At 63.1% G+C, this 44,504-nt stretch carries 48 protein-coding genes and 1 pseudogene (1 of these 49 only partly in view); 39 read left to right on the top strand and 10 right to left on the bottom strand.

What is annotated here, in order from left to right:
• Positions 1 to 657, bottom strand: the 5' portion of a protein-coding gene (locus ACX80Q_RS09565; RefSeq protein WP_459330299.1) for a helix-turn-helix transcriptional regulator. 312 nt of this gene lie to the left of the window's left edge; the window shows 657 of its 969 coding nt (coding positions 1-657); the start codon lies at positions 655 to 657; the stop codon falls past the left edge of the window.
• A gap of 61 nt (positions 658 to 718) precedes the next feature.
• Here ACX80Q_RS09565 and ACX80Q_RS09570 point away from each other — a divergent pair, with 61 nt between their 5' ends.
• The 4 genes from ACX80Q_RS09570 to ACX80Q_RS09585 all read left to right on the top strand — a co-directional run bounded on the left by ACX80Q_RS09570 (position 719) and on the right by ACX80Q_RS09585 (position 4,061).
• Positions 719 to 1,753, top strand: coding sequence for an ABC transporter ATP-binding protein (locus tag ACX80Q_RS09570; RefSeq protein ID WP_459330300.1), 1,035 nt, complete (start codon positions 719 to 721; stop codon positions 1,751 to 1,753).
• Positions 1,750 to 2,541 (top strand): ABC transporter permease, encoded by a 792-nt coding sequence (locus ACX80Q_RS09575; protein ID WP_459330301.1) that lies wholly within the window; start codon positions 1,750 to 1,752, stop codon positions 2,539 to 2,541. Before ACX80Q_RS09570 ends, ACX80Q_RS09575 begins: the two co-directional genes overlap by 4 nt.
• Before the next feature lie 243 nt (positions 2,542 to 2,784).
• On the top strand, positions 2,785 to 3,321 hold the full coding sequence (locus ACX80Q_RS09580; protein WP_459330302.1) for a hypothetical protein: 537 nt from the start codon (positions 2,785 to 2,787) through the stop codon (positions 3,319 to 3,321).
• The gene (locus ACX80Q_RS09585) at positions 3,318 to 4,061 is read left to right on the top strand and encodes a DNA alkylation repair protein (RefSeq protein ID WP_459330303.1); all 744 of its coding nucleotides are present in this window, start codon (positions 3,318 to 3,320) and stop codon (positions 4,059 to 4,061) included. The genes ACX80Q_RS09580 and ACX80Q_RS09585 overlap by 4 nt, the downstream gene beginning before the upstream one ends.
• A 50-nt stretch (positions 4,062 to 4,111) precedes the next feature.
• Here ACX80Q_RS09585 and ACX80Q_RS09590 read toward each other — a convergent pair whose 3' ends face one another.
• The 4 genes from ACX80Q_RS09590 to moaA all read right to left on the bottom strand — a co-directional run bounded on the left by ACX80Q_RS09590 (position 4,112) and on the right by moaA (position 6,364).
• Positions 4,112 to 4,267, bottom strand: a complete 156-nt coding sequence (locus ACX80Q_RS09590; RefSeq protein ID WP_459330304.1) for a hypothetical protein — start codon at positions 4,265 to 4,267, stop codon at positions 4,112 to 4,114.
• A gap of 177 nt (positions 4,268 to 4,444) precedes the next feature.
• Positions 4,445 to 4,630, bottom strand: a complete 186-nt coding sequence (locus ACX80Q_RS09595; RefSeq protein WP_459330305.1) for a hypothetical protein — start codon at positions 4,628 to 4,630, stop codon at positions 4,445 to 4,447.
• Positions 4,631 to 4,970: 340 nt separating this feature from the next.
• Complete coding sequence (locus tag ACX80Q_RS09600) at positions 4,971 to 5,252, bottom strand: MoaD/ThiS family protein (protein ID WP_459330306.1); 282 nt, start codon at positions 5,250 to 5,252, stop codon at positions 4,971 to 4,973.
• A gap of 2 nt (positions 5,253 to 5,254) precedes the next feature.
• Positions 5,255 to 6,364: a GTP 3',8-cyclase MoaA gene (gene moaA / locus ACX80Q_RS09605; RefSeq protein WP_459330307.1), complete on the bottom strand. Its 1,110-nt coding sequence runs from the start codon at positions 6,362 to 6,364 to the stop codon at positions 5,255 to 5,257.
• 105 nt (positions 6,365 to 6,469) lie between these two features.
• Here moaA and ACX80Q_RS09610 point away from each other — a divergent pair, with 105 nt between their 5' ends.
• From ACX80Q_RS09610 to ACX80Q_RS09640, 7 genes are read left to right on the top strand one after another with little or no spacing between them, the layout of a single operon-like run.
• A complete protein-coding gene (locus ACX80Q_RS09610) occupies positions 6,470 to 7,789 on the top strand; it encodes a molybdopterin molybdotransferase MoeA (RefSeq protein ID WP_459330308.1) in 1,320 nt (439 codons plus the stop codon).
• Positions 7,786 to 8,313, top strand: a complete 528-nt coding sequence (moaC, locus tag ACX80Q_RS09615; RefSeq protein ID WP_459330309.1) for a cyclic pyranopterin monophosphate synthase MoaC — start codon at positions 7,786 to 7,788, stop codon at positions 8,311 to 8,313. Before ACX80Q_RS09610 ends, moaC begins: the two co-directional genes overlap by 4 nt.
• Positions 8,310 to 8,810: a MogA/MoaB family molybdenum cofactor biosynthesis protein gene (locus tag ACX80Q_RS09620; protein WP_459330310.1), complete on the top strand. Its 501-nt coding sequence runs from the start codon at positions 8,310 to 8,312 to the stop codon at positions 8,808 to 8,810. Before moaC ends, ACX80Q_RS09620 begins: the two co-directional genes overlap by 4 nt.
• On the top strand, positions 8,800 to 9,279 hold the full coding sequence (locus ACX80Q_RS09625) for a molybdenum cofactor biosynthesis protein MoaE (RefSeq protein WP_459330311.1): 480 nt from the start codon (positions 8,800 to 8,802) through the stop codon (positions 9,277 to 9,279). Before ACX80Q_RS09620 ends, ACX80Q_RS09625 begins: the two co-directional genes overlap by 11 nt.
• A 10-nt stretch (positions 9,280 to 9,289) precedes the next feature.
• Complete coding sequence (gene dapB / locus ACX80Q_RS09630; protein WP_459330312.1) at positions 9,290 to 10,048, top strand: 4-hydroxy-tetrahydrodipicolinate reductase; 759 nt, start codon at positions 9,290 to 9,292, stop codon at positions 10,046 to 10,048.
• A 19-nt stretch (positions 10,049 to 10,067) separates the two neighbouring features.
• Entirely contained in the window at positions 10,068 to 10,511 is a 444-nt protein-coding gene (locus ACX80Q_RS09635) for a hypothetical protein (RefSeq protein WP_459330313.1), read from the top strand.
• A gap of 4 nt (positions 10,512 to 10,515) precedes the next feature.
• A complete protein-coding gene (locus ACX80Q_RS09640; protein WP_459330314.1) occupies positions 10,516 to 11,304 on the top strand; it encodes an alpha/beta fold hydrolase in 789 nt (262 codons plus the stop codon).
• Between the two features lie 108 nt (positions 11,305 to 11,412).
• On the opposite strand, the gene ACX80Q_RS09645 is transcribed toward ACX80Q_RS09640, so the two are convergent.
• Positions 11,413 to 12,267 carry an SGNH/GDSL hydrolase family protein gene (locus ACX80Q_RS09645; RefSeq protein ID WP_459330315.1) on the bottom strand — a complete coding sequence of 285 codons (855 nt, stop codon included), beginning with the start codon at positions 12,265 to 12,267 and terminating at the stop codon, positions 11,413 to 11,415.
• 100 nt (positions 12,268 to 12,367) lie between these two features.
• Here ACX80Q_RS09645 and dapA point away from each other — a divergent pair, with 100 nt between their 5' ends.
• From dapA to ACX80Q_RS09675, 6 genes are all read left to right on the top strand, one after another.
• Entirely contained in the window at positions 12,368 to 13,273 is a 906-nt protein-coding gene (dapA, locus tag ACX80Q_RS09650; protein ID WP_459330316.1) for a 4-hydroxy-tetrahydrodipicolinate synthase, read from the top strand.
• A gap of 2 nt (positions 13,274 to 13,275) precedes the next feature.
• Entirely contained in the window at positions 13,276 to 14,967 is a 1,692-nt protein-coding gene (locus tag ACX80Q_RS09655; protein ID WP_459330317.1) for a ribonuclease J, read from the top strand.
• Positions 14,968 to 15,156: 189 nt separating this feature from the next.
• On the top strand, positions 15,157 to 18,024 hold the full coding sequence (locus tag ACX80Q_RS09660) for an FtsK/SpoIIIE family DNA translocase (protein WP_459330318.1): 2,868 nt from the start codon (positions 15,157 to 15,159) through the stop codon (positions 18,022 to 18,024).
• Positions 18,025 to 18,082: 58 nt separating this feature from the next.
• The gene (gene pgsA / locus ACX80Q_RS09665) at positions 18,083 to 18,682 is read left to right on the top strand and encodes a CDP-diacylglycerol--glycerol-3-phosphate 3-phosphatidyltransferase (RefSeq protein WP_459330319.1); all 600 of its coding nucleotides are present in this window, start codon (positions 18,083 to 18,085) and stop codon (positions 18,680 to 18,682) included.
• The gene (locus ACX80Q_RS09670; RefSeq protein WP_459330320.1) at positions 18,682 to 19,173 is read left to right on the top strand and encodes a CinA family protein; all 492 of its coding nucleotides are present in this window, start codon (positions 18,682 to 18,684) and stop codon (positions 19,171 to 19,173) included. Before pgsA ends, ACX80Q_RS09670 begins: the two co-directional genes overlap by 1 nt.
• A 147-nt stretch (positions 19,174 to 19,320) precedes the next feature.
• Positions 19,321 to 19,761, top strand: a complete 441-nt coding sequence (locus ACX80Q_RS09675) for a helix-turn-helix domain-containing protein (protein ID WP_103466391.1) — start codon at positions 19,321 to 19,323, stop codon at positions 19,759 to 19,761.
• A gap of 115 nt (positions 19,762 to 19,876) precedes the next feature.
• On the opposite strand, the gene ACX80Q_RS09680 is transcribed toward ACX80Q_RS09675, so the two are convergent.
• A complete protein-coding gene (locus ACX80Q_RS09680; protein WP_459330321.1) occupies positions 19,877 to 20,344 on the bottom strand; it encodes a MarR family winged helix-turn-helix transcriptional regulator in 468 nt (155 codons plus the stop codon).
• A gap of 71 nt (positions 20,345 to 20,415) precedes the next feature.
• Between ACX80Q_RS09680 and ACX80Q_RS09685 the strand changes: the two genes are divergently transcribed.
• The 7 genes from ACX80Q_RS09685 (at position 20,416) to dapF (ending at position 27,636) form a co-directional block, all read left to right on the top strand.
• Positions 20,416 to 20,637: a DUF3046 domain-containing protein gene (locus tag ACX80Q_RS09685; RefSeq protein WP_459330322.1), complete on the top strand. Its 222-nt coding sequence runs from the start codon at positions 20,416 to 20,418 to the stop codon at positions 20,635 to 20,637.
• Positions 20,638 to 20,999: 362 nt separating this feature from the next.
• On the top strand, positions 21,000 to 22,052 hold the full coding sequence (gene recA, locus ACX80Q_RS09690; protein ID WP_459330323.1) for a recombinase RecA: 1,053 nt from the start codon (positions 21,000 to 21,002) through the stop codon (positions 22,050 to 22,052).
• Positions 22,053 to 22,061: 9 nt separating this feature from the next.
• A complete protein-coding gene (locus ACX80Q_RS09695) occupies positions 22,062 to 22,589 on the top strand; it encodes a regulatory protein RecX (RefSeq protein WP_459330324.1) in 528 nt (175 codons plus the stop codon).
• Between the two features lie 83 nt (positions 22,590 to 22,672).
• Positions 22,673 to 23,971 (top strand): aggregation-promoting factor C-terminal-like domain-containing protein, encoded by a 1,299-nt coding sequence (locus tag ACX80Q_RS09700; protein ID WP_459330325.1) that lies wholly within the window; start codon positions 22,673 to 22,675, stop codon positions 23,969 to 23,971.
• Between the two features lie 155 nt (positions 23,972 to 24,126).
• Positions 24,127 to 25,737, top strand: coding sequence for a tRNA (N6-isopentenyl adenosine(37)-C2)-methylthiotransferase MiaB (miaB, locus tag ACX80Q_RS09705; protein ID WP_459330326.1), 1,611 nt, complete (start codon positions 24,127 to 24,129; stop codon positions 25,735 to 25,737).
• A complete protein-coding gene (gene miaA / locus ACX80Q_RS09710) occupies positions 25,734 to 26,657 on the top strand; it encodes a tRNA (adenosine(37)-N6)-dimethylallyltransferase MiaA (RefSeq protein WP_459330327.1) in 924 nt (307 codons plus the stop codon). The genes miaB and miaA overlap by 4 nt, the downstream gene beginning before the upstream one ends.
• Before the next feature lie 58 nt (positions 26,658 to 26,715).
• Entirely contained in the window at positions 26,716 to 27,636 is a 921-nt protein-coding gene (gene dapF, locus ACX80Q_RS09715) for a diaminopimelate epimerase (RefSeq protein WP_459330328.1), read from the top strand.
• 93 nt (positions 27,637 to 27,729) lie between these two features.
• On the opposite strand, the gene ACX80Q_RS09720 is transcribed toward dapF, so the two are convergent.
• Complete coding sequence (locus ACX80Q_RS09720; RefSeq protein WP_459330329.1) at positions 27,730 to 28,317, bottom strand: class I SAM-dependent methyltransferase; 588 nt, start codon at positions 28,315 to 28,317, stop codon at positions 27,730 to 27,732.
• Between the two features lie 208 nt (positions 28,318 to 28,525).
• On the opposite strand from ACX80Q_RS09720, the gene hflX reads away from it, so the two are divergent.
• Both hflX and ACX80Q_RS09730 read left to right on the top strand, forming a co-directional pair.
• A complete protein-coding gene (gene hflX, locus ACX80Q_RS09725; RefSeq protein ID WP_459330330.1) occupies positions 28,526 to 30,187 on the top strand; it encodes a GTPase HflX in 1,662 nt (553 codons plus the stop codon).
• A complete protein-coding gene (locus ACX80Q_RS09730; protein WP_459330331.1) occupies positions 30,180 to 32,207 on the top strand; it encodes an ATP-dependent DNA helicase in 2,028 nt (675 codons plus the stop codon). The genes hflX and ACX80Q_RS09730 overlap by 8 nt, the downstream gene beginning before the upstream one ends.
• Positions 32,208 to 32,410: 203 nt before the next feature.
• On the opposite strand, the gene lexA is transcribed toward ACX80Q_RS09730, so the two are convergent.
• Positions 32,411 to 33,154 (bottom strand): transcriptional repressor LexA, encoded by a 744-nt coding sequence (gene lexA / locus ACX80Q_RS09735; RefSeq protein WP_459330332.1) that lies wholly within the window; start codon positions 33,152 to 33,154, stop codon positions 32,411 to 32,413.
• A gap of 275 nt (positions 33,155 to 33,429) precedes the next feature.
• Here lexA and ACX80Q_RS09740 point away from each other — a divergent pair, with 275 nt between their 5' ends.
• From ACX80Q_RS09740 to ACX80Q_RS09775, 8 genes are all read left to right on the top strand, one after another.
• Positions 33,430 to 33,873 (top strand): LysM peptidoglycan-binding domain-containing protein, encoded by a 444-nt coding sequence (locus tag ACX80Q_RS09740; protein WP_459330333.1) that lies wholly within the window; start codon positions 33,430 to 33,432, stop codon positions 33,871 to 33,873.
• 109 nt (positions 33,874 to 33,982) lie between these two features.
• Positions 33,983 to 35,080, top strand: coding sequence for a histidinol-phosphate transaminase (locus ACX80Q_RS09745; RefSeq protein WP_459330334.1), 1,098 nt, complete (start codon positions 33,983 to 33,985; stop codon positions 35,078 to 35,080).
• Between the two features lie 178 nt (positions 35,081 to 35,258).
• Entirely contained in the window at positions 35,259 to 35,885 is a 627-nt protein-coding gene (gene hisB, locus ACX80Q_RS09750; protein WP_459330335.1) for an imidazoleglycerol-phosphate dehydratase HisB, read from the top strand.
• Complete coding sequence (hisH, locus tag ACX80Q_RS09755) at positions 35,882 to 36,562, top strand: imidazole glycerol phosphate synthase subunit HisH (protein WP_459330336.1); 681 nt, start codon at positions 35,882 to 35,884, stop codon at positions 36,560 to 36,562. The genes hisB and hisH overlap by 4 nt, the downstream gene beginning before the upstream one ends.
• Entirely contained in the window at positions 36,562 to 36,711 is a 150-nt protein-coding gene (locus ACX80Q_RS09760; RefSeq protein WP_459301991.1) for a hypothetical protein, read from the top strand. Before hisH ends, ACX80Q_RS09760 begins: the two co-directional genes overlap by 1 nt.
• A 71-nt stretch (positions 36,712 to 36,782) precedes the next feature.
• A complete protein-coding gene (gene priA, locus ACX80Q_RS09765; RefSeq protein ID WP_459330337.1) occupies positions 36,783 to 37,517 on the top strand; it encodes a bifunctional 1-(5-phosphoribosyl)-5-((5-phosphoribosylamino)methylideneamino)imidazole-4-carboxamide isomerase/phosphoribosylanthranilate isomerase PriA in 735 nt (244 codons plus the stop codon).
• Between the two features lie 3 nt (positions 37,518 to 37,520).
• Positions 37,521 to 38,411 carry an SseB family protein gene (locus ACX80Q_RS09770; protein ID WP_459330338.1) on the top strand — a complete coding sequence of 297 codons (891 nt, stop codon included), beginning with the start codon at positions 37,521 to 37,523 and terminating at the stop codon, positions 38,409 to 38,411.
• A 32-nt stretch (positions 38,412 to 38,443) separates the two neighbouring features.
• Positions 38,444 to 39,925, top strand: a complete 1,482-nt coding sequence (locus ACX80Q_RS09775) for an MFS transporter (RefSeq protein WP_459330339.1) — start codon at positions 38,444 to 38,446, stop codon at positions 39,923 to 39,925.
• A 165-nt stretch (positions 39,926 to 40,090) separates the two neighbouring features.
• Here the strand turns inward: ACX80Q_RS09775 and ACX80Q_RS09780 are convergent, their stop codons facing one another.
• Positions 40,091 to 40,498, bottom strand: a complete 408-nt coding sequence (locus tag ACX80Q_RS09780; protein WP_459330340.1) for a DUF1844 domain-containing protein — start codon at positions 40,496 to 40,498, stop codon at positions 40,091 to 40,093.
• A 278-nt stretch (positions 40,499 to 40,776) separates the two neighbouring features.
• Here ACX80Q_RS09780 and infC point away from each other — a divergent pair, with 278 nt between their 5' ends.
• The 5 genes and pseudogenes from infC (at position 40,777) to ACX80Q_RS09805 (ending at position 44,435) form a co-directional block, all read left to right on the top strand.
• The gene (infC, locus tag ACX80Q_RS09785; RefSeq protein ID WP_459330341.1) at positions 40,777 to 41,913 is read left to right on the top strand and encodes a translation initiation factor IF-3; all 1,137 of its coding nucleotides are present in this window, start codon (positions 40,777 to 40,779) and stop codon (positions 41,911 to 41,913) included.
• A 103-nt stretch (positions 41,914 to 42,016) separates the two neighbouring features.
• A complete protein-coding gene (rpmI, locus tag ACX80Q_RS09790; RefSeq protein ID WP_103466427.1) occupies positions 42,017 to 42,211 on the top strand; it encodes a 50S ribosomal protein L35 in 195 nt (64 codons plus the stop codon).
• Positions 42,212 to 42,319: 108 nt separating this feature from the next.
• Positions 42,320 to 42,703: a 50S ribosomal protein L20 gene (gene rplT, locus ACX80Q_RS09795; RefSeq protein ID WP_103466429.1), complete on the top strand. Its 384-nt coding sequence runs from the start codon at positions 42,320 to 42,322 to the stop codon at positions 42,701 to 42,703.
• Positions 42,704 to 42,771: 68 nt separating this feature from the next.
• The gene (locus tag ACX80Q_RS09800) at positions 42,772 to 43,683 is read left to right on the top strand and encodes a TrmH family RNA methyltransferase (RefSeq protein WP_459330342.1); all 912 of its coding nucleotides are present in this window, start codon (positions 42,772 to 42,774) and stop codon (positions 43,681 to 43,683) included.
• A gap of 110 nt (positions 43,684 to 43,793) precedes the next feature.
• A pseudogene (locus tag ACX80Q_RS09805) lies at positions 43,794 to 44,435 on the top strand (cation diffusion facilitator family transporter).
• The last annotated feature ends 69 nt before the right edge of the window (positions 44,436 to 44,504 follow it).

Consider the following 44,504-nt stretch of genomic DNA (forward strand, 5'->3'; position numbering starts at 1 on the left):
CTCACGGGGCTCGAAGCGGACGCGAGTGGCGAAGAACCCCTCGAGCCGGTCAACTCGAAACGTCCGCCATGCTTCCCGGTGAAGATCCCAGGCCACCAGGAACCAGTGACGCTGGGCGGCAACCAGCGAATGCGGCTCGACGACGCGATCGGTCGCGGCTCCATTGGCCGCCACATAATGAAATCTGATGCGCTCCCGATCGCGACAAGCAAGGGCGAGTTGCCCCAGCACCTCTGGCGTCACGGCCGGCACATCCGGGTGCATCGGCTGCACGTGACCGGCAAGCGCGTTCACCCGTGACCTCAGTGCTGCCGGCAGTACCTGTTCGAGCTTGGCCAGCGCCGTCAGGGTGGTCAACGCTCCATCAGCGAGGCCCTGTGTGGCCGCCACTCGGAGGCCGATCGCCATGGTGACAGCCTCGTCATCGGTTAGCAGGAGCGGCGGAATCGAGGCTCCGGCCTCGAGGCGGTAGCCGCCATGGGTGCCCGGCGCCGACTCAATGCGGTATCCGAGTTCCCGCAGCCGCTCCACGTCGCGGCGTAGTGTTCGCCCGGTGATGCCCAGACGCTGCGCAAGGTCCGTTCCTGACCAATGCCGGTGGGTCTGCAGCAGGTTCAGAAGAGACAGCACCCGCGAGGTTGTAGTGGATTCTGACATGCTCCAAGACTAGTTTGAGTTGCGGACAGAAACAGTCCTCAAGCAAGAATAGCCTTGGCACATGAGAAACGACACCATCATCACAGCCCGCGGGCTGACCAAGCAATTCACGGTGAAGCGCGAACGCGTCGACGCCGTCACCGACCTGGACCTGGACGTTCAGCGCGGAGAACTCGTGGCCTTCCTTGGCCCCAACGGTGCGGGCAAATCAACCAGCCTGCGAATGCTCACCACGCTTCTCCCGCCCACCTCCGGCACCGCGTGTGTGGCAGGCTACGACGTTCGCAAGGAACCCAACGAGGTGCGCCGCCGCATCGGCTACATCGGTCAGGGCAACAGTGCCGGCCACTATCAGAGGGTGCGCGACGAGTTGCTCAGCCAGGGTGCCTTTTACGGAATGGGGCGCGCCCAGACCAGGCGACGGGCGGATGAACTGCTCGAATCCCTGGACCTCGCCCCGCTGGCCAAGCGTGGCGTGGTGAGCCTCAGTGGCGGGCAGAAGCGCCGTCTCGACATCGCGCTCGGGCTGCTGCACTCACCGGAACTGCTGTTTCTGGATGAGCCTTCGACGGGGCTCGACCCGCAAAGCCGAGAAAACCTGTGGCAACACATCCTGGACCTGCGCCGCACACATGGCACCACCATCTTCGTCACCACGCACTACCTCGATGAGGCTGACAGGTTCGCCGAACGCGTCATGGTCATGGACCACGGCCGGCTCATCGCCGATGACACTGCCTCCGGGTTGAAGACCACCCTCGCAGGCGATGTGATCACCCTCGGCTTCGCCAGTGGAGCCGATGCCCAGGCCGCCCGGCCCATCGCCGCCGCCGTGACCGGCGCGTCCGTCCTTGTCATCGGCCCGCAGCTTCAGATCACCCTCGATCACGGGGACCGGGTGCTTCCACGACTGCTCCGGGAACTCGACGCTGCAGGCGCGCCCGCGGCCACTGCGGGTCTCCGCCAGCCGACCCTCGACGACGTGTTTCTCGCCCTCACCGGGCGCAGCCTGCGCGACGACAGCGGAGCGAGCGAAACAACTGCCGGAAAGGCAGCCCACGAAGAATCAGCCCTGAAGGAAGAGGTATCGGCATGACCACCACAGCCACCAAAAGCACTGTGCACGTTCGGTCCAACGCGGTTCGCGACTCCTGGAATGTGCTGGTCCGCGAGCTGCGCCCCGTTGTTAGAGATCCCTTCTCGCTGATCTTCAGCCTGTTGCAGCCCCTTGTTTTTCTGGGGCTGTTCGGTCCGCTGCTGATTGGCGGCTCGGATGCCCCGGCCGGGGAGGTGTTGCAATGGTTCGTGCCGGGCATTCTTGTCATGATCGCCCTGTTCGGCACCGGTGTCACCGGCTCGAACCTGCTCATGGAAATGCAGACAGGATCACACGAACGAACGCTGGTGGCGCCGATCGCCCGTCCGGCACTGCTGATCGGGCGGGCGCTGAAAGAGATGGCCCCGATCATGGTGCAAGCCGGGGTGATCGCGCTGGCGACCATCCCGTTCGGCTTCTCGGTGAATCCGCTCGGCATGCTGCTGGGTCTGGTGCTGATCGCCATCTTCGGGATGGGGTTTGGTGCTCTGAGCTACACGCTCGCCCTGGTCAGCCGCAGCCGGGACTGGATGTTCTGGGCCGTACAGCAGGCGACCATCTTCCCGCTGATGATTCTCTCCGGCATGCTGCTGCCGCTGGAGAACGGCCCGCAGTGGATGCAGGTGGCTGCTGCCATCAACCCGATCAGCTATGTGGTTGCGGCCGAGCGGGCACTCTTCGCGGGCGAACTGAGTTCGCCGGATGTGCTGTGGGGTTTCCTTGCCGCAGCCGTGTTGGCTGCGATCGGCTTGGCTGTGGGTATTCGCTCGATCAAGCGCAGCAACTGAACGACGGGCACAGGGTTCGCCTGCTGGGCAGCTGTTTGAGTTGCGCGGGAACGTTCTGGCAAAAGAGTTCTTGACCCTCACACAGGGGCAGCGTATAAAACGTAAACATGGAATCGTTGAGCAGCCACGACTTGAGTGCAGAACCCCTGACCGCAGTGTCCTCTGCCGGGTGTGTTGCGGCGCCCGATTGCCCCGTGCCGGGGCGGTCATTGGGAGGTCATTGTGGGGAAAGGTAGCGTGGCCATGATGCGTGGTCACTTCGGCCGGGGCTACCTCGAGTATGGTTTGGATCTTGTTGCTTCGATCCGGGTTCCGGCGGCGTTCTGCAAGGCCTACGGGCTCAAGCCCACGGTGGGCCCGTTGGTGCGCAGGCTGGGCGACTACACGCCGGGGCTCGCTATCAAGTACGGCTGGTCCGCTGGCATCGATCCGACGATGGTGGCTGAGTCGTTCGGCGTGCAGGTCGCTGCGTACCTTGCAGCAGAGGAACCGCGTGGAACGCTCGAGGGTCTCGATTGCCTGAGGCCCGAATACTTCAGGCTGGCCGCCCCGGCTGGGCGGACGGCAACAGGCCTGCCGGTGGGTGTTCAGATACTGGGGCCCCGGCAGGAGGATGACACTGTCATCACCTTTGCTGAGCTGATGGCCGAGGTCAGTGGCGGCTGCCTCCCGCCACCGCTGCTGAGCTGGTTCGAATCGCCGCCGCTAATCCTTGAGGGCGTCAGCGAGCACACCCTAGTCGATCCCGCCGTCGTCAATCACTCAGGGCAATCATCGTGAGCAAGCAACGACCGGGTGAACTGGGTGCGGAGGCATTCATCGCGGAGCTCCGGCTTGTTGCCTCGAAGGCTGAACTGGAAAAGATCCAGCGCTACTTCAAAACCGGGGCCGGTGACTATGGCGAGGGGGACGAGTTCCTCGGTGTCCGCATGGGCCACGTGTTCGCCCTTGCCTCGCGTTATCAGGGAATGTCCCTGGACCAGCTCGAGGAACTGTTGGAGAGCCCGCTCCACGAGGCGCGGGCAGGGGCTGTCAAGATCATGGCCAAGCAGGCCGCCGATCAGTCTGCCACGGACCAGCTCAAGCAGGAGCTGTTCGAGTTGTACCTGCGACGCATTGACAGGATCAACAACTGGGACCTCGTTGACCTCGGCGCGTGGGATGTCATAGGCCGGTACCTCGCCGACAAGCCCCGCGGCGTGCTCGACGGGCTGGCACGCTCGGAGAATCTTTGGGAACGCCGCACTGCCATTCTGGCAACCTTGTACTTCCTGCGGCACGGTGAAGTTGATGACACACTGCGGCTTGCCGGGTTGCTCCTGAACGATGAAGCGGACCTGATCCACAAGGCTGTTGGGGGTGTGCTGCGGGAAGCGGGCCAGCGGGACCGCGAGCAGTTGCTGGCATTCCTCGATGTCAACGCAGCGGCCATGCCGCGGACCATGCTGCGCTACGCCGTCGAGCATCTGGATGTGCAGCAGCGGGCACACTACCGTGCGGTCCGCCCAGCGCCGGACTAGAGCCTCAGTCACGGCTCGAGGGGGCTGAACTCGGCTGCCCGCAGTTCGGGCTACCGTGTGGTGCCCCTGGTGCTGAGTTGGTCCAGGATCCTCGTTGTAGGTCCGCTGGCCAGGGTCGGGGATGCCGCTGCCGAGTTCCACACCTCATTGTGGGGCCTGGCCAGAAAGTCCTCGGCGGCACGGGCCGTGGTGAAGTCAAGATCCACCACAACATCATGGCTGTCCCCGATTGGCGCTGAGATCCTCCCGGCCACTACCCCGAGGTTGCCCTGTTCAACGGGTCTGCGTTGTAGGCGCCCTGCCACCTGCCTAGGTCCTTGAGGCCGTGTTCACTCTGGAGGGTAAACATTGGATTTTCTTCCTCTTGGTTCCAGGGCTCGAGCCTAGGGCTGAGGGTGCGCGCCCGCCATCCCACAATTCTGGGAGGAGCCGGTGGTGGCCACATCACAGGTGGATACTTGAGCCAGGGGAACAGACGGGGCGCTCACCAGAGCCTTGGAGCGGGCGGCTGCGCTGAAGTACTCGACGCCGGTCAACCGGTGAACAGCCCTGCCCACAGCTGCGCTCAAGGCCTTCTCTCTGCAGGGTGCCACGTCAGAGGATCCGGCCCGAAGCGCCCGGTGGGACGGAATCCTGCGCAGATACCGGGTGGGGGATGTCTGCCCCGTTGTGTTCGCTGACAAGTGGGGGACGTGGGCCTGGCTGGATCTGTGGCGCGGCTAGGACATGCCACCATGCACAGCAGGGGAGACTGGTTCCGGCGGAGGTGTTGAATGTGGCGGCGCAGCTGCTGGAACTGGCGGCAGCGGGCCTGGACACGGACGCCACGCACCGGACTGGCCGCATGCCCCCTTCCAACTACTGGCGGGCCGCATAAACCCCAACCGAGGGCCAGTGAGGCTTGGGGGATTAGCCGCCGGCGAAGGGCGGCAGGACGTCGACGACGTCGTCCGGCTTCAACTCCGTACCCAGGTCGCGGGTGGCCACCTCATTGAGCAGGTAGCTGCACCGGGTCAACAGTTCCGACAGTGGGGGAGTGTGGCTTGAGGCCGAGGCGGGAAAATTTGCCACCAACAGTTCCGACAAGTCCGCAAGGGTGAAGGGTTCGCTGCCAGCCAGTGTAGCCAGGTCAACGCCCTGCTCCTCAACTCCCGTGGCTGCCGCGGCTGCAGCAAAAAAGCGTACGTTCATGCTCATCCTCCAATGGCGCTCATGCTGCGGTCGGGTTGGACGAAGTCGGCGTCGCCCAGTCCGGGGTGGCCCATGCCGTGGGCCTTGGGTTTGGCCCACATGGCGTCCTGCCAGCGGGCGGCGACGGCTTCGTCGTCGGACGGGGAATCCCCTGCGCGCAGCAGCTCCAGCAGATCCACTTCGGTGCGGGAGAACAGGCAGCTCATGACCTTGCCTTCGGCGGTGATGCGGGTGCGGCGGCAGTCGGCGCAGAAGGGTTCGGTGACGGAGGCGATGATGCCAACAGTGCCCAGCAGCTCCGTGGAGTCATGGTGCCGGACCTCGAAGCGCTCGGCGGGTGCGCCGTCGCGGGCCCGCGGATCCGGGGTGAGGTCAAAGTCGGGGGCCAGCAGCCCCCGGATTTCAGCGGCGGTGATCATGCCATCGCGGGTCCAGCCGTGATCGGCGTCGAGCGGCATTTGTTCAATGAAGCGGAGTTCGTAGCCGCGCTCAAGGCTCCACTGCAACAATTCCGCGGCGTGCGCCTCATTGACGCCGCGCAGCAACACCGCGTTGATCTTGATGGGGGTCATGCCGGCTGCCGAAGCAGCCTCAATCCCGGCCTTCACCTGGTCCAGGAAGGGCCTGCGCGTCAGCTGCAGGAACGCGTCGTGGTGCAGCGTGTCCATGGAAACGTTGAGCCGCGTCAGCCCGGCGTCGGCCAGGGCCTGCGCCTTCTTCGCCAAACCCACGCCGTTGGTGGTCAACGAAATGGGCAGTGCTGGATGGTTCGCGCGCAGGGCAGCAATGATCTCCACCAGGTCCGCCCGCACCAGCGGCTCGCCGCCCGTGAGCCGCAGCTCGCGCACGCCCAGGTGATTCACGCCCAATCCCACCAGCCTGACAATCTCGGCCGCGGTGAGGAGCTTGTCCTTTTTCAACCATTCCAGGCCGGCCTCGGGCATGCAGTAGGTGCAGCGCAGATTACATTTGTCTGTCAGCGACAGGCGCATGTCCGTGGCCACGCGGCCAAACTGATCCAGCAGGCCGGAATCCAGTCCGCCCACACGCGGGCGGCCGGCGGGGGCCTGGCGGACCTCCGGAATCCCCAGTGCAACGCGTTCTGTGTCCATGTCTCAACGCTACGCCATTATTGGCCCAAGGGATCCCTGTTCGCTGTGCGGCTAACCTAGGATTGAGCCAACGAGCGCCGCAGGGCGCCTTTTACGGAGGATGCAATGCGAAGAACTGTCGCCGAACACCAAAGCGCCGTCGTGGAGACCCTGCGCCTTAGCTGGAGTCAACTGAACGGCTCGGTGATGGCCGACGGCGGTTCCCACGAGCCGCTGATGGCCGGGCTGGGGCGTGTGCTCGCCGCCGATCTGGTGGCCCCTTTGGACCTGCCGCCGTTTGCGAATTCACAGATGGATGGATATGCCATCGGGGTTGAGACGCGGCAACCCACAGACGTTGATTCGGCGCAATCAACCGATTTCCGCGTAGCTGCCACCATCCCAGCGGGTGTGGTTCCCGCGGCCCTGGGCGCCGGTGTGGCCGCCCCGATCATGACCGGTGCCATGGTGCCGGAGGGCGCCAACGCCGTGGTCCCCGTGGAACGGGCTGTGCCGGCCGCGTTCCTGTCGGAGGGAGACGTGGTGGAGTTGCCGGTTCCGCCGGCTGGCACCTTTGTCAGGGCTCAGGGCAGCGATGTGCGCCGGGGCAGTGTTGTGATCCCCGCCGGCACCCTGCTGAACGCTGCCCATCTGGGCCTGGCAGCGGCCTTGGGGTGCAGCACCCTCCCCTTGAGACGCCAGGTGCGGGTTCTCTTGCTGACAACGGGGGATGAGATCCTGGCACCCACAGGCAACCCCGAGGCGCTGCCCGCGGGCATGATCTTTGATGCCAATGAAACACTCCTGCGGGCCAGCCTGGCCCAGGCCTCGGTGGAGGTGGTCGACGCCGTCATTGTCCGGGATGATCCTGCGGCCCTGCTGCAGCTTCTGGACAGCCATGTTGGTGACGTGCCGGCCACGGACGGGGCAGGTGCGTCACGCTACGATCTGGTCCTTTCCGTGGGCGGAATCAGCGCCGGTGCCTTTGAAGTGGTGCGGCAGGCCCTGGGTGCCGCCTCAGCTGGTGCGGAATCCAACGCCGCCATGGAATTTGTTGCTGTGGGGTTGCAGCCCGGCGGCCCCCAGGCGTTGGGGACGTACAGGGGAGTGCCTTTCCTGGGCTTCCCGGGCAACCCCGTCAGTGCGTTTGTCTCCTTTGAACTTTTCCTGCGTCCGGCACTGTTCAGCCTGTTGGGAGCCCCGGCGCCACGCCAGCGCGTGGTGGCGGCCCTGGAACACGGCATCAGTTCGCCACCCGGCAAGCACCAGGTTCGGCGCGGTGTCTACTCCGGCCCGGAATTCGAATCGGCACCATCGGTGCGTGAGGTGGGCGGTGAGTCCTCGCATTTGCTGGGCTCCCTGGCCCAGGCCGACGCCTTGATTCATATCCCGGCCGGCGTCACCGAATTGCACCCCGGGGCAAAAGTGGAAGTATGGCTGTTGTGACTTCTTCTGAACAACCAAGCCTCACCCATTTACGCCAGGACGGCACAGCCCAGATGGTGGACGTTTCCGCCAAGGCCGTGACCACCCGCCAGGCCACGGCCACGGGCACCGTAACAACCACGGCTGCCGTGATGGAGCTCCTGGGCTCCGGCGGGCTCCCCAAGGGCGACGCCCTGGCCGTGGCCCGGGTGGCCGGCATCATGGGCGCCAAGAAGACCCCCGAGCTGATTCCCCTGTGCCACCCGCTGCCCATTTCCAAGGTCACGGTTGATTTTGAGCTCAGCGCCACAGCTGTGACGGTGCTGGCCACTGTGAAGACCCGCGGTGTGACGGGCGTGGAGATGGAAGCGTTGACGGCGGTCTCCGTGGCCGCACTGAGCGTGTACGACATGATCAAGGCCGTGGACAAGCACGCTGTCATCGCCAACATCCAGGTGCTGGCCAAAAGCGGCGGCAAAAGCGGCGACTGGGTGGCGGAAGCGGCCGTGGACAGTGCGAGTAAAGAAGCAGAGGGCAACGCATGAGCGCCTGCGAGCCAGGAACAACCTTGGGCGCGGCAGCTGTCATCATCGCCTCAACCCGGGCAGCCCTGGGCGTCTACCCGGACACCACCGGGCCCATCATCGCCGACTGGCTGGGTGAGCACGGCTTTGCGGCCATGCCCGCCCTGGTGGTGCCCGACGGCGCCCCCGTGGGAGCCGCGCTGCGGGCAGTGCTGACGCAACGTCCCGCCGTCGTCATTACCAGCGGCGGCACAGGACTCAGCCACGACGACCAAACACCCGAAATGACCCTCCCGCTGCTGGACCGGGAAATCCCCGGGATCATGGAGGCCATCCGCGCCGCGGGACTGGCCAAGACGCCCATGGCTGCCCTGAGCCGCGGGCACGCGGGCCTTGCCGGGCACACGTTGATAGTAAATTTGCCCGGCTCCCCGTCCGGGGTCATGGACGGACTCGCCGTGCTGGATCCCATCATCAAGCACCTCTGCGAACAGGTCGCAGGACACCATGGCCACTAACGTCGAGGTGGTCTCGGCCCAGTTGAGCGCCAGCCCCATCTCGGTTGACGCGGCCATCGCGGCCGTGGAATCCGAGGCAGCAGGGGCAGTTGTCACTTTCAGCGGGGTGGTGCGCAACCACGACGGCGGCAAGGACGTCACGCGCCTGAGCTACAGTGCCCACCCGCTCGCCCTGGGTGTGCTCAACGATGTGGTCCAGTCCGTGGCGCAGTCCACGGCGGACCCGGACGGCCACCCGGTGCGGGTCTGGGTGGCGCACAGGGTGGGCGCGCTGAACATTGGCGACCCCGCACTGGTGTGCGCCGTGGCCTCATCGCACCGGGCCGAGGCGTTTGAGCTGTGCTCAGCCCTCGTGGAGCGCATCAAGGCCGAGGTGCCCATTTGGAAGGAACAGTTCTTCAGCGACGGTTCTGTGGAGTGGGTGGGGGCCGGAAACGTCCCGGATCAGGGCCCGCCAGAAAACCAGTAGGCTTAAACCCATGAGTGAAATGCTGAAGGTGGCCGTGCTCGGTGCCAAGGGACGAATGGGAACGGCCGCCGTGGCGGCCATCAATGCGGCACAGGACATGGAACTGGTGGCCGCCCTGGGCCGGGCCGATTCCCTGGATGTGCTGCTGGAATCCGGCGCACAGGTGATTGTCGACCTGACAGTTCCGGACTCCACAGAGGCCAACATCCACTTTGCCGTGGCGCATGGCATCCATGCCGTGGTGGGAACCACCGGTTGGGACGCTGCCCGGCTGGCGTCGCTCTCTCAGCTGCTGGCCCAGCACCCCGAAACCGGTGTCCTGATTGCCCCCAACTTTGCTCTGGGCTCCGTGCTGGCAACCCGCTTTGCCGCCCAGGCCGCCCGCTACTTTGACTCCGTGGAGATCATTGAACTGCACCACCCCCGCAAGGTGGATGCGCCCTCCGGCACTGCCCTGCGCACTGCCCAGCTTGTGGCAGCGGCCCGCGCGGCGGCCGGAGTTGCTGATGCCCCGGATGCCACCGAAACCGAGCTTGACGGCGCCCGCGGGGCCTCCATTGACGGCATCCCGGTGCACAGCGTGCGCCTGGCCGGCCTGGTGGCGCACCAGGAAGTCCTCTTTGGCAGCCACGGCGAGGCGTTGACCATCCGCCACGACTCCTTCAACCACGAATCGTTCATGCCCGGCGTGCTGCTGGGTGTGCGCACAGTGGGCAGCCGGCCGGGCCTCACGGTGGGCCTTGACGGCTACATGGATTTGGACGGTTAGGACTGTGGCTGCGCTGAAAGTGTCTAAAACGAAAATCTGGGTAGCACTCATTTGCCTGCTGCTGGTCTTCTACATGGGAGTCATGGCCCAACGGGTTGTTTTCCTGTTGTCGGCCCCCGAACTCATTAGCAAGGTATTTGGTATTGCCTTGATCTTCATTGGATTCGTGGTGGCTTGGGCACTGATCAGCGAGATCCTGTTCGGTTCCCGCTCCGAACAGATGGCCAACATTCTGGAAGCCGAAGGTGGCTTGCCGGTGGATGATTTGCCCCGCACCCCGGGTGGCCGCATTGTTCGTGCGGCGGCAGATGCCGAATTTGAAAAGTACAAGGCGGAGGCCGAGGCCGCACCGGAGGACTGGCGGTCCTGGTTCAGGCTCTCCTGCGCCTACGACGCCTCAGGGGATAGGAAGCGTGCGCGCAAGGCCATGCGCGACGCCATCGTCTTGTTCCGCCAGCGCTAAGCCCATGGCCATCACAGTAAACCCCGCCGACGGCGTGGAGCTCGCCTACAACACGGCCGGGGAGGGGGTGCCCATCCTGCTGGTCCACGGCAGCGCCCTGAGCAAGGCCATCTGGCGTGGGTTTGGCTACACCAGGGCCCTGCGCGAGCGCTTCCAGGTCATCACCATGGACCTGCGCGGCCACGGCCTCAGCGGCAAACCCGCCATGCCCGCCGACTACGCCATGGACCTGCTCGTGGCCGACGCGCTGGCCGTGCTCGATGCCGCCGGGGCCCAACAGGCCCACTACGGGGGCTATTCGGTGGGTGCCCGGTTGGGTTTCTCCCTGGCCGTTGCCGCCCCGGAGCGCCTGCTGTCCCTGACCACTCTGGGCGGGACGTTCCGCATTCAACCGGGCAGCATTGGCCAGCTTTTCTTTGCCGAGTACGACGCCGCCCTTGCCTCAGGCGGCATGCCCGCCTTTGTGGCGGGCTGGGAAGCGCGAATGGGACGTCCGCTGGATACCCAAACCCGAGCAGCGTTCCTGGCCAATGATGCCCAGGCGTTGCTGGCATACTTCCGCCAGACCGAGGCGGACGCGCCGGTTCCGGAAGCGGATGTGGCAGCCATATCTGTGCCGGCCCTGCTCATGGCAGGCTCAGCCGATCCCGCCCGCGTGGCGGATTCGCGCCGGGCGGCGGAACTGATGTCCCAGGCCCGATTCGTTGAGTTGCCCGGCCGCAACCACGGCAGCACACTGGTTCCCGCTCAGCCGGTTCTTGACGAGTGGCTGCCCTTCCTGGAATCCTGCTAGCCGCCCGAAGACCCTATCGCAGCAATGGTCACTTTTTTGGCGACGCTATCGCAGTTCAGTGCGATAGCGTCCGCGAAAATCCAGCCATTGTTGCGATAGCGTCTGATGTCAGTCGGCCCCGGGCCGCAGCGGCGGTACTGCTGTGGGGGCCGAGCCGGGGGCCGGGCCGGGTGCCGGGTCCTCGCACGCGGCCAAAACGGCCGGGATCAGCGCCATCGACGCCGACCGGTAGCCCATGCTGGAGGGGTGGAAGCCGTCAATGGAAAACATGTCCCGCGGATCCGAGAGGAAGACCTGTCGCACTGCCCGCCCCAGCAGGACCGGGTGGGCGCCGGCTGCAGCCGCGGCCCTGAACTGGGCCGTTGCCAGCCGGCGGGACATTTGGCCGCCAAATTCACGCAACGGCGAAGGGAGTGAAGGAAGCGTGTCAAAGTCGGGGACGGTTCCCACCACCACCTGGCTGCCCAGGGCCTGCAGATTGGCGATGGCAAGCTCCAGGGATTTGATGGAATCGGAGAGGGGCACGTGATTTGTGAGGTCGTTTCCGCCCACAATGATCACAGTGACATCCGGCCCAAAACCGGCTGACAGCGTGGCAATCTGCCCCAGCACGGCAGACGTTTGGGCCCCCACTACGGCTATGGAGCGCAACTCCACTGCCCGGCCCGCATGATCGGCCAGGGCCAACGCCAAAATGGCGCCCACCGTGGCCTTGGGTGTGGTGGCGCCCAGACTGGCGGCCACGGAGTCGCCGGCAATGACCAGGCGCAACGGGTTCCCCAACTCGGGACGGTACACGGTGTCGGCGTCTGGACCATTATCGCCCAGGCGGTGCCCCACCGTCAGTTGGGCCGCGCGCCCCTCAGCCTTGAACAACAAGGCGATCCCGCCCACCGTTGCGGCGAGGCTGGCGGCCACGATGCCGCCAGCCACGGATGCTTTGCGCCACTGCGTGATTTCCATGCCGGATCCTCCTTGCAAGGAAGTATATTCCTGCTTCCACGTGTGCCAAGCAGTGAACAGCGTTGAACGAAAATGCCCAACAGCGGGTAACGTTTTAGCTATGTCTGTCTCTGATATCTCCCAGCGCCCCTTTGGAACCCTGGTGCCCGCAATGGTCACCCCTTTCACCGCCGACGGGGCAGTGGATTACAAGGCCGCGGGGGAGCTGGCCAACAAGCTGGTCGACGACGGCTGCGACGGCATCCTGGTCACCGGCACCACGGGTGAAACCTCCACCCTGACGGATGAAGAGAACCTGGGCATGTTCGCGGCCGTGATCGACGCCGTTGGCCACCGCGCCCGCGTCATTGCCGGCACCGGCACCAATGACACCCGCCACTCCATCAGCCTGTCCCAGCGCGCAGCCAAGCTGGACATTGACGGCCTGCTCATTGTGACTCCGTACTACAACAAGCCCAGCCAGGCCGGCATCCAAGCCCACTTTGAGGCCATCGCCAACTCCACCGACCTCCCCGTGATGCTGTACGACATTCCCGGCCGTGCAGGGGTGCCCATCCACACGGAAACCATCATCCGCCTGGCCGACCACCCGCGCATCACAGCGCTTAAGGACGCCAAGGCCGATTTCACCGAGACCAGCCGCGTGCTGGCCAACACGGACCTTGACGTTTACTCGGGCGACGACGGGCTGACGCTGCCGCTGATGGCCGCCGGCGCCGTCGGACTTGTCAGCGTGAGCGCCCACATTGCCCCGCAGCAGTTCCGCGCGCTGATTGACGCCGCAGAGGCAGGGGACTTTGTTACGGCACGCAAGATTCACTTTGAGCTGGATGCTGTCATTCGCGCCACCATGGGCCATGTGCAGGGCGCCGTGGCCGTCAAGCAAATTCTTAAGTGGCAGGGAATCCTGTCCAACTCGGTTGTCCGGTTGCCCCTGGTGGAGCCGGGCGAGGCCGAGATCGCCATGATCAAGGCTGACCTTGCGGAAGCTGGAATGGAATTCTAAACATGACTCAAATGACTGAGCCCGGACTGCGGACTCCGCCAGCCTTGGAGCCGGGGACGCTGCGGATTGTTCCGCTGGGCGGCATCGGCGAAATTGGCCGAAACATGACAGTCTTTGAAATGGACGGCAAACTGCTCATTGTTGACTGCGGCGTGCTCTTTCCCGAAGAGGACCAGCCCGGCGTCGACTTGATCCTGCCCGATTTCTCCTACATCGAGAACCGCCTGGACGACGTGGTGGGTGTGGTGCTCACCCACGGCCACGAGGACCATATTGGTGCTGTTCCGTACCTGCTGCGCCTGCGCAATGACATCCCCCTGATCGGCTCACAGCTGACCTTGGCGTTCATTGAAGCCAAGCTGACGGAGCACAGGATCAAGCCGTGGACCCTGACCGTCAAGGAGGAGCAGGTTGAGCAGCTGGGCCCGTTCCAGTGCGAGTTCATTGCCGTCAACCACTCCATCCCGGACGCCCTGGCCGTGTTCATCCGCACCGCTGGCGGCTCCGTGCTGCACACGGGCGACTTCAAGATGGACCAGCTGCCGCTGGATGGCCGCACCACTGACCTGCGCCACTTTGCCCGCTTGGGTGAGGAAGGCGTTGACCTGTTCCTGGTTGACTCCACCAATGCCGACGTCCCCGGCTTCACCACCAGCGAAGCCGAGATTGGGCCCACCCTTGAGGGTTTGTTTGGCAAGGCCAACAGGCGCATCATCGTAGCCAGCTTCTCCTCCCACGTGCACCGCGTCCAGCAGGTTCTCAACGCCGCCGTGGCGCACGACCGCAAGGTGGCCTTCGTGGGCCGCTCCATGGTTCGCAACATGGCCATCGCCGCCAAGCTGGGCTACCTGCACGTGCCCGCCGACGTCCTGGTGGACCTGAAGAACGTTGACAACTTGCCGGACAACAAGGTGGTCCTGATGTCCACCGGCTCCCAGGGCGAGCCCATGGCTGCGCTGTCCCGCATGGCCAACGGCGACCACAAGATTGCCGTGGGCAAGGGCGACACCGTCATCCTGGCCTCCTCCCTGATTCCGGGCAATGAGAACGCCGTGTTCCGGATCATCAACGGGCTCCTCAAGCGTGGTGCCGACGTCATCCACAAGGGCACGGCCAAGGTCCACGTTTCCGGCCATGCAGCCGCGGGCGAGTTGCTCTACTGCTACAACATCCTGACGCCCAAGAACGTCATGCCGGTGCACGGTGAAACCCGCCACCTGATCGCCAACGCCAACATCGCCATCGCCTCGGGCGTGCCGGCGGAAAACGTGTTGCTGACAGATGACGGCTCGGTCATTGACCTAAAAGACGGCGTTGCCCAAATTGTTGGCCAGGTCGAATGCGGCTTTGTTTACGTTGACGGCCACAGCGTTGGCGAGATCACCGATGCCGACTTGAAGGATCGCCGCGTGCTGGGCGATGAGGGCTTCATTTCCATCATCACAGTGGTGAACCGGGCCACCGGCAAGATTGTGTCCGGTCCGGACATCCATGCCCGCGGTGTTGCCGAAGACGATTCCGTGTTTGATGACATCAAGCCCAGGATTGCCGAAGCCCTCGAGGCAGCCGTCATGGCCAACTCCGACCACACCACCCACCAGCTCCAGCAGGTGGTGCGCCGGGTGATCGGCACCTGGGTCAACCGCAAGCTGCGCCGCCGCCCCATGATCATCCCGGTGGTCCTGGAGGCGTAGCCCGCCCCAACTATGACGCAGTTGTTGCTGAAAACTGTCCCGTTTTTGGCAACAACTGCGTCATAGTTGGTTAAGGCCAGAGTTCTTGGGCCAGACGGCGGGTCCCGACTCGCCGTTGTGCTTGCCACCACGACTGTTTGAGGCCCCAAATCCGCGCCCACACCTGCTGCGGGCGGTACCGTAGGGTGTATGGCGACTCGTTCTTCCCCCGCCCGTTCCTCCGCCGGTCAGAAGGGTGGCGCAGCTTCGCGCGCCCCCAAGACCACAAAGATGCCGGTGCCGCGCAGCAAACAACCAGCTCCCGAACCGGAGACCCACCACATTTGGCCCGTACGGATGGCGGTTGCCTTCTGGCAGGGTCTTGGGCATTTGATTGGCGGTGCCATCCGGCGCATGGGCACGGACATGAGCCAGATCCCCGCGCACGAGCGCCGTGACGGCTCGGGCCTGCTGTTCATTGTGCTGGCAACAGTCATTGCCACCTTCACCTGGTGGGGCCTGTCCGGGCCGCTGGCCGACGCACTGCGCGGAATCCTCGAAGGCACCTTTGGCTGGTTTGCCGCGATGCTGCCGCCCATGTTCCTGATTTTCTCCATCCTGGTGTTCCGCCAGCCCACCAATGTGCGCGCCAACAACCGGGTGGCCGTGGGCTTTGGCATCATGACGATCGCAGGCTGCGCCCTGGCCCACGTGGCCGGCGGCACCCCCAACATCAATGAGGGCTTCGACGGCGTCAGCGCGGCAGGCGGCATGGTGGGCCTGATCGCCGGCGCACCGCTGGTTGTCATCAGCCCCGTCCTGGCCGTCGTGTTTTACTCCGTCTTGGCCTTCACGAGCCTGCTGATCCTCACCAGTACCCCGGTGCTGCGCATCCCCTCACGCCTGCACTGGGTGTACGAACAACTCGTGGGTGTTTCCCCCGGCCGTGAACTGGACGCCGACGGCCATGACCAGAGCTACCTCTACGACCGCGAAAACCCGGCCAAGCCCAAGAAGCCGCGCGGCATGCGCGGGCGAAAAAAGGCGGCCGAGGACGACGATTTTGAGGATGTGCTGGGCACCGAAGCGTTCGCCACGGCGCTGGTTGACGCGGACGACGACGAAACTTTGGATTCGCCGTCGGCCGCCCCTTCCGTACGTCCCGGCGTCCGTCGGCCCACCCGCGACCAGCTGGCCGCCGACAAGATCAAGGCCCGCCAGGGGCTGCCCACCACCACCGACGTCTTTGACGTCCAGGAGTTCAATAGCGACGAGGCAGTCACGGCCGCCATCGGCATTGTGGGGGCCAACGCACTGCAGGGTGCCACGGTGGGTGCCATCCCCGCCCCGCCCATGGCCCCGCCCACGCCCATCCCGGCACGCTCGGAGCAACTCCAGCTTTCCGGCGATGTCACCTACACGCTGCCCGAATCGGACTTCCTGCCGGCAGGACCTCCCGGAAAGGAGGCTACGGAGGCCAACGACTCCGTGGTGGCGGCCCTGACGGACACCTTGAACCAGTTCAATGTGGACGCGGCCGTCACAGGCTTCAGCCGCGGACCCACGGTGACCCGCTACGAGATTGAGCTGGCCCCTGGCACCAAGGTTGAGCGTGTGACGGCCCTGAGCAAGAACATCTCCTACGCCGTGGCGTCCTCGGATGTGCGCATCCTGAGCCCCATCCCCGGCAAGAGCGCCATTGGCATTGAGATTCCCAACGCGGACAAGGAAATTGTTGTCCTGGGCGATGTGCTGCGCTCGGCCAACGCCCGCCGCACCGAACACCCCATGGTCATGGGCGTGGGCAAGGATGTGGAGGGTGGCTTTGTGGTGGCCAACCTGGCCAAGATGCCGCACCTTCTGGTTGCTGGTGCCACGGGTGCCGGAAAGTCATCCTTCGTGAACTCCATGATCGTCTCCATCTTGATGCGTGCCACCCCCGATGAGGTGCGTATGGTCATGGTGGACCCCAAGCGGGTGGAATTGACGGCGTATGAGGGTGTGCCCCACCTGATCACCCCCATCATCACCAACCCCAAGAAGGCTGCCGAGGCCCTGCAGTGGGTGGTGCGGGAAATGGACCAGCGCTATGACGATCTGGCCAACTACGGCTTCAAACACATTGACGAGTTCAACAAGGCTGTCAAGGCCGGCAAGGTGCACCCGCCCGTCGATTCCAAACGCATTGTGCGCCCGTACCCGTACCTTTTGGTCATTGTTGATGAGCTCGCTGACCTCATGATGGTTGCCCCGCGCGACGTGGAAGATTCCATTGTGCGCATCACCCAGCTTGCCCGTGCGGCAGGCATCCACCTGGTGCTGGCCACCCAGCGCCCCTCGGTGGATGTTGTGACGGGTCTGATCAAGGCCAATGTGCCCTCCCGCATGGCCTTCGCCACCTCCTCCGTGACGGACTCCCGCGTGGTCCTGGACCAGCCCGGTGCCGAAAAACTGTTGGGCCAGGGTGACGCGCTGTTCCTGCCCATGGGCCAGTCCAAGCCCATCCGTGTCCAGGGCGCCTGGGTCACCGAGGCGGAGATCAAGCGGGTGGTTGACCACGTCAAGGGCCAGCTGAAGGCCACGTACAGGACGGATGTTGCCGTCGAGGCGCCCAAGAAGGCCATTGAGGACGACATCGGCGATGACATGGACCTGCTGCTGCAGGCGACCGAACTGGTGGTGACCACGCAGTTCGGCTCAACGTCCATGCTGCAGCGCAAGCTGCGCGTGGGCTTTGCCAAGGCCGGTCGCCTCATGGACTTGCTGGAGTCGCGCGGCGTGGTGGGCCCCTCGGAGGGTTCCAAGGCTCGCGACGTGCTGGTCAAGCCTGATGACCTGGCCGTGACGCTGGCCGCCATCCGCGGCGACGAGCAGCTGGCGGGAGGGGCCGACGTCGAAAGTCCTGCAGATCCCATGGCTGCCGCACTGGCCGAGAACGCCAATGCCAACCACGGCTGGGGCGAGGACTTGGTGGCGGCGGACTTGGAGAATCGTCCGCAGGCCACCGAATATCACGACGGTGCCGATGGCGACGACGATGAGGGCGGCGAGGACGCATGGTCGTTGACTGGCCGGTAGCCCCAAGTTTTTCCTGGTCGAATGTTCTTGCAGGGGACTTAGCGGTTAGCCTTGCACAGTGACTGATACGGTGGCGCCTAGCCCTTCGAACTGGAATTTGCCCAACGCCTTGACGCTGCTGCGCATTGTGTTGGTGCCCTTCTTCATCTGGGCCTTTGTGGCCGACGGCGGCAACTACGGCCCCCTGCGCTGGCTGGCGGTTGCTCTCTTTGTGGTGGCGATTTACACTGACAAGCTCGACGGCGACATCGCCCGGGCGCGCGGGCTCATCACCAGCTTCGGCAAGATTGCCGATCCCATTGCGGACAAACTGCTGATTGGTTCTGCCCTGATCATGCTCTCCGCGGTGGGGGAGCTGTGGTGGTGGGTCACGATTGTGATGCTGGTGCGCGAAATCGGCATCACCCTGCTGCGTTTTGTGGTGATCCGCTATGGCGTGATGGCTGCATCCAAGGGCGGAAAGCTCAAGACAGTCATGCAGACGGTGGCCATCTTTGTGTACCTCCTGCCCATGACGCCGGCACACAGCTGGCTTTCGGTGATTGCCCTTGTCATCATGCTTGCGGCGCTGGCCGTCACAGTGGTGACGGGCGTTGACTATGTGGTGAAGGCGTGGCAATTACGCAGCGCCGGCCGTGATCGGGGTGCACTGAAGTGATGACCGGAACATCCCTGATGCAGCTGGTGGATGCAGCCGTTGCGGCGAACATCACTGTTGCCACCGCCGAGTCCCTCACGGGGGGCATGGTGGCGGCGACCCTGGTCCAGGTGCCGGGCGCCTCGGGAATGCTCCAAGGCGGTGTGATTGCCTACCAAAATGTGGTCAAGGAACGGCTCTTGGGGGTTCCGGCGTCGTTATTGGAAACCTTGGGAGCCGTGGACCCGCAGGTGGCCTGCGCCATGGCGCTGGGTGTTTGCGCGGCAACAGGATCCCGCGTGGGCATATCCACCACGGGGGTGGCCGGCCCGGAACCCCACCAAGGAAAGAATGTGGGCCACGTGTATATTGGCGTTGCCCTTGATGGTGAGGCGCTGTCCTACGAGTACCACTTCGACGGGGACCGGGAAATGATCAGAACCCAGGCCACCCAGGAGGCCATTTCCCTGCTTGAACAAGTTGTCAAGGCTGCCGGGGAACAAAAGTTGTAACCAGATAGTTAGTCATAGTGAACGCAAAGTGGTCCCATCCCCTTTAGGATGAGAACACCAAGCGGGCATCCCGCATCTGCTGGCAATCGCCGGCGGAGGCGAAACCCAATGAACTGTAGTGATTGAACTAGGAGTAAGGCGATACCCATGGTGAAGCAACCCGTATCCGTAAACGGCGTAGTGCGCTGGCGGGATGTGGGTTTGGCAGACGAGAAACCGCATCAGCCGAAGGAGCGCAAAATGGTGGTATTACGCCACGAAATTGGCGATGTCCTGCGAGATGTACGTCAACGCCAAGGCCGCACTCTGCGCGAAGTCTCACACAATGCGCGCGTTTCACTGGGCTACTTGAGTGAAGTGGAACGTGGACAAAAGGAAGCATCGAGCGAGCTGTTGTCTTCAATCTGCTCGGCCCTTGAAGTGCCGTTGTCCATCATGCTCCGTGAAGTGAGCGACCGTTTGGCCATTGCCGAAGGCGTGGCCGTGCCGGACACTGTTCCCCAGGAATTCTCGGCCCGCTATGGCAGGGACCTGAACCAGGAACTGTCCGAGGAATTGAGCAAGGGCCTCGTGTCCAACTCGTACTAGACGTGACTGCTTGGCCGCTGCTCTTTCGGTGAACGACGGCGGCAGATTAGAGAAGAACTGGATCCCACTAACGGTGGGGTCCAGTTTTTTCTTGGGCACGGACCGGGTGGTGGAGCTAGTTGAGGTATTCCTCGTTGAGTTTGGCCAGGGACGTGGCCAGTGCTCCCAGTTCAGCCTCATCCCAGTGGCTCAGGCGGGCGTGGAACAACGCCTGCCGCCGGCCTTGGACCAAGAGCAGCCTTTCCCTGCCGGGTTCGGTGAGGTCAATGAGCTGCGCCCGGCCATCCCCGGGGTCGTTTTCCTTCTGGACAAGTCCCAAACCCTGCAGGAACGTAACTTGGCGGCTCACCGACGGCTTGCCCACACCAATGCACTTGGCCAGCTCCGTCAGACGCATGGCGCCCTGGTGGAGTAGCACCGACAACAAGCCGTAGGCAGCAGGTTCCATATCCGGATGAACACTGCGGGTGAGCTCCTGGTTGATGGCCCGCGCCCGCCGCCACAAGAGGCTCAGCTGGGCATCCAGGGACTCCATGGCCGCAGCCTTCTCGGGGCTTAACGGCTGCTGTTCCGGTGTCGTCATGGTCCAAGTCTAAGCGCAGGACCCGCGGCGGACCGCGTGGTCCTGCCTGCGGGACATGCGAGAATAGGGGAGTGCGAGTAAGCGAATTTTGGCGATTGATGGATGAGGAATTCAGCCCCTCATATTCACGGGTTTTGGCCATGGATCTGGTGCTCAGTGGCGTGGGAGGGAATACCGCAATGGTAGCCCTGCGCGCCGGATTTGAGCCGAGGGAGATCTGGCTGGAGGTGTGCAAGATCCAGGATGTCCCGCCGTCGAGGTGGCTGGGACGGGACATTGCGCCCAAGGACTGATCGGGCCACCGCCTGCGCAGCACAATGACTAGTACAGGGAATCGACGACGCGCCACAGCGCCGAGAGCTTTTGTTCGAATTTCTATTCGATTGGCTCTATACTGGTAGTGGTGCTCGCGGCTGTGGGGACAGCAGAAAGTTCTCCACAATTTTCGGCACCGGACGCCTCAGAATAAGACAATGTCAGTGCCTTGAACTAGCGTTTAAGTATCGGAAGAGCCTGCAGGGCCGCTCCGCCAGCAGGGCGCCGGGAAACCGGCCAAAATTGTATGAGCAATGCATCAGACCACTAACCGTGCACTGGGCCAACGGCGCAGAGGCATGGAGCCGGAAACGGCACATAGGAAAGACCGAGGTGAATCATGGCCGCTCCCGCAGACCGTGAAAAAGCACTTGCAGCAGCACTTGCCCAGATTGACAAGCAATTTGGCAAAGGCTCCGTCATGCGTTTGGGCGACGACGTTCGTGCGCCCATTGAAGTGATCCCCACCGGGTCCATTGCCTTGGATGTGGCTCTGGGAATTGGCGGCCTGCCCCGCGGGCGCGTCGTTGAGATCTACGGACCGGAGTCCTCGGGTAAGACCACCCTTGCTCTGCATGCTGTTGCCAGTGCGCAGAAGCTTGGCGGCATTGCCGCGTTCATTGACGCCGAGCACGCCCTTGACCCCGACTACGCTGCCAAGCTCGGCGTTGACGTTGACGCGCTCCTGGTCTCCCAGCCGGACACGGGTGAGCAGGCCCTGGAAATCATGGACATGCTGATTGGTTCGGGCTCACTGGATGTCATTGTCATTGACTCCGTGGCCGCACTGGTGCCCCGCGCCGAAATTGAAGGCGACATGGGTGACAGTCACGTGGGTCTGCAGGCCCGCTTGATGAGCCAGGCGTTGCGTAAGATCACCGGCCGGTTGAGCCAGACCAAGACCACGGCCATTTTCATCAACCAGTTGCGTGAAAAGATTGGTGTCTTCTTCGGCAGCCCGGAAACCACCACAGGTGGCAAGGCGTTGAAGTTCTACGCATCCATCCGCATTGACGTCCGCCGCATTCAGACCTTGAAGGAGGGTGCCGACGCTGTGGGTAACCGCACCAAGGCCAAGGTCGTCAAGAACAAGATGGCCCCGCCCTTCAAGATTGCCGAATTCGACATCATCTATGGTGTTGGAATTTCGCGTGAGGGCGGCATCATCGACATGGGTGTCGAGCATGGCATCATCCGCAAGTCCGGTTCCTGGTACACCTACGACGGCGACCAGCTGGGGCAGGGCATGGAGAACTCCAGGCGGTTCCTCAAGGACAACCCCGAGCTGGCGGATGAACTTGAGCGCTTGATTAAGGCCAAGCTGGGTGTGGGTGTCACTGCCGAAGCGGCAGAGCCCGCAGCACCCAAGCTCAAGGCTGTTGACGGCTTCTAGGGGAGTTTGGTGAACAACGCCCGCCGCGCGCCGGAACTGGACCCCGATGCCAACCCGGCATCGGTGGCCAGGGCCATCGTGCTCCGCCAGCTGACCAATTCACCCAAGAGCCGCTTTCAGCTCAGCCAGAAGCTTGCCGAACGGCACATCCCGGAGGATGTGGCGGAGGCGGTGCTTGACAGATTTGTTGAGGTCAAGCTCATTGACGACGCCGAATTTGCCATGCTCTGGGTGCGCAGCAGGTCAATGTACAAATCCCTGTCACGGAATGCACTTCAACGCGAACTGATGGAGAAGGGCATCGCCGAGGAACTGGCTGCGGAGGCGCTGGAGCAGATAGATCCGGACACAGAGCGCAGCCAAGCCAAGGAACTGGTCCGGCGCAAGCTCAAGGGGTCCCTTGACCTGAGTGAGCGCTCCGCCCGTGAGACGTACACGCGGCGCTGGGTTGCCATGTTGGCCAGGAAGGGATTCAGCCCCTCACTGGCGTTTGCCATAGTTGCCGAGGTCATCGACGAGAGCGTTGTGGACGGCTAGGACCCAGCGTGTTGGGCCGGTGGCGGGCGCCTTAGAGGCGCCGGCGATCCGCCCGGCGCTGGCACCGGCTATGCTAGCGGCATATGAGTAAGCACCTGCTCCGAGTTCCCCGCTTCCTGGCCGTCACTGCGACGGCCGGGATTTTGCTGTTTTCGTGCGTCACGGCGATGCCTGCGCAGGCCGACGACGCCCCGCCCGGGGGATTCCCCAGCTGGAGCGATGTTCAAAACGCGAAGGGCAACGCCGCTGCTACGGCCACCGAGGTGGCCAAGATTTCGCAGTTGTTGGACGGTCTTGAAAGCGAAGCCGGCGAATTGGGTACTGCCGCCGTCAAGTCCGGTGCCGATTTTGCCCTCACGCAGCGCAAACTTGACGCTGCCACAGCCGAGGTAGGCATGCTCGGCGCACAGGCCAAGCGTGCTGCTGCGGAAGCTGCAGAGTATAAGTTGGATGCTGTTGCCGTGGCCGTTGAAAGCTACAAGAGCGGAGGGGCAGGACTGGGCCTGGTGGCCACCATCGCCGCCTTGGAATCTGCCGAATCCCTCAACGGCATGGACATGATGCAGCAGGTGGGTGAGAAGGCGGCGCGCAAGCAGATTCGTGCCACGGAATCGGCGGCCGCAGCGACAGCCCTTGAGGCAACACGAAAGAACGCCCAGGACGCCCAGCGCCAACTGGCCGCAGCTGCCGGAAACGCCCGGGATGCGGCGGTGGCAGCCCAAGCTGCGGTGACCAAGCAACTTGACGCCAAGAAAGCCCAAAGTACCACGCTCGTTGCCCAACTGGCCTCACTGAACAACACCTCCGCAGCCACCGAACAACAGTACCGGGACGGGCAGGACGCCCTGGCGGCCTACAACACAGCCCAGGCCGCCAAACGTGAGGCTGCTGCCGAGGCGGCCCGGCGCGCCGCCGCCCTCAAGCCACAACCCGTTGCCCCCAATCCCGCACCCAATCCCGGCGGCGGCAATCCGGCCCCCAAACCCGTGAAACCAGCCCCCGTCGACCCGGACCCCGACGACGGGTACATCCCCGTGGACGTGCTGCTCCCCAACATTCCCGGCGGTGCCGTCAATGATCCAGCGGGAGCGAAGGCCTACGCCTCCTCTCGGCTGGGTGCGTACGGGTGGGCGCCCAGCCAATTCCAGTGCCTGGTGCAACTGTGGGAGCGGGAATCGAATTGGCGCACGAATGCCACCAACCCCTACAGCGGGGCCTACGGCATTGCCCAGTCGCTGCCGCCTGGCAAGTACGCCTCCGCCGGTGCGGATTGGTTGACCAACTACCGGACACAGATCAACTGGGGCCTGGGCTACATTCAAAACCGCTATGGGTCACCGTGCGGAGCCTGGGGCCACTCGCAGTCGGTGGGCTGGTACTAGGCGCTTTTCCGGCTTGACTGCGCTTTGGCGGCTTGTGTGCGGTTGCTGTACCGCCCACAAGCCCCCAAACCGCAGATTCGCTGTTTTCGGGTGGACTGTCCCGTGTCACTGTGGCGGTTTGGTGGATAACAAGGCCAAGGTCTTAAGCTGTTCTGGTGAGCCTGACCCAAAACAGCGTTGATTCTTCCGCCCCCACCAGCACCACAACCAGTACCGCCGTCGAGAACGCAAGCGACGTTGGCGGGCGCCCCCGCACGTATCAAGTGCGCACCTACGGCTGCCAAATGAACGTCCACGACTCCGAGCGCATGGCTGGTTTGCTGGAAACCGCCGGCCTGGTGGCCGTGGAGGAAGCCGGACCCGGAAGCATCCTTGACGCCAACGGTGACGCGGTCCCTGATGTGGTGGTGTTCAACACCTGTGCCGTGCGTGAAAACGCCGACAACAAGCTCTACGGCAATCTGGGCATGCTGGCGCACATCAAGGAGATCAATCCAGGCATGCAAATCGCCGTGGGCGGCTGCCTGGCGCAGAAGGACCGGGACACCATCCAAAAGCGTGCCCCGTGGGTTGATGTGGTGTTTGGTACCCACAACGTGGGGGCGCTTCCGGTCCTACTGGAACGGGCACGCCACAACGCCGACGCCGAAATGGAGATTCTGGAGTCCCTGGAAGTCTTCCCATCCACCCTCCCCACCCGTCGAGACTCCGTGTACTCCGGCTGGGTCAGCATCTCCGTGGGCTGCAACAACACGTGCACCTTCTGCATTGTGCCGTCCCTGCGCGGCAAGGAACGCGACCGCCGCCCCGGCGAAATCCTGGCCGAAGTTCAGGCGCTGGTGGACGACGGCGCCATTGAGGTCACGCTGCTGGGCCAGAACGTGAACTCCTACGGCGTGGAATTTGGCGACCGGCTGGCGTTTGGCAAGCTGCTGCGCGCCTGCGGGCAGATCAAAGGCTTGGAACGCCTCCGCTTCACCAGCCCGCACCCGGCGGCATTCACCGATGACGTCATTGAAGCCATGGCCGAAACGCCCAACGTCATGCCACAGCTTCATATGCCGTTGCAGTCGGGCTCGGACAAGGTCCTCAAGGACATGCGGCGTTCCTACCGTTCGAACAAGTTCCTGGGCATTCTGGACAAAGTCCGCGAACTCATACCCAACGCGTCCATCTCCACCGACATCATCGTTGGCTTTCCCGGCGAGACAGAGGAGGACTTCCAGGCAACCCTGGACGTGGTGGAGAAGTCACGTTTTGCCACGGCGTTCACCTACCAATACTCACAGCGCCCCGGCACCCCGGCGGCAGACCTGCCCGGGCAACTGCCCAAGGAAGTCGTCCAGGAACGCTTCCTGCGACTGACAGCCCTGCAGGACAGGATTTCTGCCGAGGAAAATGCTGCCCAGATTGGCCGCGAGGTGGAAGTCATGGTCACAGCCACCTCCGGCCGCAAGGCAGCACAAACCAACAGGCTCTCCGGCCGTGCAAAAGATCAGCGCCTGGTCCATTTCAGCATTCCCGACGGGGCGCCAACACCACGCCCCGGGGATCTCGTCACCGTCACCATCACCGAGGCGGCCGCGTTCCATGTGGTGGCCGACCCCGCAACAGCGGCCGAGTACTCCCTGCGCCGTTCGCGCGCAGGGGATGCCTGGGACCTGGCGCAGGCGGAGTCCTGCGGCGTTCCCACCCCTGGCACGGCCGGTGGCGCCCGGCCGAAGGTCAGTCTGGGCATGCCGTCGCTGCAGGTTCGCACAGCGTGAGGGTGGAGGAAAAGGCGCTGCCGGTTGTCGCCGTCGTGGGCCCCACAGGATCGGGGAAGTCCGAGTTGGCCCTGCAATTGGCCGAACGCTTTGACGGTGAGGCCATCAACGCCGATTCCATGCAGTTCTACCGGGGCATGGATATTGGGACGGCCAAGCTGCCGCTGGAGCAGCGCCGTGGCATCCCGCACCACCTCATGGACTTCTTGACAGTCCGTGAAGACACCACCGTGGCCACTTTTCAGGACCTTGCCCGGGCCGCCATTGCAGAGGTCCGTTCCCGGGGGAAACTGCCCATTCTGGTGGGCGGATCCGGGCTTTACGTCCGGGCAGCATTGGACGTGCTGGAGTTTCCCGGCACCGACCCGGCTGTGCGGTTGGCCCTGGAAGCTGAGCTGGAACGTGTGGGCCTGGCCACCCTGGCCGCCCGCCTCGCCGAGGTGGATCCGGTCTCCGCGGCGCGCATCAGCGACGCCAAGCGCGTGGTGCGTGCTCTGGAGGTCCACGAATTGACCGGCCGCGCCTTCAGTTCCTTCATGCCTGAGCGCAAGTACTTTTCCCCTGCGGTGCAGATAGGCCTCAACGGCAATCGGGCCGAACTCCACGAGCGCCTGACCGGGCGTGTCCACGGCATGGTTGCCAGCGGCCTGCTCGAGGAGGTCCAGGCGCTCATCCCGCAAGGGTTGCGTGAGGGGCGCACGGCCCACAAGGCGCTGGGCTACCAGCAGTTCCTGCGGGTCCTGGACGGTGAATCCACGGTGGCTGCGGCCAGCGAGGAAACCATAGTTGCAACACGGCAATTTGCCCGCCGCCAAGTGACCTGGTTCCGCGCCGACCCCCGCGTGCAGTGGCTGGACTGGGCCCAGCCGGACGTGGGCGCAGCAGCAGCCCAGTTGGTGGCCCGAACAACCGAGGCCTGAGCTGGAGAGTTGTCGCCACTTGTTCAGTGCAGATCGCACCGTGCTTTAGTCTTGATCCATGACTGAAGCCACCACTTCCCTGACAGGCATGCGCTTTTCCAAAGGCCATGGAACCGGCAATGACTTTGTGTTGATGGCCGATCCCGACGGCTTGCACGAACTAGCACCGGAGCAGATTGCGGCCCTGTGCGATCGCCACCGCGGGATTGGCGGTGACGGTTTGATCCGTGCCGTGCGTTCCAAGCATGTCAGCGAGGGCGTCGCGTTGCTGGCCGTGCACCCAGCGGCCGAGTGGTTCATGGACTACAACAACGGCGACGGTACTCGCTCGGAAATGTGCGGCAACGGGGTGCGCGTCTTTGTCCACTTCCTGCTGACCCAGGGACTGGTGACGCTGGCGCCGGACGAGGAGCTGACCATTGGCACCCGGGCCGGAATCAAGGTGGTGTCACGGAGCGCCAACGGCTACCGGGTGGACATGGGCCCTTGGGCCTTCATCTTCCCCGAACAGGCGGCACAGGGCGGCTCCGATTCCTTGGTGGCCGCTGCCGGTCTGGAGGTGGACCGCCCGGCCCTGTCCATCAGCATGGGCAATCCGCATACGGTGGTGGCCCTTGCGGACATGAGCGAGCTGGCCGGCACCAAGCTGGGCGAGGCCCCCGTGGTCACCCCGGTTCCCCCGGACGGAACCAACGTTGAGTTTGTGGTGCCGGCCGAGCCCTTGGTGAGGGACGACGTCGGACACGTCAGCATGCGCGTCCACGAGCGTGGCGTGGGGGAGACCTTGTCCTGCGGCACGGGAGCGTGCGCGGCCGCTGCCGCCATCCGCTTCTGGGCAGGCGCCGAAGCCCCGGATACCTGGACCGTTGCCGTGCCCGGCGGCGAGGTGGGCGTGCGGTTCTTCGCCGGTGCAAAAGGACGCGAGCACGTTGAACTGAGCGGGCCCGCCGTCATCGTGGCGGAAGGCGTCATTGCCTAGCGCCAGCTCTACCCAAGCAGAGCGGCAGCATTGAGACGCGAAGAGGCCCTGCCCCTGACGGGCACGGCCTCTTCGCGCAACAGATTCCGGCAGCTACGGCTTGGTGCGGGTGACGCGCAAAATCCTGAACGCCTTGTTGGTGGAGTCGCGGGCCACGGTGAACCCGGCGTCGGGGAACTGTTCGGTCAGTTCGGTGGTCAGCCAGCGCTGCAGCGAATCCGAGCCCAGGTTCTTTTGAACCACCAGGTACGCGGTGCCGTTGTGGGCCAGACGCGGCAGCCACATCAGCAGGATCGAATGCAGTTCCGCTTTGCCCACGCGGATGGGCGGGTTGGACCAGATGGTGTTGAAGCGCACATCCGGCTCGACCGCGTCCGGGGTGGAGGCGCGGACGTTGTCCAGGCCAAGGGCCTTGGCGTTGTCAATGGTCAGCTCGATGGAGCGCTCATTGACGTCCACGGCGTAGACGGTTGCTGCGGGGGAGTGCAGGGCCAGACTCAGCGCGATAGGGCCCCAGCCGCAACCAATGTCCAGCAGATTGCCTGCGGCGGCGGGCGGCGGCGCCTCGGAGAGCAGAATGGTGGTGCCCTTGTCCACCCCGTCGGGGCTGAAGATGCCCCCCGCTGTTTGCAATTGACGTGTTGCACCGACCAAAACCACGCTGAGGGGTCGGCGTTTCATCGGTGTTGACGGTTGTGAACTGAAATAGTGATCTGCACCCTGAGTACCCATAGTCATGCCAGATTAGTGCGAATTCGCGCGTTTGTGTATCTAGGCGCGCCTAAGCGCCACCGGGAGCGGTGCTGGCTTATCCACAAGCTCTGGGCTGAAAAGGTGTGAGTGTGGGCGGCCGCGACTACGATTGAGGGTAAGCGTCTATGAGGAGAATATGTCCAACGCATCTGCACACACTGGTTCCGACAATAACGAGCTGCCCGACGGCGGCAAGAACGGGACACCTTCGCAAAAGTCCGGCCAAGGTGGCACGGATCTATCGGTTGCCGAGATTGAAGCCGTCATTGAACGGATCTTGGCGAAGGACGCGGCAACAAGCCGTGCCGTGCGTGCCGACAGCGAGTTGGATGCCCAGGATCCTCATGGCGGCACTCCCGCCACGCGGCCCCTGGGCGGGCAGGCCCAGGCCGTATCCACCCTTGACTTCCAACACAGCAGTTTTGACGGTGCCCAGGAAGAACTTGCTGAGCGCAACGCCCTGCGCCGTCGCTCAGGGCTGTCCACGGAACTTGAAGACGTCACAGAGGTGGAATACCGCCAGTTGCGGTTGGAGCGCGTTGTCTTGGCCGGACTGTGGTCCCAAGGCACCATGGCCGACGCCGAGAACTCCCTTCGCGAGCTGGCGGCACTCGCCGAAACGGCCGGCTCCGAGGTGCTCGACGGAATGGTGCAGCGCCGTGCCAAGCCGGACCCGGCCACCTACCTTGGCACCGGCAAGGCCCAAGAACTCAAGGAAATTGTCCAGGCCACGGGCGCGGACACCGTGATCATTGACGGCGACCTGGCCCCGTCCCAGCGGCGTACCCTGGAAGAAGTTGTCAAGGTCAAGGTCATTGACAGGACAGCCCTGATCCTGGATATCTTCGCCCAGCACGCAAAGTCACGTGAAGGTCGGGCCCAGGTTGAACTGGCCCAAATGGAATACCTGCTGCCGCGCCTGCGTGGCTGGGGCGAGTCCATGTCCCGCCAGGCTGGTGGCCGTGTGGGCGCCGCCGGCGGTGGCATTGGTTCCCGTGGACCCGGTGAAACCAAGATGGAGCTGGACAGGCGAAAAATTCGCACCAAGATGGCCAAGCTGCGCCGGGAGATTGCCGCCATGAAGCCGGCACGCGAAACCAAGCGTGCCAACCGCAAGCGCAACAACGTGCCCTCGGTGGCCATTGCCGGTTACACCAATGCCGGAAAGTCGTCCCTGCTGAACCGTCTCACCGATGCCGGCGTATTGGTAGAAAATGCCTTGTTCGCCACCTTGGATCCCACAGTGCGCAAGACCGAGACGGCCGACGGCCTGGGCTACACACTGGTGGACACCGTTGGGTTTGTGCGTTCGCTGCCCACCCAGTTGGTTGAAGCCTTCCGCTCCACTTTGGAGGAGGTGGCGGACGCAGACTTGATCCTGCACATTGTGGACGCCTCCCACCCCGATCCCGAGGGGCAGATTGCTGCCGTTCGAACAGTCTTCGCCGAAGTCGATGCGCTGAAGATCCCTGAGCTGATCATCTTGAACAAGGGGGACATCGCCGATCCTTTTGTGGTGGAACGGCTGCGCCAGCACGAGGCCAACACTGTAGTGGTTTCCGCCCGAACGGGGCAAGGCATCGAAGAGCTGCTCCAGGCCATCAGCGAGGGAATTCCGCACCCCAGCGTCACCTTGACGCTGCTGATCCCCTACGACCGCGGCGATGTTTTGAACAAGTTACACCGCTCCGACGCCGAGATCATCACGCTGGAGCACGGCGAGCACGGAACTGTGGCCCACGTCCGGGTCCGCGAAGACCTGGCAGCCGAGGTTGAACCGTTTGTCCAACATGGCTGACAGTGAATTTTCGCAACAAGCACTGGAACTTCTGGACAGGGCTGTGGAAGCCATGGGCGGCCAACGCCGTGATGGCCAGCATGAGATGGTGCGCCGTGTGGTGGGCGCCATTGAAAGCGGCGACCACCTGTTGGTGCAGGCCGGAACAGGCACGGGAAAATCGCTTGCCTATCTGATCCCGCTGATTGTCAATGCCCTCACCAGTGACAAGCCGGCAGTGGTGGCCACGGCCACCCTGGCGCTGCAGGCCCAGATTGTGGGCCGTGATGTGCCGCGCCTGCTCGCTGCCCTGGAACCTCTCCTGCCGCGCGCCATTGATGTTGCCCTGGTCAAAGGCCGCAGCAACTACGTGTGCAAGCAGAAGCTGGGTGGCGGTTTCCCCTCCGAGGACACCGGCGAAGGCGCCTTGTTCACGCTCGGAGAAGATTCATCCGTCAACCATTTGCCGGGGGCTGCCACCGGCCCCACATCTCAGCTGGGGAGGGAGGTGGTGCGGCTTCGTGAGTGGGCGCAGGACACCGACACCGGTGATCGGGACGAGCTGGTCCCCGGCGTGACCGATAAGGCCTGGCGGCAGGTGTCAGTGACCTCCATGGAATGCCTGGGGGCGCAAAAGTGCCCGCTGGCCACCGAATGCTTCTCGGAATTGGCACGCGCCCGCGGCGCCGAGGCTGACATTGTGGTGACCAACCACGCCATGCTGGCCATCAGCGCGTTCGAAGGTATTGCGGTCCTGCCCGATTACGACGTGGTGGTGGTGGATGAGGCCCACGAATTGCAGGACCGTGTCACCGGCGCAGTCACGGGACAGCTCTCGGTGCAAATGGTGCAGGCAGCGGCCTCCAGCACCCGCAAGCACACGGCGGTTTCCGTTGACGCCATTCACGCCAGCGCGGCAGCCCTTGACCTGGCCTTCGCCGGCACGGCAGAGGGGCTGCTGCCCAATGGCCTGAACCCAACCCAAAGCCAAGCAATTGAACAAGTGCGTGACGCCGTGCGGGCGGCACTCTCGGATTCCAAGCCCGAAGGCAACGCTGCCGTGGACGGGGGCCGTTCCATTGCCCGGGCCCGGCTGAACCTGATCTTCGACCTGTGCGAGCGGTTGTTGGCCGCCGCTGATGCCCGAGAGGTGGTGTGGGCCTCACGGCCGGGGAGCTTCACCCCGGGCAAGGGCTACCAGAAGGCCGACGACGGCGAGCCGGCCGTCATCAACATTGCACCGCTCAGTGTGGCCATGAAGCTGCGCGAGGGCTTGTTCGCCGACCGCACAGTGGTGCTGACCTCGGCAACCTTGGCCATTGGCGAGTCTTTCCAGGCAACGGCAGGCGGACTGGGCCTCTTGGGCCCCAACGCACCCTCCTGGACGGGGGCCGACGTCGGCTCTCCCTTTGACTACCCCAAGCAAGGCATGCTGTATGTGGCGGCACATCTGCAAAAACCGGGTTTTGGCATGTCAGCGGAGCAACTGGATGAACTTGCTGCGCTGATCACCGCCGCCGGCGGCGGAACGTTGGCGCTGTTCTCGTCGCGGCGTGCAGCCGAAGACGCTGCAGAGAAACTGCGCAAGAAACTCTCCGTCAAGATTTTGTGCCAGGGCGATTCCTCCATGGCCGGGCTCATCAAGGAATTTGCCGATGAACCGGACACCTGCCTGTTCGGCACCATGTCACTGTGGCAGGGTGTTGACGTGCAGGGTGCCTCCTGCCGGCTGGTGGTCATTGACAGGATTCCGTTCCCACGCCCGGATGACCCCTTGGTGACAGCTAGGGCCCGTGCGGTTGCGCAAAGCGGTGGCGACGGTTTCATCGCCATCTCCGCCACCCACGCAGCCGTGCGGCTGGCCCAGGGTGTGGGGCGCCTGATCCGCTCCAGCGCCGACAGGGGAGTCGTGGCAGTGCTCGATTCACGCCTGGCCAACGCCAGCTACGGCGGGTTCCTGCGCGCAGCCCTCCCGCCGTTCTGGGCCACCAAGGACCGTGCCGTGGCTCTGGCTGCCCTGGAACGGCTCTCCGGCAAATAACGCCAAGGGCCAGGAACGGGTATTTTTGTAGGCTACGTAAAGGAGACACCAAAGGCCCCAAGCGCTCCCACTGCTCGCAAGCTCGCAGCGGGGCCCTCGCGCTCGTGGGCCCAGCCCGCGGCCGACGTGTCGGATAGTAGCCGGAAAATACCCGTTCCTGGCCCTCAGGAACAATGAATCCGTATGCGTGTTATTTGGCGCGCCTAGAGGCTGCGGAGCACCGAGACTACTTTGCCCATGATGGTGGCGTGGTCGCCCAAGATGGGTTCGTAGCGTGTGTTCTGGGGCAGTAGCCAGGTGTGGCCGTCGCGCTGGCGGAAGGTCTTCACTGTGGCTTCATCGTCCAGAAGTGCTGCCACAATGTCGCCGTTGTTGGCTGTTTGCTGTTGCCGCACCACAACCCAGTCGCCGTCGCAGATTGCGGCGTCGATCATGGAATCGCCCTGGACCTTGAGCATGAACAGCTCACCGCTGCCCACAATCTGCCGTGGCAACGGCATAATGTCATCCACCGACTGGTCGGCCAAGATGGGCCCGCCGGCTGCGATGCGTCCCACGAGCGGAACAAAAGCAGTGTCCGAGGAACTGCTGAGCTCGGCAAAGTTGAGCCCGTTGGAGCTGCGCAACTTTGACGGGGCGCTGACGCCCTCGATTTCCACCTCGCCGTTGTCCAGAACCAGCGGAATCAAGACTTCCATGGCACGGGGACGTTTGGGATCCCTGCGCAAATAGCCATGGCGCTCAAGCTGCGTCAATTGGTGTGTGACGCTGGAAAGACTGGCCAGCCCCACGGAGTCGCCAATTTCACGCATGGAGGGCGGGTAGCCCTTGTCGGCAATGGAGCGCTGGATGCACTCGAGGATCTTTTTCTGCCGAACGGTCAACCCCTTCATGCCAGCGCGGCTGGGCGCTTGGGGGATGCGGTGCGGAGGTTCTTGAAGCGCCATGGTTCCGGGTCCTTTCTTGGCTGCCCTGAACAATGTCAGTGCCTGCTGGTGGACTGCATCTAGCGGCTAATCCTTGTAATCCAAGTTTAAGCCACAAGGCGGGCAATTTCAAACATTTGTTCTATCAACCCTTGGCAAGTGTCGTCTATAGATGCTAAAACTGTACTAGTAGCAAATTAGAACATACGTTCTATCGAAGATATGAAGCGTGGAATTTCGATCCAGTCGGCAGGTGTGGCCAAGGATCCAGATCCACGGTGAAAGGACGAGAAGTCATGAATGCAATGGTTATCTCCGCAGGAACTCTCAGCAGTACACCCAAGGGCTTGTTTGGCGGCAGCGGTGCCAGTCACCGGCCGCATCAGCTCCCGCTGGCGGCGGCGCCTGTCAAGCTTACTTTGACGCGCAGGGGCAGGCTGGTGCTCTTTGGTCTTCCGGCCCTGGTGGCCTCATCGATCCTGGTCTTTGTGGCGCTGGCCATTGTTTTCAGCTCGCTGGCGAGCCCGGCCCATGCGGGAGTGGAAAACATGGCCGTCGACATGGACAACTATGCGCATTCCGTGACAGTTCTTCAGGGTGACAGCCTGTGGAGTATCGCCGGAGCCACCAATCCGAATCGGGATGTCCGGGACGTGGTTCGTGAAATTGTTGCCCTGAATGAGTTGGGCACGGGCGTACTGCAGGCCGGCCAGCGCCTGTTCGTTCCCATCCCGAAGTAGAACACTACTGGACGGCAAGCCCACAAGACTTGCCCCAACGGTTCGGGTGAGGTGTCCGCATACTGTCACCGTTTCGGAAATTTCAGACGCTGGCAATTAAGCTGGTGTCATGGATCAGTTTGAACGCTTAGGTCAATTGCCACTCCGCGACGATCTGCGCGGACTGCATCCCTACGGCGCCCCGCAACTTGACGTTCCCGTGCTGTTGAACGTCAATGAAAACACCTTTGGCGTCCCGGCAGATGCCAAAGAGGCTATCTTGGCTGCTGTGGCCAGGGAACTTGAAGGCCTCAACAGGTACCCCGACAGGGAATTCACCACACTCCGCCAGGAATTGGCGGCGTATTTGGGCCACGGTCTCAATGAAGACAACCTGTGGGCCGCAAACGGTTCCAATGAAGTGCTGCAGCAGATCCTCCAGGCATTTGGCGGACCGGGACGCACCGCCCTGGGATTCCCGCCCACATACTCCATGTACCCCTTGCTGGCCAGTGGCACGGGAACGGGGTACCTTGCCGGCTTGCGCGAGCAAGACTACAGCTTGTCCGCGGCATCGGCCGCGGATCAAGTGCGTGCGGCCGCCCCGAACATTGTCTTCCTCTGCTCGCCCAACAATCCCACTGGAACGGCCCTCGGCCTTGACGTGGTGGAGGCTGTTTATGCAGCAGGTGAAGCATCGCAGTGCATCGTCATTGTTGATGAGGCTTATGCAGAATTTGCGCACACAGGAACCGCCAGTGCCCTGAGCCTGCTGGAAGGCCGGCCCCGCCTGGTGGTTTCACGGACCATGAGCAAGGCGTTTGCCTTGGCTGGTGCGCGTCTCGGCTATCTCGCAGCGGCGCCGGAAGTCACCGACGCGCTCCGTTTGGTGCGCCTGCCTTATCACCTGTCGGCCATCACCCAGGCTACCGCCGTCGCGGCCCTGCGCACCTCAACATCCCTGCTGGCCAATGTGGAGGCCATCAAGGTTCAACGGGACCGGATCGTCACGGAGCTGACAAACCTGGGACTTTCCCCGGCCCCCTCGGACTCAAACTTTGTCTTCTTTGGCGGGCTGGAGAACCCCCAGGCCGTCTGGAAAGCCTTGTTGGCCAACGGAGTGTTGATTCGCGACGTCGGAATTCCCGGTCACCTGCGCGTGACCGCTGGAACCGAAGCAGAAACAACTGCTTTCCTCAACGGGCTGCGCGCCATCCTGGCCGGCTAGTCCCAGATGCGGACAACGCTGCCATGCCGGGCACCGGCGGCATCGCAGCGGACTGTTTTGGGCATAACCATGCCTTCTCTCCTAAACTGGTGTCATACAGAGAAAAGTTCGCGAGCCCAGCCCTGCCCTGCGTCGCCAAGGGCAAGGGGGCGCGTACACAAACCAAAGGACTTGTGCAATGACTGAGAACAGCCCGCAGCCCGGCCAGGGACGCACAGCCCGTTTGGAACGAGTAACCAGCGAGTCCAGCGTGTTGGTGGAAATCAACCTGGACGGCACCGGTGTTTCCACGATTGACACCTCAGTCCCGTTCTACGACCACATGCTGACAGCCCTGTCCAAGCACTCGCTGATCGACATGAACATTAAGGCCACCGGCGACACGCACATTGACGCGCACCACACGGTGGAAGATGTGGCCATTTCCTTCGGTGAGGTCCTGAAGGAAGCCTTGGGGAACAAGGCGGGCATCCGCCGCTTCGGCGAAGCCACCATCCCGCTGGATGAGGCGCTGGCCAATGCAGTCGTGGATGTTTCCGGCCGACCCTACCTGGTTCATGGTGGCGAGCCCGCAGGCCAGGAATATCACCTGATCGGCGGACACTTCACAGGATCTTTGACCCGCCACGTTTTTGAAGCCATCACCTTGCACGCACAAATTTGCCTGCACATGACTGTCATTGCCGGCCGCGATCCGCACCACATTGTTGAGGCCCAGTTCAAGGCCTTTGCCCGGGCCCTGCGTTCAGCCATTGAATCAGATCCCCGCGTTACAGGAATTCCGTCCACGAAGGGCCTTTTGTGAGCTCCGCAACCACCCTGCCAGCAGGAGAAAATAAGCCCACGGTCACTGTCCTCGACTACGGTTCAGGCAATGTGCGCTCCGCCGTACGCGCCTTGGAACGGGCAGGCGCCACGGTTAAACTCAGTGCCAAGGCCGAGGACGTGTTGAACGCCGACGGCCTGGTGGTGCCGGGAGTGGGTGCCTTCGGTTCGGTCATGAAGGAACTCAAAAACGTTGATGCGTTGCGCATGATCGGACGCCGTGTGGCCGGAGGCCGCGCCGTTCTGGGTATTTGTGTAGGCATGCAGGTGCTTTTTGACGCAGGATTCGAGCACGGCGTCCACGAAGAAGGCATGGGGGAGTGGCCAGGAACAGTTGAGCTGCTGCCAGCCCCTGTTGTCCCGCACATGGGGTGGAATACGGTTCAGGCGCCCGAAGGTTCCATGTTGTTTGACGGCGTTGAAAACGAGCGTTTCTACTTTGTGCACTCCTATGGTGTGCAGAAATGGGACTTTGAAGTACTCCAGCCGAAGATGCGTCCACCCATGGTCACGTGGTCGGAGCACGGTGCGCCCTTCATTGCCGCGGTTGAAAACGGACCGCTGTGCGCAACCCAGTTCCACCCGGAAAAGTCGGGCGATGCTGGTGCACGCCTGCTGCGCAACTGGGTCTTGTCACTGAACAAGGCGGCCAAATAATGTGGTCCTTGCTTTTGATGGGTTTGGCGGGGCTGCTCATTGGCGGCGCCTACACGTTCTACCAGCAGAAAACTGCCCGATGGATACCCATCAGCTTTGCCGTATTGGCGGCCATGTCGCTCGTGGCCGCCTACATGTTCACCCAGTGAGTGCCGGCGTTTAGCCCGGCGCACACACGCTCCACTTCACATTCGCAAGTACTAGTCACGTTGAGGACCCCATGACCACCCCCATTTTGGAATTGCTGCCCGCGGTCGACATCGTAGATGGACAGGCGGTTCGTCTGGTTCAGGGCGAGGCCGGATCTGAGACCGGCTACGGTTCGCCGCTCGAGGCCGCCCTCAACTGGCAGAACGACGGCGCCGAATGGGTTCACCTCGTGGACCTTGACGCCGCGTTCGGCCGCGGCTCCAACGTGCACCTGCTGCGCGAGATGGTGGCGGCCCTGGACATCAAGGTTGAGCTGTCCGGCGGACTCCGCGATGACGCTTCCCTGGAAGCCGCCCTGGAATTGGGTGTGGGCCGGGTCAACCTCGGCACGGCAGCACTGGAAAACCCCGAGTGGACCGCCAGGGTCATCGACAGATTTGGTGACAAGATCGCCGTGGGCTTGGATGTCCGTGGCACCACCCTGGCCGGACGGGGCTGGACCAAGGAGGGTGGCGATATTTGGGAGGTCTTGGCCCGCCTGGAAGACGCCGGCTGTGCCCGTTACGTCGTCACCGACGTCACCAAGGACGGTACCCTGCGCGGCCCCAACGTTGAACTGCTGCGTGAAATGTGCACCCGCACCGCCAAGCCCGTGGTGGCCTCGGGCGGCATTTCCAGCCTTGAAGACCTCCGTGTGTTGCGCGAGCTCGTGGGCGAGGGAGTTGAAGGAGCCATCATCGGCAAGGCCCTCTACTCCGGCCAGTTCACCCTGCCGCAGGCCCTTGACGTGGCCGGCCGCCGCTAATTCATGACCGAGATGCCCAAGAAGCAGCTGCCCGGCCACATTGCCCAAGCCTTGGCCGGTGCCGGCGGATCCACGGATTCGGCCGGGCAGCCGTGGGCTGGGCGGGAGCTGCCTGCACAGGAAAAGTACCACAACTTTGACGCTGACGACGGCGCCATGGACACCGGTTTCGCTGCCGCCATGGAGGCACTGGCCGCAGGTTCAGGTACTGAAGCGCAGGTCATAGCCGCCCTGGCGCAGGCCCGTGTCTTCATCCCCATTGTTGCTCAGCTCGCCGAGCACACAGTAGGGGAGAACGGCCTGGTGTCCGACAAGGAATCGGACATGGCCCTGGTGACCTTGCAGGGACCCGACGGGCGCCGGGTGCTGCCGGCATTCACGCATGCCCAAGCCCTTACACAATGGCACCCCGAGGCTCGGCCCGTTGCCGTGTATGCGGCCCGGGCAGCGTTGTCTGCCGTCGCGGAGGACGCTCAGCTGATGGTGCTGGACCCTGGCTCGGAGCGGCCCTTTGTGATCCGCCGCCCAGCAATGTGGGCGTTGGCCCAACAGCAGACATGGCTGCCCAGTTACGCTGACGCGGCAGTGCAAAATGTTCTGGCCCAATCTGTGTCGGCTCTTGGTAACAGTGCCGTGGTGGACATTTCCGCCAGCGTTGGCCAGGGCATAGAATCCCAGTGGCGCAAAAAATCCTCAGCCCACGGTCAGTTGGTCAAGGGCGGGGGAACCGGCCCGGAGCTGTGTGTCACCATCACGCTGTTGCCCGGGCTTGACCAGCCCGCTGTGAACGATCTGCTAGCCCAATTGCAGGAAAACTGGGCAGCCAACGAGTACTTTGCCCACGCCGTTGATTCGATCCAAATTCGTCTGCGTCACCCACACCCACGTACCTAAACCCTCACAAAGCACCTCGATGCGCTCTTGTGATGGATCACAAGAGAGAAGTCACTACAGTGAATTTTGCCGCCTACCGCGAAGTCCTCGCGGTTGGATCCGTGCGCCGGCTGCTGATTATCGCCATGTTTGCGCGCATTCCCCACGCAGCAGCCGGTGTCCTCCTGACGCTGCACGTGGTGCAGTCCATGGGGCTCAGCTACGCCGCTGCGGGTACAGTCGCCGCGGCCATCACCATAGGCATGGCCATCGGGGCGCCGTGGCGGGGACGGTTGGTGGACATTCACGGGCTGCGGCGGGCTCTGGTTCCGTCGGTCATAGCTGAGGCTGTGGTTTGGGGCACGGCGCCATTCCTGACTTTTCAGCTACTGGTGCTGGCCGCATTCATCGGCGGACTCTTTGCCGTCCCCATATTCTCAGTGGTCCGCCAGGCGCTCAGCGTCATGGTTCCCACAGAGCAGCGCCGCACGGCGTACGCACTAGACTCCATGGGCGGCGAAATTACTTTCATGATCGGCCCCGCTGCCGGTGTCATGCTGGCCACGAACAACACAGTGCTGGGATTGATCATCATCGGTGTCAGTGCCTCCCTGGCCGGCATCTTCCTGATGTGGTTCAACCCGCCAACCCGGACGGGTCAAAAAGGTTCCTATGTGGCTGTCGAGAGTGCAGGTGAGCAGCCATACGATGCTGTAGAAGATGCCAAAACCCCTGACCTAGCCGGTGAGAACTTTCTGCTGCGTTTCTGGGGCAAGTCCCGCCACAACCTTCGCTGGGTCAACATTGCCGTGCTGGCCATTCTGGGCACGTCCCTGGGTGCCGGACTGGTCCTGTCGGGTGTGAATGTGGGCATGGTGGCCCTCATGGAACACAACGACAGCACCAGCGAATTGGGTATTGTCTTCCTTTTCTGGTGTGGCGCCTCAATTCTGGGCGGCATCGTCTATGGCGCCCTCAAGAAATCGGTCAACCCCTTGTGGCTGCTCATGGCTATGGCAGTGCTCGTCATCCCCATGGGCTTTGCCACCAACGCCTGGACCTTGGGCCTGCTGTCCATCCTGCCGGGTTTGCTGTGTGCCCCGGTCCTGACCTCGAGCGCCGAGCACATCGCGGACCTGGTGACGGAGAAGCGTCGCGGCGAAGCCATGGGCATGTACGGCTCCTCCATGACCATTGGCAGTGCCATGGGCTCACCCTTTGCCGGTGCCATGATCGATGACGTTGGCCCCTGGGCTGGGTTCGCCATTGTTGGCTTCATTTGTGCCGTGCTGGCCGTTGTGGGCTTGATCGCCATGGCTATCTACCGCCGCCGCAGCGCCCGCCTGGCGCAGCCAGTGATCGAAGAGCCACCTGTGGCCGCGGCTTCCGATCCAGTGCAGGAGCAGGGTGTCCCGGAGACTTCGCTCTCCAGCCACGCTGACAAGCCGACGGAGGCCGACGACGGACCCGGCCGCGGCGGGCGCGATGACGTGGACGACCTCGACGAGTTGCTGGGCGAACGGGACTCTGTGTAGAGCAGCTCACCCATTAACGCCGAACGGGCAGTCGTTGTTGATGTTTTTGTAAAACATCAACAACGACTGCCCGTTCGATTCCCAGGGAGTCGTTGTTGGGCCCACGCGCCCGAGGGGCCCCAAGCCAAGACGCGCCAGCGGCTTGTCTTGGGGAGGGCGTGGGGACTAGTTGACAGCTCCCGTGTACTTTTCGCCCGGGCCCTTGCCCGGAGCGTCCGGAATGATGGAGGCTTCGCGGAAGGCGAGCTGCAGTGAACGCAGGCCGTCGCGCAAGGGTCCGGCGTGCTGGCTACCGATTTCCGGGGCCGCTGCCGTGACAAAGCCGGCCAGGGCGGTGATCAGTTTGCGGGCCTCGTCCAAGTCCTTGAGCTCTTCGGCGTCGGGTCCTGCTGCCAAGCCGCACTTGACTGCTGCCGCGCTCATGAGGTGAACGGCCGCCGTCGTAATGACTTCAATGGCCGGAACTTCAGCGATGTCACGCACCACGGAAGCGGCCTGCGCGTCGCTGAGGCCCTCTTCCGGAGAGGGCTGAAAAGTGTTGCGGGTGTCCGAATTATTATCTGAGCTACTCATACTGCTAAGCTTGTCATAGACCGACTCGATGCTGTTATTTCTTCTTGTCCAAACGACGAAAGTCACAGGCCAAAAAGAAGTGGTTGCTTCGAGTTTGCAAGTGGAGTCCTCTCCCACCTTTCGACCCAATTTTGGCGTTGTCTGGTTTAGGTCGGCGCTTTGCCCCCGGGCGAAGTCAGGTGAGTCCCGTTTGGGGTTCCCGCGCCGATATTTCGAGGCCTCCATTGCATCAGCAAATTGGGGGCCTTCTCCGTTGCTGGTGGTACTCACCCTTTCTTATGCAACAGGAGCTACACATTAGCGAGCCACGCATCAATGATCGAATCCGCGTCCCAGAGGTGCGGTTGGTAGGGCCAGCAGGCGAACAGGTTGGGATCGTCCGCATTGAGGATGCCCTCCGTCTTGCCGCTGAGTCAGACTTGGATCTGGTTGAGGTAGCGCCTACGGCTAAGCCGCCGGTGTGCAAACTGATGGACTTCGGTAAGTACAAGTACGAGGCCGCCGTCAAGGCCCGTGAAGCACGGAAGAACCAGACGAACACTGTTCTGAAGGAAATTCGCTTCCGCCTCAAGATCGACACTCATGACTACGAGACAAAGCGCGGACATGCGCTGAAGTTCCTCGGTGCCGGTGACAAGGTCAAGGCCATGATCCAGTTCCGCGGCCGTGAGCAGCAGCGCCCCGAAATGGGCATCCGCCTGCTCCAGAAGTTCGCCGCAGACGTTGCCGAGGTCGGCATCATCGAGTCGAGCCCGCGCATTGACGGCCGCAACATGGTCATGGTCATTGGTCCGCTGAAGAACAAGGCTGAAGCGAAGGCTGAAGCTCGCCGCAACCAGCAGCGTGCCGACGCCAAGGCGCACAACGAGGCAGTTGCCAACGGCACAGCCCGTGTTGACGTTGACCGCGACAACAAGGCTCCCCTGACTCAGTCCCTGGCTGATCTGCTGCCTGCCGGCTTGCGCCTGAACGAAGAAGCTCCCGCAGTTGAAGAGGCGCCCGTTGCCGAATCAGTTGCTGAGACCGCAACCGTCGCTGAAGCTCCCGCCGCAGTGGTGGCCCCCGCAGTCAGTGCGCCGGAAGCTGTGTCAGCTCCCGCCGTCGCACCTGTTGCAAAGGCTCCGGCCAAGGCAGCTGCTCCGAAGGTCGCAGCCGCCAAGGCTCCTGTTGCCAAGGCGCCCGCTGCCAAGGTTGCCGCCAAGGCACCCGCCGCCAAGCCGGCCGTTGCCCCCAAGCCTGTTGCTGCACCGAAGCCGGTAGCTGCGAAGCCGATTCCGATGCCCAAGCCCATGGCTAAGCCGGTTATCGCCAAGCCAGTAGCCAAGCCTGCCGCCAAGGCAGCAGCAAAACCGGCCGCAAAGCCTGCCTCTGCAAAGAGCGAGCCTGCAGCCGAAACCCCCAGCTCAGCTGAATAAGGTTCCTCCTTTTCAGCGGTGAATACACCCACACAGTGACCCAACCAGTCGCTGCAAGAGAACCACAGGCAGCGCCGGTGGATACGTAAGGAGACAGGTCCTCATGCCTAAAATGAAGACACACAGTGGTGCGAAGAAGCGATTCAAGCTCACCGGTTCCGGTAAGCTTGTTCGCCAGCAGGCTAACCGCCGCCACTACTTGGAGCACAAGCCTTCCAGCTTGAAGCGTCGCCTGAAGGGTGACCTGTTGGTCGCCAAGGCTGATGTCCGCAACATCAAGAAGATGCTCGGCATCTAATTTCGCAAGTCAATCGGTGTGATTCCCAGTTCCGGGACTAACACCATTTCATCAAAGCCTTCCCTGGCATGATTGGCTTGGGATCTTTAAACTTGAAGGAGTACGCACGTGGCACGTGTGAAGAGGGCTGTAAACGCCCACAAAAAGCGTCGGGTTATTCTTGAGCGCGCAAAGGGTTACCGCGGACAGCGTTCACGCTTGTACCGTAAGGCCAAAGAGCAGCTGCTGCACTCGTTTGTGTACAGCTACGGTGACCGCCGCAAGCGTAAGGGTGACTTCCGTCGCCTCTGGATCCAGCGTATCAACGCTGCATCACGCGCCAACGGCCTGACCTACAACCGCTTGATCCAGGGCCTGAAGGCTGCTGCGATTGAGGTTGACCGTCGCATGCTGGCAGACCTGGCCGTCAACGACGCCGCTGCTTTCGCTGCACTGGTGAACATCGCCAAGGCTGCACTGCCTGCAGATACTTCTGCACCGGTAGCAAAGTAATTCCAGTTTTGCCTCGAGGGACTTTTTGAGTTCCTTGTTCCTGCTCAGTGACTGATAAAGTCCTAAGCATGATTGAATCCGGGCGCCCACCAGCAGAAGCAATGACCAATCCTCGAGCAGATCGGGTGCGGGACGTTGCCAAGCTGGTTGGGCGCTCGGGTCGTTTAAAGCGCCGTCAATTCCTGGCCGAGGGTCCGCAGAGCGTCCGTGAGGCACTGAAGGCGCACAGTGAGTGCCTGGCGGCCGGTGGCAGCCCCGTGGTTGAGGCGCTGTACGCCACGGTTGAATGCCTGAAGCGCTACCCGGAACTCCTCGAAGCGGCTTCCGCACCCGGAACCCGCTTGCAGGTTCGGATTGCCAGCGAGATGGTGCTCTCCGCCATGACGGACACGGTGACCCCGCAGGGCGTTGTGGCCGTTTGTAACTTCGTGGATGTTCCGCTGGACGCCGTGCTGGCGTCCAAACCGAAACTCATCGCCATGCTCTGCCAGGTCCGCGACCCAGGCAATGCTGGTACCGTGCTGCGCGCAGCTGATGCCGCCGGCGCTGACGCCGTGATCTTCTCGCACTCCAGTGTTGACATTTACAATCCCAAGGCTGTGCGGTCCACGGCTGGTTCGCTGTTCCACCTCCCTGTGGTGCTGGGAGCCGACGTGGCTGAGGTGGTGGCTGCTGCCAAGGCCGCAGGCGTTGGTGTCTTAGCCGCCGACGGCTACGGCCACCTGAACCTTGATTTGTTGCAGGATGAAAGCGCAGCCCGCTCGTTCGACCAGCAAATCCCCGATTCCAGCTACGCTCTGGAAGATCCCACGCTGTGGCTTTTCGGCAACGAAGCCCAGGGGCTGGCCGGGGAAGAGAAGGCGCTGGCAGACCACCGTGTTGCGGTGCCGGTCTATGGTGAAGCCGAATCATTGAACCTTGGCACTGCAGCAACAGTGTGCCTCTACGCCAGCGCCCGGGCCCAGCGCCGCGAAGGCTAGCCCCCGGGCCCAGCGCCGCGATGGCTAGCCCCCGGGCCCAGCGCCGCGAAGGAGCAAGAATTGTGACGCCTGTGGTTTGCTTGGCTGGGCAGGCGGTAGGTTTTCCCGTTGTGGGCAAGGTGCCCGTGCGGGCTAGGGTTCCCAGCCGGGCATCCATTGCGGTCAAGACGTTCGTGGCCTATTTCTTGACATTGTCGTCATCGATGCTGGCGGAGGGCATCGACTCCCTTGCCGACTCCGGCAATCAACTGTTGCTGCTGGTGGGCGGTAAGAAGGCTAAACGCCAGGCCAGCCCCGAGCACCCGTTTGGCTAGGCCGGGAACGCTACGTCTATGCTTTCATCGTCTCCATTGTGCCGTTCAGTGTTGGCGGTTCTGTATGAGGCGTACGAAAAATGGCAGCACCGGCACGGTATGGAACCGTAGTGGGCATGGGTTCCCATCGCAGTGCTGCTGGGCGAGTCAGCCACAGTGGAGGATGCTCGTGCCGTGGAGGCGGCCCTGGTGGGTCCGGGCGTCAGCAAGACTATTCACCTCAAGACCTTGCACCTAGGCCCCGAAGCGCTGCTTGTTGCAGCAAAAATTGCTGTGGACGCCGCGGAGACCGGAACTGAGATTGCCAAGGCCATTGACGACGCCGAGAAGCGCGTCCGTGCCGCGGTCCCCATTGCGAAGGTGATCTACCTGGAACCCGACATCTACTCCGCCGCACGTGAGGGCGACGTGCCTGCCGCCCACAAGGAGCAGCTATAGTTCCTTAACCAACTGGCCCGGAAAAAAAAAAAAAAAACCCCCGGTTTTCCCCGGGTTTTTTGTTTTTTT

This window comes from Arthrobacter sp. HLT1-20, assembly GCF_054510895.1.

What these genes read in the sequence shown, in the direction of transcription:
- ACX80Q_RS09740 (WP_459330333.1), top strand. Translation starts at nt 33,430, where the DNA reads ATGAATGCAATGGTTATCTCCGCAGGAACTCTCAGCAGTACACCCAAG.
- ACX80Q_RS09775 (WP_459330339.1), top strand. Translation starts at nt 38,444, where the DNA reads ATGGATCACAAGAGAGAAGTCACTACAGTGAATTTTGCCGCCTACCGC.
- rpmI (WP_103466427.1), top strand. Translation starts at nt 42,017, where the DNA reads ATGCCTAAAATGAAGACACACAGTGGTGCGAAGAAGCGATTCAAGCTC.
- ACX80Q_RS09700 (WP_459330325.1), top strand. Translation starts at nt 22,673, where the DNA reads ATGAGTAAGCACCTGCTCCGAGTTCCCCGCTTCCTGGCCGTCACTGCG.
- ACX80Q_RS09670 (WP_459330320.1), top strand. Translation starts at nt 18,682, where the DNA reads ATGACCGGAACATCCCTGATGCAGCTGGTGGATGCAGCCGTTGCGGCG.
- ACX80Q_RS09780 (WP_459330340.1), bottom strand. Translation starts at nt 40,498, where the DNA reads ATGAGTAGCTCAGATAATAATTCGGACACCCGCAACACTTTTCAGCCC.
- hflX (WP_459330330.1), top strand. Translation starts at nt 28,526, where the DNA reads ATGTCCAACGCATCTGCACACACTGGTTCCGACAATAACGAGCTGCCC.
- dapA (WP_459330316.1), top strand. Translation starts at nt 12,368, where the DNA reads ATGTCTGTCTCTGATATCTCCCAGCGCCCCTTTGGAACCCTGGTGCCC.
- dapB (WP_459330312.1), top strand. Translation starts at nt 9,290, where the DNA reads ATGAGTGAAATGCTGAAGGTGGCCGTGCTCGGTGCCAAGGGACGAATG.
- ACX80Q_RS09625 (WP_459330311.1), top strand. Translation starts at nt 8,800, where the DNA reads ATGGCCACTAACGTCGAGGTGGTCTCGGCCCAGTTGAGCGCCAGCCCC.
- hisB (WP_459330335.1), top strand. Translation starts at nt 35,259, where the DNA reads ATGACTGAGAACAGCCCGCAGCCCGGCCAGGGACGCACAGCCCGTTTG.
- dapF (WP_459330328.1), top strand. Translation starts at nt 26,716, where the DNA reads ATGACTGAAGCCACCACTTCCCTGACAGGCATGCGCTTTTCCAAAGGC.
- ACX80Q_RS09570 (WP_459330300.1), top strand. Translation starts at nt 719, where the DNA reads ATGAGAAACGACACCATCATCACAGCCCGCGGGCTGACCAAGCAATTC.
- ACX80Q_RS09745 (WP_459330334.1), top strand. Translation starts at nt 33,983, where the DNA reads ATGGATCAGTTTGAACGCTTAGGTCAATTGCCACTCCGCGACGATCTG.
- recA (WP_459330323.1), top strand. Translation starts at nt 21,000, where the DNA reads ATGGCCGCTCCCGCAGACCGTGAAAAAGCACTTGCAGCAGCACTTGCC.
- ACX80Q_RS09730 (WP_459330331.1), top strand. Translation starts at nt 30,180, where the DNA reads ATGGCTGACAGTGAATTTTCGCAACAAGCACTGGAACTTCTGGACAGG.
- ACX80Q_RS09645 (WP_459330315.1), bottom strand. Translation starts at nt 12,267, where the DNA reads ATGGAAATCACGCAGTGGCGCAAAGCATCCGTGGCTGGCGGCATCGTG.
- ACX80Q_RS09720 (WP_459330329.1), bottom strand. Translation starts at nt 28,317, where the DNA reads ATGAAACGCCGACCCCTCAGCGTGGTTTTGGTCGGTGCAACACGTCAA.
- lexA (WP_459330332.1), bottom strand. Translation starts at nt 33,154, where the DNA reads ATGGCGCTTCAAGAACCTCCGCACCGCATCCCCCAAGCGCCCAGCCGC.
- ACX80Q_RS09575 (WP_459330301.1), top strand. Translation starts at nt 1,750, where the DNA reads ATGACCACCACAGCCACCAAAAGCACTGTGCACGTTCGGTCCAACGCG.
- ACX80Q_RS09580 (WP_459330302.1), top strand. Translation starts at nt 2,785, where the DNA reads ATGATGCGTGGTCACTTCGGCCGGGGCTACCTCGAGTATGGTTTGGAT.
- infC (WP_459330341.1), top strand. Translation starts at nt 40,777, where the DNA reads ATGCAACAGGAGCTACACATTAGCGAGCCACGCATCAATGATCGAATC.
- ACX80Q_RS09610 (WP_459330308.1), top strand. Translation starts at nt 6,470, where the DNA reads ATGCGAAGAACTGTCGCCGAACACCAAAGCGCCGTCGTGGAGACCCTG.
- moaA (WP_459330307.1), bottom strand. Translation starts at nt 6,364, where the DNA reads ATGGACACAGAACGCGTTGCACTGGGGATTCCGGAGGTCCGCCAGGCC.
- ACX80Q_RS09800 (WP_459330342.1), top strand. Translation starts at nt 42,772, where the DNA reads ATGATTGAATCCGGGCGCCCACCAGCAGAAGCAATGACCAATCCTCGA.
- ACX80Q_RS09660 (WP_459330318.1), top strand. Translation starts at nt 15,157, where the DNA reads ATGGCGACTCGTTCTTCCCCCGCCCGTTCCTCCGCCGGTCAGAAGGGT.
- ACX80Q_RS09760 (WP_459301991.1), top strand. Translation starts at nt 36,562, where the DNA reads ATGTGGTCCTTGCTTTTGATGGGTTTGGCGGGGCTGCTCATTGGCGGC.
- priA (WP_459330337.1), top strand. Translation starts at nt 36,783, where the DNA reads ATGACCACCCCCATTTTGGAATTGCTGCCCGCGGTCGACATCGTAGAT.
- ACX80Q_RS09620 (WP_459330310.1), top strand. Translation starts at nt 8,310, where the DNA reads ATGAGCGCCTGCGAGCCAGGAACAACCTTGGGCGCGGCAGCTGTCATC.
- ACX80Q_RS09600 (WP_459330306.1), bottom strand. Translation starts at nt 5,252, where the DNA reads ATGAACGTACGCTTTTTTGCTGCAGCCGCGGCAGCCACGGGAGTTGAG.
- ACX80Q_RS09680 (WP_459330321.1), bottom strand. Translation starts at nt 20,344, where the DNA reads ATGACGACACCGGAACAGCAGCCGTTAAGCCCCGAGAAGGCTGCGGCC.
- ACX80Q_RS09770 (WP_459330338.1), top strand. Translation starts at nt 37,521, where the DNA reads ATGACCGAGATGCCCAAGAAGCAGCTGCCCGGCCACATTGCCCAAGCC.
- ACX80Q_RS09655 (WP_459330317.1), top strand. Translation starts at nt 13,276, where the DNA reads ATGACTCAAATGACTGAGCCCGGACTGCGGACTCCGCCAGCCTTGGAG.
- ACX80Q_RS09675 (WP_103466391.1), top strand. Translation starts at nt 19,321, where the DNA reads ATGGTGAAGCAACCCGTATCCGTAAACGGCGTAGTGCGCTGGCGGGAT.
- ACX80Q_RS09640 (WP_459330314.1), top strand. Translation starts at nt 10,516, where the DNA reads ATGGCCATCACAGTAAACCCCGCCGACGGCGTGGAGCTCGCCTACAAC.